This is a genomic window from Streptomyces sp. NPDC050147, from assembly GCF_040660195.1.
Lineage (GTDB): Bacteria > Actinomycetota > Actinomycetes > Streptomycetales > Streptomycetaceae > Streptomyces.
In genome coordinates this window covers 1-57,671 of sequence record NZ_JBFALJ010000037.1, presented here as the reverse complement: position 1 = coordinate 57,671, position 57,671 = coordinate 1, and the positions used below count along the sequence as shown (strand labels likewise).

At 70.9% G+C, this 57,671-nt stretch carries 44 protein-coding genes and 2 tRNA genes (1 of these 46 running past the window's edge); 22 read left to right on the top strand and 24 right to left on the bottom strand.

All coding sequences use genetic code 11. The annotated features are described in order from the left end of the window. The 8 genes from AB0I94_RS38625 to AB0I94_RS38590 all read right to left on the bottom strand — a co-directional run. On the bottom strand, window positions 1-559 hold the start of the coding sequence (locus tag AB0I94_RS38625) for a serine/threonine-protein kinase (RefSeq protein WP_363314476.1). It extends 1,139 nt beyond the left edge of the window; the window shows 559 of its 1,698 coding nt (coding positions 1-559); its start codon is at window positions 557-559; its stop codon lies off the left edge, out of view. Window positions 560-658: 99 nt separating this feature from the next. After that, a complete protein-coding gene (gene pcaD / locus AB0I94_RS38620; RefSeq protein ID WP_363314475.1) occupies window positions 659-1,792 on the bottom strand; it encodes a 3-oxoadipate enol-lactonase in 1,134 nt (377 codons plus the stop codon). Next, window positions 1,789-3,222: a lyase family protein gene (locus tag AB0I94_RS38615; protein WP_363314474.1), complete on the bottom strand. Its 1,434-nt coding sequence runs from the start codon at window positions 3,220-3,222 to the stop codon at window positions 1,789-1,791. The genes pcaD and AB0I94_RS38615 overlap by 4 nt, the downstream gene beginning before the upstream one ends. Beyond that, window positions 3,219-3,773: a protocatechuate 3,4-dioxygenase subunit alpha gene (gene pcaG / locus AB0I94_RS38610; protein WP_363314473.1), complete on the bottom strand. Its 555-nt coding sequence runs from the start codon at window positions 3,771-3,773 to the stop codon at window positions 3,219-3,221. The genes AB0I94_RS38615 and pcaG overlap by 4 nt, the downstream gene beginning before the upstream one ends. Further along, complete coding sequence (pcaH, locus tag AB0I94_RS38605; RefSeq protein ID WP_363314472.1) at window positions 3,773-4,543, bottom strand: protocatechuate 3,4-dioxygenase subunit beta; 771 nt, start codon at window positions 4,541-4,543, stop codon at window positions 3,773-3,775. The genes pcaG and pcaH overlap by 1 nt, the downstream gene beginning before the upstream one ends. Window positions 4,544-4,595: 52 nt before the next feature. After that, entirely contained in the window at window positions 4,596-5,798 is a 1,203-nt protein-coding gene (locus AB0I94_RS38600) for a thiolase family protein (protein ID WP_363314501.1), read from the bottom strand. Between the two features lie 2 nt (window positions 5,799-5,800). After that, window positions 5,801-6,499, bottom strand: coding sequence for a CoA transferase subunit B (locus tag AB0I94_RS38595; RefSeq protein ID WP_363314471.1), 699 nt, complete (start codon window positions 6,497-6,499; stop codon window positions 5,801-5,803). Further along, window positions 6,499-7,281 carry a CoA transferase subunit A gene (locus tag AB0I94_RS38590; RefSeq protein ID WP_363314470.1) on the bottom strand — a complete coding sequence of 261 codons (783 nt, stop codon included), beginning with the start codon at window positions 7,279-7,281 and terminating at the stop codon, window positions 6,499-6,501. Before AB0I94_RS38590 ends, AB0I94_RS38595 begins: the two co-directional genes overlap by 1 nt. A gap of 229 nt (window positions 7,282-7,510) precedes the next feature. On the opposite strand from AB0I94_RS38590, the gene AB0I94_RS38585 reads away from it, so the two are divergent. Beyond that, a complete protein-coding gene (locus AB0I94_RS38585; RefSeq protein ID WP_363314469.1) occupies window positions 7,511-7,978 on the top strand; it encodes a MarR family transcriptional regulator in 468 nt (155 codons plus the stop codon). Window positions 7,979-7,993: 15 nt separating this feature from the next. On the opposite strand, the gene AB0I94_RS38580 is transcribed toward AB0I94_RS38585, so the two are convergent. The 3 genes from AB0I94_RS38580 to AB0I94_RS38570 form a co-directional block, all read right to left on the bottom strand. After that, window positions 7,994-8,938 carry a DUF3048 domain-containing protein gene (locus AB0I94_RS38580; protein WP_363314468.1) on the bottom strand — a complete coding sequence of 315 codons (945 nt, stop codon included), beginning with the start codon at window positions 8,936-8,938 and terminating at the stop codon, window positions 7,994-7,996. A gap of 38 nt (window positions 8,939-8,976) precedes the next feature. Continuing rightward, window positions 8,977-10,782: an FAD-dependent oxidoreductase gene (locus tag AB0I94_RS38575; RefSeq protein WP_363314467.1), complete on the bottom strand. Its 1,806-nt coding sequence runs from the start codon at window positions 10,780-10,782 to the stop codon at window positions 8,977-8,979. 214 nt (window positions 10,783-10,996) lie between these two features. After that, entirely contained in the window at window positions 10,997-12,058 is a 1,062-nt protein-coding gene (locus AB0I94_RS38570) for an ATP-dependent DNA ligase (protein ID WP_363314466.1), read from the bottom strand. Window positions 12,059-12,131: 73 nt separating this feature from the next. Here AB0I94_RS38570 and ligD point away from each other — a divergent pair, with 73 nt between their 5' ends. Then, entirely contained in the window at window positions 12,132-13,145 is a 1,014-nt protein-coding gene (gene ligD, locus AB0I94_RS38565; protein WP_363314465.1) for a non-homologous end-joining DNA ligase, read from the top strand. Between the two features lie 74 nt (window positions 13,146-13,219). Here the strand turns inward: ligD and AB0I94_RS38560 are convergent, their stop codons facing one another. Then, on the bottom strand, window positions 13,220-15,427 hold the full coding sequence (locus AB0I94_RS38560) for a family 16 glycoside hydrolase (RefSeq protein ID WP_363314464.1): 2,208 nt from the start codon (window positions 15,425-15,427) through the stop codon (window positions 13,220-13,222). Further along, entirely contained in the window at window positions 15,424-17,838 is a 2,415-nt protein-coding gene (locus AB0I94_RS38555; protein WP_363314463.1) for a ThuA domain-containing protein, read from the bottom strand. The genes AB0I94_RS38560 and AB0I94_RS38555 overlap by 4 nt, the downstream gene beginning before the upstream one ends. Window positions 17,839-18,182: 344 nt before the next feature. On the opposite strand from AB0I94_RS38555, the gene AB0I94_RS38550 reads away from it, so the two are divergent. Further along, window positions 18,183-19,232 (top strand): multicopper oxidase domain-containing protein, encoded by a 1,050-nt coding sequence (locus AB0I94_RS38550; RefSeq protein ID WP_363314462.1) that lies wholly within the window; start codon window positions 18,183-18,185, stop codon window positions 19,230-19,232. A gap of 290 nt (window positions 19,233-19,522) precedes the next feature. Here AB0I94_RS38550 and AB0I94_RS38545 read toward each other — a convergent pair whose 3' ends face one another. Then, window positions 19,523-20,491: a hypothetical protein gene (locus AB0I94_RS38545; RefSeq protein WP_363314461.1), complete on the bottom strand. Its 969-nt coding sequence runs from the start codon at window positions 20,489-20,491 to the stop codon at window positions 19,523-19,525. 150 nt (window positions 20,492-20,641) lie between these two features. Between AB0I94_RS38545 and AB0I94_RS38540 the strand changes: the two genes are divergently transcribed. The 3 genes from AB0I94_RS38540 to AB0I94_RS38530 all read left to right on the top strand — a co-directional run bounded on the left by AB0I94_RS38540 (window position 20,642) and on the right by AB0I94_RS38530 (window position 23,860). Beyond that, window positions 20,642-22,264 carry a GMC family oxidoreductase N-terminal domain-containing protein gene (locus AB0I94_RS38540; RefSeq protein ID WP_363314460.1) on the top strand — a complete coding sequence of 541 codons (1,623 nt, stop codon included), beginning with the start codon at window positions 20,642-20,644 and terminating at the stop codon, window positions 22,262-22,264. Between the two features lie 84 nt (window positions 22,265-22,348). Continuing rightward, entirely contained in the window at window positions 22,349-23,368 is a 1,020-nt protein-coding gene (locus AB0I94_RS38535; protein ID WP_363314459.1) for a LacI family DNA-binding transcriptional regulator, read from the top strand. Window positions 23,369-23,617: 249 nt separating this feature from the next. After that, the gene (locus tag AB0I94_RS38530) at window positions 23,618-23,860 is read left to right on the top strand and encodes a chaplin (protein WP_363314458.1); all 243 of its coding nucleotides are present in this window, start codon (window positions 23,618-23,620) and stop codon (window positions 23,858-23,860) included. A gap of 109 nt (window positions 23,861-23,969) precedes the next feature. On the opposite strand, the gene AB0I94_RS38525 is transcribed toward AB0I94_RS38530, so the two are convergent. Beyond that, complete coding sequence (locus AB0I94_RS38525) at window positions 23,970-25,196, bottom strand: glycoside hydrolase family 64 protein (protein ID WP_363314457.1); 1,227 nt, start codon at window positions 25,194-25,196, stop codon at window positions 23,970-23,972. Window positions 25,197-25,419: 223 nt separating this feature from the next. On the opposite strand from AB0I94_RS38525, the gene AB0I94_RS38520 reads away from it, so the two are divergent. Together AB0I94_RS38520 and AB0I94_RS38515 are read left to right on the top strand one after the other, a co-directional pair. Further along, the gene (locus AB0I94_RS38520) at window positions 25,420-26,214 is read left to right on the top strand and encodes a VOC family protein (RefSeq protein WP_363314456.1); all 795 of its coding nucleotides are present in this window, start codon (window positions 25,420-25,422) and stop codon (window positions 26,212-26,214) included. Window positions 26,215-26,411: 197 nt separating this feature from the next. Further along, window positions 26,412-26,651, top strand: a complete 240-nt coding sequence (locus AB0I94_RS38515) for a WhiB family transcriptional regulator (RefSeq protein WP_363314455.1) — start codon at window positions 26,412-26,414, stop codon at window positions 26,649-26,651. Between the two features lie 105 nt (window positions 26,652-26,756). Here the strand turns inward: AB0I94_RS38515 and AB0I94_RS38510 are convergent, their stop codons facing one another. Next, the gene (locus tag AB0I94_RS38510; protein ID WP_363314454.1) at window positions 26,757-29,228 is read right to left on the bottom strand and encodes a hypothetical protein; all 2,472 of its coding nucleotides are present in this window, start codon (window positions 29,226-29,228) and stop codon (window positions 26,757-26,759) included. Between the two features lie 128 nt (window positions 29,229-29,356). On the opposite strand from AB0I94_RS38510, the gene AB0I94_RS38505 reads away from it, so the two are divergent. The 4 genes from AB0I94_RS38505 (at window position 29,357) to AB0I94_RS38490 (ending at window position 34,706) form a co-directional block, all read left to right on the top strand. Continuing rightward, window positions 29,357-29,428: transfer RNA gene (locus AB0I94_RS38505), tRNA-Ala, on the top strand. A gap of 30 nt (window positions 29,429-29,458) precedes the next feature. Beyond that, window positions 29,459-30,940: an SDR family oxidoreductase gene (locus AB0I94_RS38500; RefSeq protein WP_363314453.1), complete on the top strand. Its 1,482-nt coding sequence runs from the start codon at window positions 29,459-29,461 to the stop codon at window positions 30,938-30,940. 287 nt (window positions 30,941-31,227) lie between these two features. Next, window positions 31,228-31,300 (top strand) — tRNA-Trp (locus AB0I94_RS38495). A gap of 52 nt (window positions 31,301-31,352) precedes the next feature. Beyond that, a complete protein-coding gene (locus AB0I94_RS38490) occupies window positions 31,353-34,706 on the top strand; it encodes a hypothetical protein (protein WP_363314452.1) in 3,354 nt (1,117 codons plus the stop codon). A 67-nt stretch (window positions 34,707-34,773) separates the two neighbouring features. On the opposite strand, the gene AB0I94_RS38485 is transcribed toward AB0I94_RS38490, so the two are convergent. The 5 genes from AB0I94_RS38485 to AB0I94_RS38465 all read right to left on the bottom strand — a co-directional run bounded on the left by AB0I94_RS38485 (window position 34,774) and on the right by AB0I94_RS38465 (window position 41,579). Next, window positions 34,774-35,745: an acyl-ACP desaturase gene (locus AB0I94_RS38485; protein WP_363314451.1), complete on the bottom strand. Its 972-nt coding sequence runs from the start codon at window positions 35,743-35,745 to the stop codon at window positions 34,774-34,776. A 181-nt stretch (window positions 35,746-35,926) separates the two neighbouring features. After that, window positions 35,927-36,703, bottom strand: coding sequence for a dimethylargininase (gene ddaH / locus AB0I94_RS38480; protein WP_363314450.1), 777 nt, complete (start codon window positions 36,701-36,703; stop codon window positions 35,927-35,929). A gap of 71 nt (window positions 36,704-36,774) precedes the next feature. After that, window positions 36,775-39,066: an excinuclease ABC subunit UvrA gene (locus AB0I94_RS38475; protein WP_363314449.1), complete on the bottom strand. Its 2,292-nt coding sequence runs from the start codon at window positions 39,064-39,066 to the stop codon at window positions 36,775-36,777. Window positions 39,067-39,076: 10 nt separating this feature from the next. Beyond that, complete coding sequence (locus tag AB0I94_RS38470; RefSeq protein WP_363314448.1) at window positions 39,077-40,708, bottom strand: ATP-binding cassette domain-containing protein; 1,632 nt, start codon at window positions 40,706-40,708, stop codon at window positions 39,077-39,079. Between the two features lie 454 nt (window positions 40,709-41,162). Beyond that, window positions 41,163-41,579, bottom strand: a complete 417-nt coding sequence (locus AB0I94_RS38465; RefSeq protein ID WP_363314447.1) for an SsgA family sporulation/cell division regulator — start codon at window positions 41,577-41,579, stop codon at window positions 41,163-41,165. Between the two features lie 171 nt (window positions 41,580-41,750). Between AB0I94_RS38465 and AB0I94_RS38460 the strand changes: the two genes are divergently transcribed. Further along, on the top strand, window positions 41,751-42,866 hold the full coding sequence (locus AB0I94_RS38460) for an oxidoreductase (protein ID WP_363314446.1): 1,116 nt from the start codon (window positions 41,751-41,753) through the stop codon (window positions 42,864-42,866). Between the two features lie 56 nt (window positions 42,867-42,922). Here the strand turns inward: AB0I94_RS38460 and AB0I94_RS38455 are convergent, their stop codons facing one another. Beyond that, window positions 42,923-43,219, bottom strand: a complete 297-nt coding sequence (locus AB0I94_RS38455) for a YciI family protein (RefSeq protein WP_363314445.1) — start codon at window positions 43,217-43,219, stop codon at window positions 42,923-42,925. Window positions 43,220-43,375: 156 nt separating this feature from the next. On the opposite strand from AB0I94_RS38455, the gene AB0I94_RS38450 reads away from it, so the two are divergent. Together AB0I94_RS38450 and AB0I94_RS38445 are read left to right on the top strand one after the other, a co-directional pair. Further along, window positions 43,376-43,936: a hypothetical protein gene (locus tag AB0I94_RS38450; protein ID WP_363314444.1), complete on the top strand. Its 561-nt coding sequence runs from the start codon at window positions 43,376-43,378 to the stop codon at window positions 43,934-43,936. Between the two features lie 30 nt (window positions 43,937-43,966). After that, a complete protein-coding gene (locus AB0I94_RS38445; protein WP_363314443.1) occupies window positions 43,967-44,719 on the top strand; it encodes an endonuclease V in 753 nt (250 codons plus the stop codon). Here the strand turns inward: AB0I94_RS38445 and AB0I94_RS38440 are convergent. Then, a complete protein-coding gene (locus AB0I94_RS38440) occupies window positions 44,691-45,914 on the bottom strand; it encodes a saccharopine dehydrogenase NADP-binding domain-containing protein (protein ID WP_363314442.1) in 1,224 nt (407 codons plus the stop codon). The genes AB0I94_RS38445 and AB0I94_RS38440 overlap by 29 nt on opposite strands. Before the next feature lie 204 nt (window positions 45,915-46,118). Between AB0I94_RS38440 and AB0I94_RS38435 the strand changes: the two genes are divergently transcribed. The 5 genes from AB0I94_RS38435 to AB0I94_RS38415 all read left to right on the top strand — a co-directional run bounded on the left by AB0I94_RS38435 (window position 46,119) and on the right by AB0I94_RS38415 (window position 53,160). Then, entirely contained in the window at window positions 46,119-47,276 is a 1,158-nt protein-coding gene (locus tag AB0I94_RS38435) for a CaiB/BaiF CoA-transferase family protein (RefSeq protein WP_363314441.1), read from the top strand. Further along, window positions 47,276-48,301 carry an LLM class F420-dependent oxidoreductase gene (locus AB0I94_RS38430; protein ID WP_363314440.1) on the top strand — a complete coding sequence of 342 codons (1,026 nt, stop codon included), beginning with the start codon at window positions 47,276-47,278 and terminating at the stop codon, window positions 48,299-48,301. Before AB0I94_RS38435 ends, AB0I94_RS38430 begins: the two co-directional genes overlap by 1 nt. A gap of 18 nt (window positions 48,302-48,319) precedes the next feature. Further along, window positions 48,320-49,462: an acyl-CoA dehydrogenase family protein gene (locus AB0I94_RS38425; protein WP_363314439.1), complete on the top strand. Its 1,143-nt coding sequence runs from the start codon at window positions 48,320-48,322 to the stop codon at window positions 49,460-49,462. 57 nt (window positions 49,463-49,519) lie between these two features. After that, a complete protein-coding gene (locus AB0I94_RS38420; RefSeq protein WP_363314438.1) occupies window positions 49,520-50,734 on the top strand; it encodes an acetyl-CoA C-acetyltransferase in 1,215 nt (404 codons plus the stop codon). A 254-nt stretch (window positions 50,735-50,988) separates the two neighbouring features. After that, the gene (locus AB0I94_RS38415) at window positions 50,989-53,160 is read left to right on the top strand and encodes a 3-hydroxyacyl-CoA dehydrogenase NAD-binding domain-containing protein (protein WP_363314437.1); all 2,172 of its coding nucleotides are present in this window, start codon (window positions 50,989-50,991) and stop codon (window positions 53,158-53,160) included. 22 nt (window positions 53,161-53,182) lie between these two features. Here the strand turns inward: AB0I94_RS38415 and AB0I94_RS38410 are convergent, their stop codons facing one another. After that, window positions 53,183-53,917, bottom strand: coding sequence for a MerR family transcriptional regulator (locus tag AB0I94_RS38410; RefSeq protein ID WP_363314500.1), 735 nt, complete (start codon window positions 53,915-53,917; stop codon window positions 53,183-53,185). Window positions 53,918-54,067: 150 nt separating this feature from the next. Between AB0I94_RS38410 and AB0I94_RS38405 the strand changes: the two genes are divergently transcribed. Beyond that, window positions 54,068-55,879: an AMP-binding protein gene (locus AB0I94_RS38405; protein WP_363314436.1), complete on the top strand. Its 1,812-nt coding sequence runs from the start codon at window positions 54,068-54,070 to the stop codon at window positions 55,877-55,879. Window positions 55,880-56,082: 203 nt separating this feature from the next. After that, a complete protein-coding gene (locus AB0I94_RS38400; RefSeq protein WP_363314435.1) occupies window positions 56,083-57,540 on the top strand; it encodes an amino acid permease in 1,458 nt (485 codons plus the stop codon). Window positions 57,541-57,671 lie beyond the last annotated feature (131 nt).

Sequence of the window (57,671 nt, the reverse complement as noted above, 5' to 3'; positions counted from 1 at the left end):
TGAACTGGGGCGTGCCGACGGCGGAACCCGTGGCCGTGTACGGGGAGGTGGCGCTGGAGGTCAGCGAGATGCCGAAGTCGATCACGCGGGGACCGTCGGCGGCCAGCAGCACGTTCGACGGCTTCAGGTCACGGTGCACGATCCCGGCGCCGTGGATGGCTTGCAGTGCCTCGGCTATACCCGCCACCAGCCACAGCACCGCCGGTACCGGCAGCGGGCCGCGCCGGGCGACGGCCTCCGTCAGGGAGGGGCCGGGTACGTACAGCGTGGCAAGCCAGGGCGGGACGCCTTCCGCGTCGGCGTCGATCAGCTCGGCCGTATAGGCGCCCCGGACCCGCTGGGCCGCCTTGATCTCCCGGCCGAACCGCCGCCGGAAGGCCGGGTCGTCGGCCAGCTCGGGCCGTACGACCTTGATCGCGACCGGCCGGCCGCCCTGCGTGTGCGACAGATAGACCCGGCCCATGCCGCCCGCGCCGAGCCGGGCCGCGAGACGGTATCCGGCCACCACCGGCGGATCCTCCGCCTGTAGCGGCTGGAACACCTCAGTCGCGTCGTACATCGCCTCTTGCCCCCCGGTTCCCCTGGACTCCTGATCCCCCTGATCAGCAGCAGCCTAAAGGGTCGGCCCGAGACCTTTTACTCCTCTACTACTCCTCTGCTACTCACTACTGCTACTGGGCTGCTCCTCGGCCAGCACCCGCTGCGCCACCGCGAACGCCGAATTGGCCGCGGGTACACCGCAGTAGACCGCCGTCTGGAGCAGCACCGCGCCGATCTCCTCGGGGGTGAGCCCGATGCGGCGGGCCGCCCGGATGTGCATGGCCAGCTCCTCGTCATGCCCGTGCGCGACCAGGGCGGTCATGGTGATCATGCTGCGTTCGCGGCGCGCGAGGGTGGGGTCGGTCCAGATCTCACCCCAGGCGTAGCGGGAGATGAAGTCCTGGAAGCGGGCCGTGAAGGGTGTGGTGTTGCCCTGCGCGCGGTCCACGTGCGCGTCCCCGAGCACGGCTCGGCGCACCTGCGTCCCGCTCGCCGCCACCCCCGTCAAGTGCGTCCGCAACGCGGCGATCACGGCCTCCGGGCGCTCCGCGGGCGCCAGATGCGAGGCGCCCGCCAACTCCGTGAGGGAAGAGTGCGGCACCGCGTCGGCGATCTCGCGCGCATGGGCGGGCGGCGTCGCCGGGTCCTCGCGGCCGGCGACGACGAGCGTGGGCGCGGTGATCGACGCCAGGGAATCCCTGATGTCGTACGCGGCCAGCGCGTCGCAGGAGGCGGCGTACGCGTCGGGGTCGGTGTTCCGGTGGTCGTCCACGAGGCCGGGGACCGTGAAGCCGGGCGTGAACCAGCGGTCCGGTGCGCTCTCCGCGAGAGTGGCGAGGCCTTCGCGGCGTACGAGTGCCGCACGCTCCTCCCAGCGGGCGCTGCCGCCGAAGTGCGCCGACGAGCAGATCACGGCGAGGCTCTCCACCCGCTCCGGGTGGTGCGCGGCCAGATGCAGGCCCACGGCGCCGCCGAGTGAGACGCCCGCGTACGCGAAGCGGTCGATGCCGAGGGAGTCGGCGAGCGTGAGGACGAGGGAGGCCAGGCCGGCGACGGTGGCTCCCGGGCCGATCAGGTCGGCGGGGGACTTGCCGTGTCCGGGCAGATCCCAGCGTATGACCCGGTGGGTGGTGGCGAGTTCGGGCGCCACGGCGTCCCACAGGGCGGTGGAGGTGCCGAGGGACGAGCCGAGGAGGAGGGGCGGTGCGGTCGGGGCGCCCTCGGTGGTGTGGTGCGGCAGCTTGCCGGTCATCGTCGCTCCAGGGCTCGGTCGGTGAGGGCTCCGGCGGAGCCGGTGTAACGGGCGGGGTCGGTGAGGTCGGTGAGGTCCACGCCGGAGAGGTCGGGCTCTTCGGAGAGGATCTCCGCGAGGGGCCTGCCCTCGTCGCGGGTACGGCGGGCCGCCGAGGTGAGCAGCTCCTTCGCGCGGGCCCGGCCCAGGAGGGGGGTCAGCTCCGCGGTGAGGCGTTCGGAGACGATCAACCCGTGGGTGAGGCCGAGGTGTTCGCGCATCACCTCCGGATGGACCCGGAGGTTCTCGGCGAGTTCCGCCGCGTGGTGGCTCGCGCCGCCCACCGTGCGCAGGAGGTCGCGCAGGGTCTCCCACTCGGCGTGCCAGGCCCCCGCCGGGCGTTCGTCCTCCGCGGCCATCGACGCGTGGAGCGTCGCGGCCAGGGCGGGGGCGCGGCGGGCGGCGGCCGCGACGAGGGTGGAGCCCACCGGGTTCGCCTTGTGCGGCATGGCGGAGGAGCCACCGCCCGCACCCTCGGAAACCTCGGCGAGCTCCGTGCGGCCGAGGGTGAGGATGTCCGCGGCGGCTTTACCCAGCGCCCCCGCGGCAAAGGCAAGGGCCGAGGCGAGATCGGCGACCGGGGTACGGAGGGTGTGCCAGGGCAGATCCGGTTCGGCCAGCTGCAGCTCGCGCGCGTAGACCACAACGAGCCCTACCCCGAGCCCGCCTCGCGCAGGCGATGCATCCTCCGGCGGCACGTCCGCCGGAGAGCCCTCCGGCGCTACCCCCGACGCACCCGCCCCCGCCGGCCCCCCGCCCGTCCCGTACGCCCCGAACGCCCCGAACGCCGCCAAAGTGCCTGCTGCCCCGCCCAGTTGGGCAGGGAGTGTGTCGCGTACCTGCCGTACTCTGTCCCGCGCGTCCAGGATCATCGACCGCCAGCCCGCGGCCTTGAGTCCGAACGTCGTCGGGACCGCGTGCTGTGTCAGCGTGCGGCCCGGCATCACCGTGTCCCGGTGTTCCGACGCGAGGCGGGCCAGTGCCGCCTCCGTGCGGGTCAGGTCCGCCAGGAGCAGGTCCAGCGTGCGCCGTGCGACCAGCATCATCGCCGTGTCCATGATGTCCTGGCTGGTCGCCCCCCGGTGGACGTACGGCGCCGCCTCCTCGGGCACCGCCGCCGTCAGGTCGGCGACCAGCGGGATCACCGGATTGCCGCCGGAGCGCGCGCGGAGCGCCAGATCCCGTACGTCGAAGCGGTCGGCGTCGGCCGCGGCGGTGACGGCCACAGCCGCCCGGGCCGGGGCCAGGCCCACCTCGGCCTGGGCCCGGGTCAGCGCCGCCTCCGCGTCCAGCATCGCCTGCAGAAAGGCGCTGTCGCCCGTCGCCGCCTCGGCGTGTGAGCCCGCTCGCCCGGGGGCGAGCAGACCGACGTCGGTACCTTCAAGACTCACGGGAACTCCAGGAACACCGTTTCGCCCTCGCCCTGAAGGCGGATGTCGAAACGGTACGTGTGGCTCGTCTCTGGGCGCGCGATCAACGTCGTACGCCGCGCCGGGTCGAGGGAGCCGAGGAGCGGGTCGCCCGGCTCGTCGACCAGGTAGGCGCGCGTGTACAGGTGGTGGAGCAGACCGCGCGCGAAGACCGCGACCGCGATGTACGAGGCCCCGCCGGGCGGGAGCGTACGGACCGCCCAGTGACCGTCCGCGTCGGTCGGGACGCGGCCGAACCCGGTGAAGGCGACGCCGTCACGGCCGATGACCTCGCCTGTGACCGGGTCGTGCCGCAGCGATCCCGGAGCGCCCGTGCGGGAGCCGTCGGGTGCCGGCTGCCAGGTCTCGATGAGCGCGTCGGGGACGGGGGCACCCGCGCCGTCGTACACCTGTCCGTGCAGGGTGATCGTGTCCGGATGCCCGGTCGGCGCGACCTCGCCGCCCCGCGGGAACGGCAGCGCGTAGCCGTAGAAGGGGCCGACCGTCTGAGAGGGAGTCGGAGCGTACGACATCAGTGGTTGTCGCCTTCCTCGAAGAGCGTCGCGGACGGGCCGTCGAGCACGATGTCCCAGCGGTAGCCGAGCGACCACTCGGGGGCGGAGAGATCGTGGTCGTAGGCGGATACCAGGCGCGCCCGCGCCGCCTCGTCGGTGACCGAGCGCAGGACCGGGTCGTAGGGGAACAGCGGGTCGCCCGGGAAGTACATCTGCGTCACCAGGCGCTGCGTGAACGCCGTGCCGAAGAGCGAGAAGTGGATGTGCGCGGGGCGCCACGCGTTGACGTGGTTGCGCCACGGGTACGCGCCCGGCTTGATGGTGGTGAAGGAGTACGTGCCCTCGTCGTCGGTCAGGCAGCGGCCGAAGCCCGTGAAGTTGGGGTCGAGCGGCGCCGGGTGCTGGTCCAGCTGGTGGGCGTACCGGCCGGACGCGTTGGCCTGCCACAGCTCGACCAACTGGCCGCGCACGGGCCGCCCCGCACGGTCCAGGACGCGGCCGGACACGGTGATCCGCTCGCCGAGCGGCTCGCCCAGGTGCTGGCGCGTCAGGTCGCGGTCGAGCGCGGTGATGTCGGTGACGCCGAACGCGGGGCCGCTCAGCTCCACCGCCTCGGGATCGCGCAGCGGGACCAGCGGCTGCTTGGGGTGACGGAAGTGGCTGCTGCGGTACGGGGGATAGTCACGCGGCGGGTGGTCGGAGGGCGCGGCGGAAGCCTGCGCCTTGGCGACCTCGGTGTCTATCTCCCGCTGGCTCAGTCCGTCGGGCAGGGGTTCGGTGAGGGTCATGTCTCTCGGCTCCGTGAGGTACGGCGTGGTGGTGACTGCGGGGGGCGACGGGTCAGCGTTCGAGGACCAGGGCCAGGCCCTGGCCGACGCCGATGCAGAGGGTGGCGACGCCCGTGCCCGAGCCGCGCCGGGCGAGCTGGTGGGCGACGGTCCCGGCGAGTCGCGCGCCGGACGCGCCGAGCGGATGACCGAGCGCGATCGCGCCGCCGAGCGGGTTCAAGGCCGCCGGGTCGAGGTCGGGCCACTCGGCCGCGCACCCCAACACCTGCGCCGCGAAAGCCTCGTTCAGCTCCAGCGTGCTCAGCTCACCGAAGGACCTGCCCGCCTTGGCGAGGGCGCGGTTGACGGCCTCGACCGGCGCGAGCCCGAAGTAGTGCGGCTCGGTCGCGGACACGGCGGACGCCGATACGCGGGCCAGCGGCTCGCGGCCCGTCGCCCGCAGGCCCTCCTCGTCGACCAGGAGCAGCGCGGCGGCGCCGTCGTTGAGCGGCGAGGCGTTGCCGGGCGTGACCGTGCCTCCCGAAGCGCGGAAGGACGGCTTGAGCTTGGCCATGGCCTCCAGGGACGCGTCGGCGCGTACGGACTCGTCGCGTTCGAAGAGGACGGGCTCGCCCTTGCGCCGCGGGATGGAGAGGGGAGCGATCTCCGCGTCGAACAGGCCGTCACGCTGCGCGGCGGCGGCCTTCTGATGACTGCTCAGGGCGTACGCGTCCTGCTGCTCGCGGGTGATCCCGTGCTTGTCCGCGATGAGTTCGGCGCTCTCGCCCAGCGGGACCGTCCACTGCGGCTCCATCTTCGGGTTGACCATGCGCCAGCCCAGAGTGGTGGAGTACAGCTCGGTGTGCCCGGCGGGGAAGGGGCTCTCGCTCTTCGGCAGGACGTAGGGGGCGCGGGTCATCGACTCGACTCCGCCGGCCAGGGCGATGGAGACGTCGCCGAGCGCGATGGCCCGCGCGGCCTGGATGACGGCTTCGAGCCCGGAGGCGCAGAGCCGGTTCACGGTCACGCCCGGCACCGTCACCGGGAGACCGGCGAGCAGGGCGGCCATGCGGCCGACGTTGCGGTTCTCCTCGCCCGCGCCGTTCGCGTTGCCGAAGTAGACGTCGCCGATCCGGGCGGGGTCCAAGTCCGGGGTACGGGCGAGGAGTTCACGGATCGCGTGTGCACCGAGGTCGTCCGGGCGGACGCCCGAGAGCGCGCCGTTGTACTTGCCGACGGGGGTGCGTACGGCGTCGACGATGTAGACGTCACGCAGGCTCATGACGGGGTTCCTTCGGAGGGGGCGTCGGGGAGGGCGGCCGGGGTGGTCGCCTCGTGGAGGGTGTCGGGGATGTGGACCTTCGCCGCGGTCTTGGCGGTGATCTCGCCGGGACTGACGCCTGGCGCCAACTCCACCAGTTCCAGGCCGCTTCCGGTCACGTCCAGGACGCCCAGATCGGTGATGATCCGGTCCACGCAGCCCTTGCCGGTCAGCGGCAGCGCGCACTCCTCGAGAATCTTGGGGGAGCCGTCCTTGGCCGTGTGCGACATCGCCACGATCACCGTGCGGGCGCCGTGCACCAGGTCCATCGCCCCGCCGATCCCCGTGATCATCTTGCCGGGGATCGCCCAGTTGGCCAGGTCGCCGCGCGCGGAGACCTGCATGGCACCGAGCACCGCGACATCGATGTGGCCGCCGCGGATCATGCCGAAGGACAGCGCGGAGTCGAAGTACGAGGCGCCGGGGCGGACGGTGACCGTTTCCTTGCCCGCGTTGATCAGGTCCGGGTCCACCTCGGCCTCGGTGGGGTAGCGGCCGACGCCGAGGATGCCGTTCTCGGACTCCAGGACCACCTCGACGCCCTCTGGGAGGTGGTTGGGGATCAGCGTGGGCAGTCCGATGCCCAGGTTCACGTACTGCCCGTCCCGCAGCTCGCGCGCGGCGCGTGCGGCCATCTGCTCTCGCGTCCAGGCCATCAGTGGCTCACCGTCCCTCGTGCCTCGGGCGCGGAGACCGTGCGCCGCTCGATCTGCTTGTCGGTGGCCTGCTCGGGGGTGAGCTCCACGACGCGCTGGACGTAGATCCCCGGCAGGTGCACGGCGTCCGGGTCGATCTCGCCCGGCTCGACCAGCTCCTCCACCTCGGCGATCGTGGTCCGGCCGGCCATCGCGGCCAGGGGGTTGAAGTTGCGGGTGGACTTGTTGAACACGAGGTTCCCGTGCCGGTCGCCCTTGGCGGCCCGCACGAGCGCGAAGTCGGTCCGGATGCCGTGCTCCAGGACGTACTCCTGCCCGTCGAACTTCCGCACCTCCTTGGCCGGCGAGGCGAGCGCCACGCCGCCCGAGCCGTCGTAGCGCCACGGCAGCCCGCCCTCGGCGACCTGCGTGCCCACCCCGGCAGGGGTGTAGAAGGCGGGAATCCCGCAGCCTCCCGCGCGCAGCCGCTCGGCGAGCGTGCCCTGCGGGATCATCTCCACCTCCAGCTCACCGCCCAGGTACTGACGGGCGAACTCCTTGTTCCCGCCGATGTACGACCCGGTCACGCGCGCGATCCGGCCGGCCGAGAGCAGCACGGCAAGGCCCGACTCCATCGCCCCGCAGTTGTTGGACACCACCCGCAGGCCCGACACACCGGCCTCGTACAGCGCCGCGATCAGCACGCCGGGCACACCGCTCAGCCCGAACCCGCCCACCGCCAGGGACGAACCGTCCCGCACATCGGCCACCGCGTCGGCGGCCGAGGCCACCACCTTGTCCATCTGTCGAGCCCCATCTCTTCCAGGCCTTCGATGCCCTGCCCATTAATCAGGGCACTGACTATCTCCACGAGGTGGAACTTACGCTGCCACTCGTTCCCTAGGCCGTCAAGGGCGAGTACTGTTCAGTGCACATACAGAAAGAGCCGAGCCCAAACAGGCTTGAGCAGCCACAAGGCAGCTCAAGCAGGCACAAGGCAGCTCAAGCAGGCACAAGGCAGTGGAGGAACTCATGGCCGCGGTGGACCTGACCACCCACCCCGGGCACCTGGCCCGGCGTCTGCAGCAGGCGCACTACCTGCTGTGGAACACGATGGTCTCCGAGGAGATCACCTCGCCGCAGTTCGCCGTGCTGAACGCGCTCGTCGCCGAGCCCGGCCTCGACCAGCGCACCGTCGGCGAGCGGGTCGGCCTCGACCGGTCCACCATCGCGGAGGTCATCAGCCGCCTGATCCGCCGCGAGCTGCTCGACAAGGTCCGCGACCCGCAGGACGGCCGCCGCTATCTGCTGCACCTCACCGACGAGGGCAAGCGCACGCACCGCAAGCTGACGGTGCGCACGGCCCGGATGAACCAGGTCTTCCTCGGGCCGCTCTCAGCGGACGAGCAGAGCACGTTCTTCGACCTGATCCGGCGGGTGTCCGACGCGGCGGAGGGCCTGCGCAACCCCGCAGAGCACGTCGCCGTCACCAACGGCTGACCCGTCCGGGGCTCGTCACGCCTTCGCGTACACCACCCACACCTGCCCCTTCGCGAACGGCAGCGGCCCGCCGTCGTCCGCCGTCGTGAACTCCGTGCCCTCCTGCGGGGACGGCCGCTCCCAACGCGCTTCGTAGGCGCGGCCGTCCCGCAGGACCCGCGCCTTCCCGGAGCCGACGGTCTCGGTGAACGGCGTGTTGTTGCCCGAGCGGTCGTGGAACCGGGACTCGCGCACCTTCACGTACTGCACCACGACCGTCGAAGCCGCGAGCGTCTTGCCGTCGGCCGTACGCGCCCGCTCGCCGTCCATGGAGACCAGCCAGCGCTCCTGCCCGGCGGACCAGGTGAAGGTGAACCGCGCCGCCGGGAAGCGGACGGTGCGCTCACGTTCCGGGGTGCCGCCCTCGGGGCGCGGGCCGAAGCTGAAGCCCGTGCTCTCCAGGCCTGCGCCGCCCGGATCGGCGTCCAGTGCCTTCGGGCGTACGAAGAGGTTGTGCGGGGCCGCCTTGCCGCCGCCCCGGAAGTAGGCGTCGCCCGGCGCCTTGCCGGGCGACAGCTGGCGCAGGGGGGCCGCCGAGATCAGCGGGAGGAGCTTCGACTGTGCCCCGGAGAACACGAGCGCCGGGTCGTCGAACTGCCGCAGCAGCTCCAGATCCGTCTCCCGCGCGCTGCGCACCGGGCCGATGACCGGCGGCAGCCGGCTCGCGTACACCGCCATCAGGCGGCTCAGCCCCGCCTCGACCTGCTCCGCGTACACGACGTCCGCCGCCTCCAGGCCCGTCTGCGGACGTGCCGGACGTACGTTGTCGATCTTCACGGCGAGCACGCGTCCTCCGTCGCCGGTGGAGGTCCCCTTCCCGTCCGTGTTGCTCAGAGTGCAGCCGGGGGCCAGGGCCAGGGCGGCGACGGCCGCCACCGCCGCCACCGTCATGCGTCGTCGTGTCCGTGTCCGCGTTCCCATACGGGCTTCCTACCCCGTACGCCCCTGCTTTCCCGCATTCAGCCCAGATCGAGGGCGTTGCGCAGACCGAGCCGGTAGCGGGTGCGGTCGTGGCGCTTGAGGAGTTCGATCGCGGGAGCGCGGAACAGTGAGGCCACCGTGCACGGCGCGGCATCCGAGCCGACCCTCTCCAGAACGGTGTTCACCGCCTGGCGTGCCGACGTGTTGGCGCCCTCCATCGTCGCGAGGTCGATCGGCACGGCCACGTAGTCGCCCGCCAGACAGAGGTTGGGAATCTTCGTCGCGGCCGACGGGCGGTTGTGCAGGGTGCCGACCGGATGGATGAGCAGCTCGTCCTCGTTGGTCGGGTTCGGCGTCCCGATGCCGTCGACGCCCGGGTCCAGGAACCACGAGTGCAGCTTGCCGTCGCTCAGGACCACCTTGCCGGTGTCGTTGAGCGCGGCCTTGAGCTGCGCCCACACCTCCTTGGCGACCTCGTCGCGGGTGCACTGCTTGGCGGTCTTGCCGTAGAGAATCCCCGGCTTGTCCCATTCGGAGATGTCCACGGAGAGGCAGTCGACCGCGACACCGTCCCCGTAGTCGGCCGGGAAGTCACGGTCCGGCCAGTGGCCCGCCTGGGCGATGCCGGTGAGAGACCAGGGCGAGTCGATGCAGTTGAAGTGTCCCTTGACGGTGGGCGGGCGTTCCGTCAGATAGAACTGGATGCCCGTCATCCAGTCCGTCTCCAGCTTGTCGCAGCGTGCCAACTGCGGGTCCGCCGCCTTCAGTTCCGCGCTCCAGGTCTTGCGCGCGTGCTCCACCGGCATGGCCTGCACGTAATGGTCGGCCGTGATGTCGCGGCGTGCACCGTCGGGGTCCTCGATGACGGCCTTGGTGACGCGACCGCCCGCGAAGCCCAACTGGCGCACGCTCCAGCCGATCTTGAACTCCACGCCCAGCGACGTCAGATGGGTCACCCAGGGGTCGATCCACGCCTCGTTCGTCGGCGCGTTCAGCACCCGGTCCGGCGGCCCGTCCGCGCCCTGGCCGAGCGCGTTGAAGACGAAGGCCTCGCCGAGCGTGCCGACGGTGCGGGTGCTCGCCTCCTCGGCCTTGGTGGCGACGATGTTGCGGGTGACACCGATCGCGAGGATGCGCTGGTAGTCCTTCGACATCTTCGCGGCGCGCACGAACTCCCACCAGGGCGTCGACTCCCAGGTGGTGTCGCGGCGTTCGTCGCAGCTGGTGAGGAAGACCAGGGCGCGGTTCACGAAGTACGCGACCTCGTGCGCGGGCAGGTTGAAGGCGGTGTCGAGCAGCGCGGTGAGCGCACGTGCGATGTCGTCCAGGGTGAGCTTCTCCGGCTCGCTGCCCGGCCACGGGATCGGCATCCGGATGTCCTCGCGTCCGGTGCGCGCGAACGACATCTCACGCGGCGCAGCGAGGTTGTCCCAGACGCCGTTCGCGTTCCCGGGGAAGGGGATGCGGCGCATCGTGTCCGGGAGGTTGTGATAGATCCCCGGGATGAACCGGAACCCGTGCTCGCCCGGCAGCGGCTTCCGATTGCCCTTCGCGCTGTTCGGTACGTCCATGCTGCGGGCCTTGCCGCCGAGAGCCCTGCGCTCGTAGACCGTGACGGCGAAACCGCGCTCGGCCAGCTCGTGCGCGGCGGTCAGGCCCGCGACGCCGCCGCCCAGCACGGCCACGGAGATCTTCGCCGGATCCGCCCGCGGGGCGCCGTCGTCGGCCGCCGGAAGAGCCGCCGCCGACGATGCCGTCACCCCCAGCGCCGCCGCGCCGCCCACCGCTGCCGCCCCTGCGACCAACGTCCGTCTCGTGCTGCCCGCCGCTCCCGAGTACCCCATGGCCCGGCCCCCTTACCGTAAGTAACTCCCGTATCAGGCGAGGGAGCTTACGGTCGGCGCCGGTGACGTGGAAGCGGCGCGAGGGCGCGGGGGCGAACATTGGCGTGAATGTGTTCTCGGCGGGGCGTCACGCACGGCCGCGGGCGGTGCGGGGCGGTGCGGGCGGTGCGGCGTCCGGGCGGTGCGGCGTCCGGGCGGAGGTCGGGCATCTGACCTAACGCAGCACATGCGCCAGGTCGTACCGGACCGGCTCCTCCAGCTGGGCGAACGTACAGCTGTCAGGCGTGCGGTCCGGACGCCAGGTGCGGAACCGCGCGGTGTGCCGGAAGCGCTGCCCGTTCTCCATGTGGTCGTACGCGACCTCGCAGACGCGCTCGGGGCGCAGTGGCACCCAGGACAGGTCCTTCTTGCCCGTCCAGCGGCTGGGCGCGCCCGGCATCCGGGACGTCTCGTGCGCGGCCTCGTCCGCCCAGGCGGACCAGGGGTGATCCTGTGCCGACTCCAGGCGCAGCGGTTCGAGCTCGTCGATCAGTTCCGCGCGCCGCCGCATGGAGAACGCGGCGCAGACGCCGACGTGTTGGAGGGTGCCCGAGTCGTCGTACAGGCCGAGCAGGATCGACCCGACGACGGGGCCGCTCTTGTGGAGGCGGTAGCCGGCGACCACACAGTCGGCCGTGCGCTCGTGCTTGATCTTGAACATGGAGCGTTCGTTCTGCCGGTAGCGCAGATCGAGCGGCTTGGCGATGACGCCGTCGAGGCCCGCGCCCTCGTACTGCTCGAACCACTCCCCGGCCAGCTCGGCGTCCGTGGTGGCGGGCGCGAGGTGAACGGGGGCGCTCACGCCGTGCAGGGCTTCGGTGAGCCGCGCGCGGCGGTCGCTCAGGGGTGTGTCGAGGAGCCCCTCGTCGTCCAGGGCGAGGAGGTCGAAGGCCACGAAGGAGGACGGGGTCCGCTCGGCGAGCGTGCGCACCCGGGAAGCGGCCGGATGGATGCGCTCCGTGAGAGCGTCGAAGTCGAGATGGCCGTCCCGGGCGATCACGATCTCGCCGTCCAGGACGCAGCGGGCGGGCAGGCGGTCGAGCAGGGCCTCGGCCAGTTCGGGGAAGTAGCGGGTCAGCGGCTTGCCCGTACGGCTGCCGATCTCCAGCTCCGCGCCGTCCCTGAAGACGATCGCGCGGAAGCCGTCCCACTTGGCCTCGTACTGCATGCCCGGCGGGATCCTCGCCACGGGTTTGGCGAGCATGGGCTTGACGGGGGGCATCACCGGCAGATCCATGCCTTGATTCTGGCCCTATACGTCACTTTGTGCCCGGTATGCGACTCTCGTCCATTGCGCCTAGCGTGGCGGCATGGGTGGTAAAGCGGTGGAGCTCGACGCGGGCGGGCGGACGGTGCGGCTCTCCAGCCCGGACAAGGTCGTCTTTCCGGAGCCGGGCTTCACCAAGCTGGACGTCGCCCGCTACTTCCTCGCGGTCGGGGACGGGATCGTCCGCGCCCTGCGGGACCGCCCCACGACGCTCCAGCGCTTCCCGGACGGGGTCACCGGCGAGTTCTTCTACCAGAAGCGTGTCCCCAAGACCCACCCCGACTGGATTCCCACGGCCACCATCGCCTTCCCCAGCGGCCGCACCGCCGAGGAGATGTGCCCCACGGAAGTCGGCGCCGTCATCTGGGCCGCCCAGTTCAACACGCTGACCTTCCACCCCTGGCCGGTACGGCGCGGCGACACCGACCACCCCGACGAACTCCGCATCGACCTGGACCCGCAGCCCGGCACGGACTACGCCGACGCGGTCCGCGCCGCCCACGAACTCCGCGCCGTCCTGGACGAGTACGGCCTCCAGGGCTGGCCCAAGACGTCCGGCGGACGCGGCCTGCACGTCTTCGTGCCGATCGAACCCCGGTGGGACTTCAGCGGGGTGCGCCGGGCCGTGATCGCCTGCGGTCGCGAGCTGGAGCGCCGTATGCCGGACCAGGTCACCACCGCGTGGTGGAAGGAGGAGCGGGGCGAGCGGATCTTCGTCGACTACAACCAGGCCGCCCGAGACCGCACCATCGCCTCCGCCTACTCGGTGCGGCCACGGCCGAACGCCCCCGTGTCGGCGCCGCTGCGCTGGGACGAGGTGGACGACGCGGTGCCCGAGGACTTCGACATCGGCACCATGCCCGAGCGGTTCGCCCAGGTCGGCGACGTGCACGCGGACATGGAGAAGCACGCCTTCTCCCTGGACGCGCTCCTCGAACTCGCCCGCCGGGACGAGCGGGACCACGGCCGCGGCGACCTGCCCTATCCGCCGGAGTACCCGAAGATGCCGGGCGAGCCGAAGCGGGTTCAGCCGAGCAGGGCCAGGCACGAGGACTGACGCGGTGGGAAGGCCGACGGCCCCCGCGCCCGAGTCGGGGCGCGGGGGCCGAAGCCGGGCCGGTCAGAAGCTGACTACAGCTCCTTGATCCTGATGTCCCGGTACGAGATCACATCCGTGACCCCGTGCACCTGGAGCCCGACGTAGCCGGACGAGTAGCGCCGTCCGTCCGTGCCCGGGTCGTCGCCACGCGGCGGCGTGAAGACCTGGCCGCCCGTGTTGTCGAACTCGTTGATCAGGACGCCGTTGCGGTAGATCGAGTAGTGCTGGTCCACCACCTTGATCTCGTAGTCGTTCCACGTGCCCTTCGGGGTGACCCCGGCGCCGCCGAGACCCACCCGGTCGAAGCCGTAGATCGACCCCGTCTTGTACATGTCGCCGTCCATCCGGTCGAGCATCTGCACCTCGTGCCCGTACTTGATGGCGACCCACTCCGGACGCGACTCCTCCGGGTGGTCGTGGACCTGCGGGAAGCGCACGAAGGCGCCACCGTTGGCGTTGCCGTTGCCCGGCGCGTCGTCCCGCCACTGGAGCCTCAGCGAGAAGTCGCCGTACTTGCGCTCGGGGAACCACAGCATGCCCATGCCCTGGACGGTGGTGCTGCTGGTGATCGAACCATCCGGGTTCAGGCCGAACTTGCCGCCACCCACCTGCTCCCACTTGTTCAGGGAGTCCTGGGTGCCGTCGAAGATCTTGCGGTAGCCCTCGGTCTGGCCGGGCTTGCCGATGCCGGACTGCTTCGCGGCGCGATTGATCTTGTTGTACTCGCGCTGGTCGATCTCACCCGCCCTCAGGAGCTTGTCCGTGACGCTCTTGACGTGCTTGAGGAAGAGCGCGTGGGACGTCCACTCCTTCTCGTCCTCGATCAACTCGTTGATGCGGCACCGGTTGTTGGTGACGCGGTTCGGGATCCCCGTGTCGACCGTGCCGACGATGACCGTCAACCGCTCGTCGAACTCGGGGCAGTTGGGGGCGGGAACCCCGCCGCCCTCCGCGACGGTGAAGGACGCGTCCTTGGCCGCCGAGGTGTTGCCCGCCTTGTCGCTCGCGCGGTACGCCACCGTGTGCCGGCCCACGCGGTCGACGACGACCGGGTCGGTGTAGGCGAGGTACGGGCCTCCGTCCAGGGAGTACTCGACCTTGTCGACGCCGGAGTCGGCGTCGGTCGCGCTGACCGTCACCTTCGCCTTGCCGACGTACGCGCCGTCCGAGTTCTTGTCGCCCTCGACCTTCGCGGTGGTCTCCGGCGGCGTCTTGTCCTCGACCGGCGGCGTGACCACGGCGAACTCGACGGCCTTCTCGGCCGCCTGGTTCCCCGCCTTGTCGGACGCGCGGTAGCGGATCTTGTGCGCGCCCGCCGCGTGGACCATGACCGGCGCGGTGTACGCCGTCCAGGCGCCGCCGTCACCGACCGCGTACTCGATCCTGTTGACGCCGGAGCCGGTGTCGGACGCCGTCACGGTGACGGTCGCCATCCCGACGTACTCGCCCTTGTCGTTCTTCTCGCCGCTCACCGTGGCCGAGGTCTCCGGCGGTGTCTTGTCGTCGGTCGACGGCGGGACCACCGTGAAGTCGACGGATTTCTCCGCCGCCACGTTGCCCGCCTTGTCGCTCGCGCGGTAGCGGATCTTGTGGGTGCCGACCTGGTCGACGACCACGGGCGCCGTGTACGGCTGCCAGGCGCCGTCGACGCCGACCGCGAACTCGGTCTTGTCGACGCCCGAGCCCTCGTCGGTCGCCGTCACCGCGACGGTGGCGGAACCGACGTAAGCGCCGTCGGAGTTGGTCTGCCCCTCGACCTTGGCGGCCGTCTCGGGCGCCGTGGTGTCCTCGCCGCCCCCCTCGGTCACCACGAGGATGCCCTGCATCGCGCCGTGGCCCGGGATCGTGCAGTGGTAGCGGTACCGGCCGGGCGACAGAGTGACCTCCGCCGTGTGCTTGCCGCCCTGGTCGTCGTTCGGGTTGGCCAGGATGTTCAGCGGTACGTCGTTGTTGTACTCGGGGTCGGAGACGTCGAACGTCAGCGTGTGCGGCATGCCGGTGGTGTTGCCGGTCGCCTCACTGTTCTCGAAGACGATCGTCGTCGCGCCCGCGACCGCCGTGGCGGGCGCGGAGGTGTACTTGTCGATGTCGTTGCCCGCGGTCCAGGTCAGTGTCCGGGCCGCGGCCCGGCCCGGGTTGTCGGGCTGGCTCGCCGCCGTCGACGTCAGGCCGAGCACCATCAGGAGCGACGCGAGAAGCGCCGTCCAGAGTCTTCGCTTGCCTACCGCGGGTATCGTCATCCCGCCCTCCTTGCCAGGTCCTTGGCGGCCGGTGTGGCCTCGCCGCCCGAGTAAGTGACGCGCCACAGCGCCGACTTGGAGTCCGAGGTGAAGAAGCCGCGACCGTAGTCGAGGACGTAGAGCGAACCGTCGGCGGCGAACTTCCAGTCCATGAGGTTCTTGATGCCGTCGTTGCCGATCGGGATGATCTTCTTCAGGGATTCGGCGTGCGTGGGCAGGCCGCCGCTGCCGACCGTCTTCGGGTCGGTCAGGACCGCGTGCCGGGGCTGGTCGGCGTCGTAGAAGTCACCGACGAACCACTTGCCGTCCCAGTACGAGGGCCACTTGTCGGCGCTGGTGCTCGTGGCGTCGTGGCGGTAGACCGGGCCGTTCATCGTGGCCTGGCCGCCGCCCTTGAGCCACGGCAGGAGGATCTTCTGCTCCGACGTCTTGTAGCTCGGGACGCCGTTGGCGTCACGCGGGTAGTCGACGCCGCCGCCCTGCGGCGAGTACCAGATGTTGTTCGGCTCGGCCGGCGGGATGTTCACCAGACCGTCGTTGTTGGGCGACTCGTTCTTCAGGTTCTTGCAGTCGTACCAGCCCAGCGGCTTCGTCGGGTCCGGCAGGTTGCGGTCGCGGTAGGGCTGGTTGTTGCCCATGCAGTACGGCCAGCCGCGGTTGGAGGCGTGGGTGATCGCGGCGAACGTGTCGTACTTCGCCGGGCCCCACGTCGTGGACGGCTCACCGGCGTCCGGGCCGACCCAGCCCGCGTAGAGGGTGTCGGTCTTCTTGTCGACGGAGATGCGCGCCGGGTTCCTGACGCCCATCACGTAGATCTCGCCGCGCGTCTTGCCGCCGCCCTCGTCCGGCTCCTTGCCCGTGAAGAGGTTCCCCTCAGGGAGCGTGTACGTCCCGTCTGGCTCCGGGTGGATGCGCAGGATCTTGCCGTTGAGGTTGTTGGTGTTGCCCGCGGTGCGGCGGGCGTCGGCGAAGGAGACGCCCTTGAAGTTGGGCTGCGGGTTGTTGCCCGAGTATCCGTTGCTGAAGCCCGAGGAGTTGTTGTCGCCGGTGGCGATGTAGAGGTTGTTCTTTGAGTCCCAGGCCATGCCGCCACCCGCGTGGCAGCAGCTGTGGATCTGGACCGGCCACTTGAGCAGGACCTTCTCGCTGGCGAGGTCCAGCTTGTTCGTGCTCTGGTCGAGGGTGAAGCGCGAGACGTAGCGCTCGGCCATGTGCGTCTCACGGTTGATCTTCGAGTGGGGTGTGTAGTGCAGATACACCCAGCCGTTCTGCTCGAACTTCGGGTCCAGCTCGATGCCGAGCAGACCTTCCTCGACCTTGATCAGCTCATCGCCGCCGCCCTTGTTGCCGAAGACGGTGAGCGCCCCGGCGAGCGTCGACTTCTTGGTCTTGGGGTCGTAGACGTGGATCTCGCCCTTGCCCTTGCCGATGTCGGGGTTGTTCCAGTCGGTGATGACCGGCTGCGAGGAGTCGGCGCCGCCGCGGCCGATGTGGAAGACGCGTCCGTCGGGGGCGGTGACCAGGCCGTGCGGCTCGCCGATCTGGTCGTTCTGTCCCGGCTGGTTGGCCTGGGTCAGGCGCGTCGCCTTGTAGTTGGCGTTGATCGTCGCCTTGCAGTCGGCGCGCGCGATGCGGGTCGTCCAGAGCAGGGCGCCGCGCAGGTGCTGACGGAAGTCCGTCTCGTCGTACGAGGCCGCCGTGCCGCCCATGCCGGTGTAGAAGGAGCGCCCGCCGTCGTAGTCACGGCACCAGGAGACCGGGTGGTCGGCGCCGTTCTTGCTCGCGCCCGGCTCGTACGTCGACTCGCGTACGCGGGCCACGGTGTGCACGTCACCGGACGGGTTCTTGGTCCAGTTCAGCCACTGGTCGGGGCGCTTCCACTGGAGGGGCAGGTCCTTGGTGGCCGGATTCTCCCGGTCGCCGACCTCGACGGTGGCGCGCTGTACGTTCGTCGGGCTGGAGTCGGCGGGGCGAGCGCCGATCAGTCCGGTGAACCAGTTCGAGTACGGCTCGGCGCGGGCCGCGTCATGGACGCCGAGGAAACCGCCGCCCGCCTCCATGTAGGCCTCGAGGCCCGCCTCCTGCTCGGGGTCGAGGACGTCGCCGCCGCCGGTCAGGAAGGCGATGGCGTTGAACCTGCCGAGCTTGGTCTCGTTCGTGAAGACCGCCGGGTCGTCCGTCGCCTCGATCTTGAACCGCTGGGCGGCCGGGCCCGACAGTCCGATCTTCTCGATGGCCTCGATGCCGGCGTTCACGACGGGCGACTCGTCGCCGCCCGCCGCGGAGCCGTGGAAGACCAGGACGCGCACGTTCGCCTGACCTGGCGGCGACGGCAGGGACATCGTTGTCAACGGTGGCTCGGGATAGGGCCGCGCGGTCGCGGCCTGTGTGGAGAGCGCGCCGGTGACCATGACCCCGGAGATCAGGGCGGCGGCCCAGGCGCGGCGTGAGCGGCTCCCGTTCCGCTGTCGGCTTCGGTCGTGGCGGTTCGGTCTGCGTCTGACTCTGCTCAACCCTCGTACAGCCAAGGGCTCTTGATGCGGTGTGAGCCGCATGAGTACACCCACCCCTCGTCGGTCACAGCAACAGGCGCGGATGAAGCTAGACCTCTTTCCGCCACTCGCCAATAGGTACGGACGGAATTCCGCGAACTTTGTCCTGCGTGTGGATAAACGAAGATCCCCCCGATACCGTGTGGCCGTCTCGGGGGCCACCTGCGCCCCGTCAGTCTCCGTACCGCAGTGGGGAGTTCGGCATGGACAGACGGAGCTTCAACCGGCGGATGCTCGTGGGCGGGGCCGTCGCGACGGCTGGGGTGACATCGTTGTCGCTGGCCGGCGCGCCCGAGGCGAGCACGGCCGAAGGGCCCAAGACCGCCCCCGCGGGCGGCGAGGTGCGCCGCATCAAGATGTACGCCGAGAAGCTGCCGGACGGGCAGATGGGCTACGGCCTGGAGAAGGGCAAGGCGTCCATCCCCGGCCCGCTCATCGAGCTGAACGAGGGCGACACCCTGCACATCGAGTTCGAGAACACGATGGACGTGGACGCCAGCCTGCACGTGCACGGCATGGACTACGAGATCTCCAGCGACGGCACCAGACACACCCACAGCCATGTCGAGCCGGGCGGCAAACGGACCTACACCTGGCGCACCCACGCGCCCGGCCGCCGCAAGGACGGCACCTGGCGTCCGGGCACGGCGGGCTACTGGCACTACCACGACCACGTCGTCGGCACCGACCACGGGACGGGAGGCGTGCGCAAGGGGCTCTACGGCGCGCTGATCGTGCGCCGCAAGGGCGATCTGCTGCCGGACAAGACCTTCACGATCGTCTTCAACGACATGACGATCAACAACAAGGCGGGCCACGACAGCCCCAACTTCGAGGCCACGGTGGGTGATCGGGTCGAGTTCGTCTCGATCACGCACGGCGAGTACTACCACACCTTCCACGTCCACGGTCACCGCTGGGCGGACAACCGCACGGGCTTGCTGACCGGCCCCAACGACCCGAGCCAGGTCCTCGACGACAAGATCACCGGGCCGGGCGACTCGTTCGGCTTCCAGGTCATCGCGGGGGAGGGGGTGGGCGCGGGCGCCTGGATGTACCACTGCCATGTGCAGAGCCACTCCGACATGGGGATGGCGGGGCTCTTCCTGGTGAAGAAGGCGGACGGGACGATCCCGGACTACGAGCCCCATCATGCTTCGGCCGCCAAGAAGTCCGGTGGGTCGGGCGATTCCGGTGGGTCGGGCGACTCAGATGGAGCCAAGTCCGGGGCGTCCGGGCACGATCACGGCTAGAGGTCGCGCAGGGCCTTGATGAGATCGGGCACGGTTCAGGCCCTTCTGGCGGATCTCCGCGGATTCGCGACGCCCGGCACCCCCCCCTCGCCGCACGGCACAGAGGGACAGGTGGATCCGCCACATGACCCTTCGCACCGCATTCCCCCAGGCTTCGGCAGGGGGAGCCCAGGGCACGCACCGAACGCCGCTCCTTCTCCCACGGAGATCCGTCAGAAGGGCCCTGGGCTCCGTGCGCCGGGCGCCCGATGAGGACCCGGCGACCGACGACGCGCGTGCGCCGAGGGGTGTCACACGCCGGGTGCGCTGATGTCGAGAACGGTCCACGCGGTGTACGGATCCTCCTGTACGTAGACGCGCGGGCCACGGCTGACGGTCCTGCGGTGCCCGAGTGGCCCACCGCCGGGCCCGACGAGCCGCCCGGACGCGTACGGCCGGAGCTCTTCGGGCCGGAGCTCTGCGTCCACGAGCCGGTCGCGCTCGTCGCCGTACCCGCCGATGAAGGTCACCCGGCCCTGGTGCACGGCCAGCGCGGTGGCTCCCTCCAGCTCGTTCGCGTGCTGCCGGACCGCGCCGCCGGGGCGGACCTCCAGGAGTGAGAAGTCGTCGTAGGCACAGACCCAGACGGCCTCCTCGGCCACGTTGAGCGCGTAGCAGTCGTAGATCTGGCTCGCGCCCTCCGCCGCCTCGTACGCCCACAGGGGTTCGCCTTCGGCGCTCCAGCAGCGGAGGCCCGGGTGGCTGAGCTCGTCGTCCCCGAACACTCCTTCGTCGAAGTAGCCGACCCACAGCCGCCCGTCCCCATCGGCCAGCAGGTCCTCGACGGCGTCACCGACGCGGAAGGCCCACGACTCCCGCCCGAGCACGTCGAAGATCTGCACGTGCTGCTCCGACCGGCGGCTGCGCGCGTCCGCGACGACGAAACCACCGTCGGGCAGAGCGTCGATCAGCGGGAAACGGGCCCGCACCGCGCTGAGTTCCGTCGCGTGGTCCCGGCCGTCGGTGTCGACGGTGACGACCACCGCGTCGTACGGCTTCATCGCGCCACGTCCGGGGCCCGGCTCGCGTGCGGCGAGAAGCCAGTGGGCCCGCCCGAAGGCGTCGACGGTGCTGTGCGCGATGTGGTGGTCGTGGAAGCGGCGCGGCAGTCGCGCGTACGGGGTGAGCGGCGTTTCCCGCGTGCCGGGCCGGGAGCCGGTCCCGGTGCGGTCCGCGGTCGGCCGCGTGCTCTCCTCGGTGTCGCCCTTTCTGTTCGTCATGTGGAGATCGTGTAGGACAGGCCGATCCTCGCGCCATCCCTTTACCCGGAGGACCACGTTGGGTGTACTCCTTGTACGCCTCATCCATGCGCGGAACCCGTACGTCCCCTGTGCGCACCCGGTCGTGAACCGCCAGTCAAGGGAGCCGAGTTGAGCAAGGACAGCGTGTACGACTACGTCATCGTCGGTGCCGGTTCCGCGGGATGCGTTCTCGCCGCGCGGCTCTCCGAGGACCCCGCGGTGCGGGTGGCGCTCGTCGAGTCGGGGCCACGCGACCGGAAACCCGAGATCCGGATCCCGGCTGCCTTCCCGAAGCTGTTCAAGACGCCCTACGACTGGGACTACTCGACCGTGAAGCAGTCCGCGCTCGACGGCCGCGAACTGTACTGGCCGCGCGGCCACACCCTGGGCGGCTCGTCCTCGATGAACGCCATGATGTGGGTGCGCGGCCACCGCGACGACTACGACGCCTGGGGCGAGGCAGCGGGGCCCGAGTGGTCCTACGACGCGCTGGAACCGTACTTCCGGCGCGCGGAGCGGTGGACGGGCGGGGCCGGTGGGGGCGGTGCGGGCCGCTCCGGCGGGGCGAGCGGCGACAGCGTGTACGGCAGCGACGGGCCGCTCTGGATCTCGCCGCCCCGCACCCTCAACCCGACCACCGGCGCGTTCCTCGACGCCTGCCGGGAGGCGGGTCTGCGCGAGCTGACGGAGCTGAACGAGCCCGACCACAGCGGCTTCGCGCTCACCCCGGTCAACCAGCGCCGCGGGCGCCGGTGGAGCGCCGCCGACGGCTATCTGAAACCGGCCCGGCGGCGCCGCAATCTGCACGTCCTGACCGAAGCGCGGGTCCGCAGGCTGGAGTTCGACGGGACGCGCGTGGCCGGGGTGATCGCCGACGGCGTCCCCGGGAAACTGATAGCCCGCCGCGAGGTGCTTCTGTGCGCGGGCTCCATCGGCTCGCCGCAGCTCCTCCAGGCCTCCGGCGTCGGTGACCCGGACGACCTCGCGAAGGCGGGCATCGAACCACGCGTCGAGTCCCGGGGCGTGGGCCGCCACCTCCAGGACCATCTCGCCTACGCGATCACCATGCGCTGCCCGGAGCCCGTGACGCTGACCGGCGCGGACTCCCTCGCCAATGTCGGCCGCTTCCTGGTCGGCGGGCGGGGCCCGCTCACGTCGAACGTCGGCGAGGCCGTCGCGTTCATCAAGACGCGGACGGAACTGGCGGCCCCCGACATCGAGTTGGTCTACGCCCCCGTTCCCTTCGTCCACCACGGCCTGATCCCGCCCACCGAACACGGCATCACGATCGGCGTGGTGCTGCTCCAGCCGGAGAGCGAGGGACGGATCACGCCGAGGGGTCCCGGCGTCGGCTCCGCGCCCCTCATCGACCCCGGGTACCTGACGGCGGAGGCCGACATCCGCACGCTCGTCGCCGGGGTGCGCCGCGCCGAGGAACTTCTCGCCGGGCGCGCCCTCGCCCCGTACGTGTCGGGTCCGCTGGCGCCGCATCCCGGCACGGTCGACGACGCGACGCTGGCCCGGACGATCCGCGGGGCCTCGGAGACGCTCTACCACCCGGTCGGCACCTGCCGCATGGGCGACGACGACGCCTCCGTCACCGATCCGGCGCTGCGGGTGCGGGGAGTGACGGCGCTGCGGGTCGTGGACGCCTCGGTCATGCCGCGGATCACGCGCGGCCACACGCACGCCCCCACGGTGGCGATCGCGGAGAAGGCGGCCGAGCTGATCAGGGCGGGCGCGCGCGGGTGACGCGGGCAGGGGGACATCTCCCTGCCCCGCCCACCGGTCGTATCCTGACCGGCGCACCAGCCAGCCGCCCCCGAGGAGCCCCACGTGACCGAGCCGCCGAGCGCCGCCCCGCGCCCCACCCTGGAGGCCGTGGCCGCCCGAGCCGGAGTCTCGCGGGCCACGGTGTCCCGCGTCGTCAACGGCGACGCCGGAGTACGCGAGATGCTGGCCGAGAAGGTCAGGCAGGCGGTCGACGAGCTCGGCTACGTCCCGAACCGCGCCGCCCGCAGTCTGGTCACCCGCCGCCACGACGCGGTCGCCGTGGTGATCGCCGAGCCGGAGACCCGGGTCTTCGCCGACCCTTTCTTCGCGCTTCAACTGCGGGGCATCAGCAAGGAGTTGACCTCCCGCGACGTCCAGTTGGTGCTGCTGCTCACGGAGGGGCGGGACGACCACGAGCGGGTCGGCCGCTATCTGGCGGGTGGCCATGTGGACGGCGCGCTCGTCTTCTCCCTGCACCTGGACGATCCGCTGCCCGGCATCATCCGGGGCGCGGGGGTGCCGACGGTGTTCGGCGGCCGTCCGGGGTGGCCGGAGGGGACGGTGACGTCTCCGTACGTCGACTGCGACAACCGCGGCGGGGCGCGGGACGCGGTCCGCCACCTGCTCTCGCTGGGCCGCTCCCGCATCGCGCACATCACCGGCGCGCTCGACCAGACGTCGGCGGTGGACCGGCTTGACGGCTTCCGCGACGTCCTGCCGGAGGCGGGAGAGAGGTTCGTCGCACAGGGCGACTTCACCCCGGCGGGCGGCGAACGCGCGATGCGTGAGCTCCTGGACCGCGTCCCTGACGTGGACGCGGTCTTCGCCGCCAACGACCTCACGGCGTCCGGAGCGCTCCGGGTGCTGCGGGAGCGGGGGAAACGGGTGCCGGAGGATGTCGCGGTGGTGGGCTTCGACGACATGCTGGCCGTGGCCGAACAGGCGGATCCGCCGCTGACGACGGTGCGCCAGGACATCGAGGAGATGGGCCGCCTGATGGCCCGCATGCTCCTGACACGCGGCGAGCTCCCGCCTCAGAGCGTGGTGCTTCCGACGGAGCTGGTGCGGAGGGGCTCTGCGTAGGAGACCGGGTCCTGTCGGCCGCTTCCGTGTCGGCCGCTCCCGTGGTTCCGGCAAGGTGTCCTGTCGGGCCACGGCCTCCTCGCTCCCGCGGCTGTCGGTCCCTTCTTCGCCCGGACGCCGTCCCGGCACCCGGGCTGTTCATCCCACTAACGGGTGCCCTCGTTCCCCCGCACGGGCCATCCGCGTTTTTGGCGGGCCGTCGCCCGGGTGAGGCTCGGTGCAGCACTTCCACTCACCGGAGGTAACACCATGCGCAAGTGCGCGATCCTGGCAGCAGCGGCGTTCGCCGCGGTCACCGTCATCGGCGGGGCCGGCTCCGCAGTCGCCAACCCCGGCCCCGGCGCCTACGCCGAGGGAACGGCCAAGAACTCACCCGGCGTCCTCAGCGGCAACGTCGTGCAGGTACCCGTCGGTGTCGACGCCAACGTGTGCGGCAACACCCTGAACGTGGTCGGGCTCCTCAACCCGGCCGAGGACAACTTCTGCAAGTAGGCCTCCGGACCGGCGGGCGAGCCCTGCCGGAACCGGACCCGCCCCGCCGCGATCAACTCGCGGCGGGGCGGTGTGTGTGGGGGGGAGGTGGGGGAGGAGCGCCGGGAGGTCAGGAGCCGACGCTCACCGTGAAGCGGCGCGGGTTTCCGTCGTGTGCCGCACCGGACACGTCAGGCTCGCCGTCCGGCCGGACGTCGTCGTACGGGAACGCGTAGCCGATGGGCGAGTTCGCGTGCACCACACGGGCCCAGTGGTTGGTCACGTCACCCTTGTAGTAGTCCCCGGCGCCCGCCCCGTTCGGCTGCTCCGCGTGTGTCAGCATGATGCTCCGGTTGAACCCCGCAGCGAGCCGCGCGAGCAGGCCCTTCTTGTCGTCGGAATCTCCGGGGTTGTTGGTGAAGGGGCCGTGGTTGCAGGTGAAGATGTCCTTCGACGTCGGCTTGGGGAACGTGTGCCCGCCGTTGAACGTGAGGGTGTCGCCGCTCACCCGGCCCGTGAACACGCCCCGGCCGCCCTGCAGGTCGATCTTGAGGTCGGTGCTCCGGTACTTCTCCCACGCCTGGTCGATATAGCTGTTCCACACGTCCCGGAAGGGCATCTCGGCGGGGCGGTCGAAGTACGGCGCCATGAGATTCTGCGGCGAGATGACCCGGAGTACGTCTCCACCGTCCCCGCGGATCACCAGATCGCCCCAGGGCTGCCCGTCCTTCTCCCCCTGGGCGACGAGGTCGGAGGCTATCTTGCCGACCGCGCCGTCCGGCAGCGGGGCAACCGTGTGTGTGGCGTCGCCCTCCAGGGTCAGGCCGATGGGGAGGGCCGTGACGAGGTCCACGTAGCTGATGTTGGCGTACAACTGTGTGCTGTTGAAGGTGAATTCGCAGAACGACCAGGTGCGCCCGTAGTTCGCGTCCTCCTTGGTCGCGAAAGCGGGCTCGACCAGCGAAGGACCCGGGTTCAGGAAGAAGTCCAGCTTGTCGTCCCGCACGAAGTAGACGCGGGCGCCGTACATCTGAGGCAAAGTCAGAACCTTGGGGGCGGAGCCCGCCGCGCCGAGCGGAATCGCGCAGTCGACGGGCAGCGGAGTCTGCGGGGCCGAGGGTGAATCGGGCCGGTAGACGCCCCCGTCCGGCTTCAGCAGGACCCAACGGTCGGTGCCCTGCTCGTGACCGGTGACGTAGGCCCGGACCTCACCGGGCAACGACTTGTTCCGCAGGGCGAGTTCGCAGGTCGCGGGCGCGGCCTTGGCGCCGGGGCTGAGGGCGCTTCCCCAGACGGGATAGGTGAGGGCTCCGGCGGCGCCGGCGGCAGTGGACAGGAACACTCGACGCGAAATCACGGAAGGTCTCCCGGGATGTGTGTGGGGGGATGTCATGCGGCCGTGGGGGGTGGTGGCCGTGTGGTGCGACCACTGTCGCGTCGGCCAAATCAGCCGTCAAGAGTTGTGACTGAGAGCGCTCTCAGAATCTTGGTTCTTTCACAAGATGGCAGCGTGCGCGCACTGTCAGTGCCGGGTGCCAGACTCGGAAGGACGGCAGAGAGATGCGACAAAGGAGTCGATCATGCTCAATACCCGTTATGCCCAGGGCGCCCCCACGTGGGTGGACCTCGGCACCCCGGATCTCGAAGGAGCCCATGCCTTCTACCGCGCGCTCTTCGGATGGGAGTTCCAGTCGGGCGGCGCGGAATTCGGTGGATACGGCATGTATCAGGCGGACGGAAAGACCGTGGCGGGCGCCATGACCGTCACCGCCGACCAGGCACCGGCGGCCTGGACGCTGTACTTCAAGACGACGGACGCCGACGCGACGGTGAAGGCGGTCGAGCAGGCGGGCGGCAGCACGGTGTACGAGGCGATGGACGTCGGAGACCTCGGCCGCATGGCCGTCCTCAAGGACGCCCAGGGGGTCGGCTTCGCCGTGTGGCAGCCCGGCACGAACAAGGGCCTCGACCTGGTCGACGCCCCCAACAGCCTGTGCTGGACCGAGCTCTGCAGCCCGGACATCAGGGCGGCCCAGGAGTTCTACGCCTCCGTGTTCGGCTGGGGCGCCACCACCCAGGCCTTCGAAGGCGGTTCGTACACGATGGTGCACCCCGCGGGCGGCGCCGAGGACGACATGTTCGCCGGCCTGTGGCCGCTGTCCGCCGCCCCCGAGGAAGCCGAGGCCGGGCCGTACTGGACTCCGTACTTCCAGGTGACCGACATCGACGCGGTGCTCGCCGAGGTCGAGCCCGCCGGAGGCACGGTGCGGGTGGCCCGCATGGACCTCGCGGGCGTCGGCAGCTTCGCCAAGCTCGCCGATCCCTTCGGGGCGCGGTTCGCACTGATGCAGCCGGAGGCGCCGACCGCGGGCTGAAGCAGTGGGCGAGAGGCCGGGAGCAGCGTGTGCGGGGCCGAGGCGGAGAGAGCCTCGGCCCCCGTGGCGCATGAGCGCGCCCATGAGCGTTTCGCCTCGGTCCCCGCGGGCGAGCCGGAGTAGCCTGAAACGGCGACTGTCGCGGCGTTGATCGTTCGTTGATCTCCTGTTTCGCCCGCCCTGCCAGCATCGGCGGCATGCAGATCGACATGACAGCCGAGCCGGAACTCGCCTGGCAGGAGCAGGCCCTGTGCGCCCAGACAGGATCCGAGTTCTTCTTCCCCGAACCGGGCAGCTCGGTGCGCGAGGCCAAGTACATCTGCCGGCTCTGCGAGATGCGCCCCGCGTGTCTCGAGTACGCCCTGGCCCATGACGAGCGGTTCGGCGTCTGGGGAGGCCTCTCGGAGAAGGAGCGGCTCAGCCTCAGACGCACCTGACCCCTCACGGGCACACGGCCGCGCCCACCCCAGGGTGTACGCGGCCGCACTGACCGCAGGGGTACGCGGCCACGCCGACCTCAGGAGGACGCGGCGGCGCGTACGTCAGGCGTAAGTGACCGTGAACCTCCTCGTCCCCGCCGGAATGTGTACGTCGTCCCCCGTCACCGTCAGGTCGCGGCCGTCCGCCGTCACCGCTCGCACCGGGCCGAACCGGCACGGATAGACGTACCGCACCCGTTCCGGTGACCGCGTGATGTCCACGCTCACCTTCCGCTCGCCCGCGTCATGGGTGAGCCGGTAGCCGAAGGGCGCGCCGAACAGGTTCGGGGCGTCGTCGACGGCCACCGTCGCTCCGTCCGGCACCCAGTGCGGGCGTATGCCCGGAGCGATGTAGAGATGCGGGTCGCTGTCCTCGTCGGCCTCGAAGAAGAGGATGTCGCGGATCAGGAGGAGATACTCCGCCGCCGCCCAGCCGTGCGGGATGTCCCCCATGTACCAGGGGCGGGAGGGGACTTCGCGGAAGTCCGAGGCGATGGGGAAGGCGTGCTGCTCGTTCCACGCGCCGAGCGCCACCACCCGTTCCTCGGTCCGCGGCAACGACGCGCCGACGATCCAGCCGAGCAGCGCGTCCATTCGCGCGGCGTCACCGGCCAGCAGGTAGGCGTGGGCCAGCTGGGTCGTGAGGTAGGGGCCGTAGGTGTTCCACGCCGCCTCGTGGCGGTACCCGCCGGTGACGAAGTGCGCGTACATCGTGTCGAGCGTCCAGCGGGCCGCCCGGTCGATGTCCTCGCCCAGTTTGCTGCCCATGTGCAGCCGCAGCGGATGGAAGAACGCCGCCGTGCCGATCATCGTCGAGTCGAGCCGTCCGACGTCGCCGGGCCCGGTCGGGATGTACGTCTCCCAGGCTCCGCGCCTGCGCTGCTCCTCCAGGACCCAGCGCACCGAGGCCGCCGTGGCCCGTTTCAAGTCGTCGAAAGCGCCCCAGAGTTCGGGCACGTCGGGGGAGCCGAGCCGCTCCGCGAGCCGCGCGGCCTCATAGAGACCGGCGAGGCCCCACAGGTCGTCCCAGTAGTGCGGCTTGTCGCGCTCACCGACGTGCTCGGCGCTCCAGCCGCTGTGCAGCAGGCCGTACTGATCGCGGTTGTCCCGCAGCCACCGGGCGCCGTCGATGACGTACGGCGTGTAGAGCTTCGCGCCGAAGGCGGTGGAACGGCCGTGCGTCCGGTCGAATCGGCCGATCGCCCACAGCGCCTGCCCGTTGCTGTCCCACTCGCGGTCGTCCTTCTCGTGCGGCCCGCCGTAGAAGCCGTACTCGGCACAGGGCCCGATGCGGCCCGAGCCGCGGTTGAACTTCAGCGGGTAGTGCGTTCCCAACTGGTGCTCCGCCAGCGACGCGTCGCCGACCAGCGAGCACGCCGTGGCCTCGACGGAGGAGTCACGGATCCAGAAGGAGTCGTACACCGTCGGGCCCGGATGGATCTCCCCGTGGTCGGAGAGGATCAGGAGCTGCGAGCGGCACTGGTGGAACTGGTCGACCAAGTGAGCTACGGGCTGCGGCAGTTGCGGCTGCACGCCCTGGTCGATCAGTTTGCCCGTCCAGAACACCCGGTTGGCCTCCTCCAGATCCGCGGCAGGCGTGGCCTTGATCTCCGCCAGATCGGCGGCTCCGCTGTAGAGGTCGACAGGAAGCCGCACGTCGAGCTCGAACAGCTCGTCGTCGGCGATCCGGTAGGGCCAGGCGAACGCCGCGCTGCACAGCCCGGCGATCTGGTCCTGCGCCTCCAGGGCGCCGTTGAGCTTGCCGCCCGTGACGAGGTCGTGGAACGGGTTGCTGGTGAGATAGAAACCCGGGTCGTACGTGAACTCCGAGTTGCCGTAGACGCCGTACTGGTCGGGGGCCGTGTCGAACACCGGGCCCCAGCCGGAATTCGTCTCCACCCGTCCCTCGCCCGGCAGATGGCGCAGGAACGTCAGACGCCGGTCGGTGATCTGGCGGCCGTTGCGGTCGTGGCGCTGGAAGCCGCTCGGCCCCGCCGGCATGACGGCCGCGCACAGCCAGCCCTCGCGCGGCTGCCCGGTCGCGCTGCCCACGGTCAGGCGGGTCACGACGAGGTCCCGCTCCCGGGGTCCGACGACCGTGCCGAAGGTCCGCTGCACGAACTCGGTGCCGTCAGCGGTGCGGAACGTCGTCAGGACCACCGGCAGATGGGGCGCCTCCATGCGCTGGCCGAGAGTCCCGGCGTCCGTCAGCTGCGGCAGATGGACGGCGCCGGTCGACGGCGAGTAGAGGAAGAAGGACAGGCAGTACTTGTCGTAGACCGGCTCGATCTCGCCCGCCTGCCCGATCAGGGACTCCTGACGGTGATCCTTGACGCCCACCATGTGCCAGTAGCGGTACAGGGCGTTGGAGGCGAAGGCGGCCTCCTTGGATTCGTACGTTCCCGAGTCGAAGTCGTCGCTCCAGTGCCGGAAGGCCGCCTGCGCCCACCACGGAACGGGGTAGGGCACTTGAGCCCGTCCCGCCCAGCCTCGCCACATGACCTCGTAGAACATCCATTCATGGGCCTGTGCCATGGGTTCACCCCCGCTGCCCACCGTTGCACCAGGGCGGGCAGTCGTAAATCGGTTCGGCACGGCGGTCCTCGCGCGGTTAGGCTCCGGGAGCGCGGGCGGACCCAATACCGCTGGTCCGCGCGTGTGCGGGTCCTGTAGAGCAGAGGCAGACTCACCGCCATGGCATGGCGGATACGCCGGTTCGAATCCGGTCGGGACCACGAGCAGACGGTACGGGCGGGGCGGGACGGATGAGTGAGAGCGGCGGGAACGGCGAGGCGATCAGCGAGGCGGAGCTCGCCGTCTTCCACGATGTGGTCGGCAGGCTCCGCGAGCTGCCGGTCGACGATCCCGTACGGCTGCGGGCCGAGCAGGTCGCCGCGTCCTTCGCCCGCGACGGACGGCTGCGCAGGCGCAAGGCACGAGGGGCCGAGCTCTCCGCGGCCGACGCGGCGGTGATGGCCGCCACCGCCACCGGGGCGGACGACCGACGTGAGGACGCGCCGCTGGTGGCCGAGGGCGCTTCGGGTGCTCCGGTAGTTCCGGGTGCCGCGGGTGCCGCGGGTGTAGCGGGTGTCGTCGGGGTTTTCCGGAAGCCGCGGCCCTGCTACGTCTGCAAGGCGTCGTATCGGCAGGTCGACTCCTTCTACCACCGGCTCTGTCCCGACTGCGCCGCCGACAACCGTGCCCGGCGCGCGCTCACCACCGATCTGAGCGGGCGCCGCGCGCTGCTCACCGGCGGCCGTGTGAAGATCGGCTTCCAGCTGGCCCTGATGATGCTGCGCGACGGCGCCGAACTCCTGGTCACCAGCCGCTTCCCGCACGACACCCGGCGGCGCTTCTGTGCCGTGCCGGGCAGCGAGAAGTGGCTCGACCGGCTCACCGTGCTCGCCGTCGACCTGCGTGACCCGCGCCAAGTCCTCGGCCTGTGCGATGAGTTGCGGCAGGAGGGTGAACCGCTGGACATCATCGTCAACAACGCGGCGCAGACGGTGCGAAGGCCGCCCGAGTCGTACGCGGCGCTCACGGCGGGGGAGTGGGCGCAGCTGCCCGCCGGGGCCCGCGGCGCGCCCGGGTTCCTGCCGATGGCGGCGCTGGAGGGCTCGGCCGCGACGCGGGGCGCACTCGCTCTCGTCCTCAGCGAGGACGGCCTCCTGGGCGAGGCCGGCACCCTGGGTGAGACCGGCCCTCCGGTCGAGTCCGCTGCCCTGCGCGTGGCCGACGAGGCGGGCCTGCTGCGTGATCCCTCGCCGGAGAACTCCTGGTCGGCCCGGCTCGGTGACCTCGACCCCGCCGAGGTCCTGGAGACCCAGCTGGTCAACGCGCTCGCTCCGGCGCTGCTCTGCGACCGGTTGCTGCCGCTGCTGCTCGCCTCGCCGCGCCCCCGCACGTACATCGTCAACGTCACGGCGGTCGAGGGCCGCTTCGCGGTGCGCAACAAGACGGCCGGGCATCCGCACACCAACATGGCCAAGGCCGCCCTGAACATGCTCACGCGCACGAGCGCCGCCGAACTCGCCGAGCGCGGGGTGCACATGTGCGCCGTCGACACCGGCTGGATCACCGACGAGAACCCGGCACCGAAGAAGGACCGCATCGCCGGCGCGGGGTTCCGCACGCCCCTCGACGTGGTGGACGGGGCGGCCCGTGTCTACGACCCCATCGTGCGGGGCGAGGCGGGCGCGCCGCTCTCGGGTGTCTTCCTCAAGGACTACCGGGAGGCGGAGTGGTGAACGGACCGCCCGAGGCACCGCGGTTCGCCGGTGTGCCCCGCGTCGACCCCCGCCCCGCCGCCGAACTGGCGCCCCTCCTCGCCACATCGCGGCACGCATCAAACGCCGCCTCGCCGCATACAGCGCACACATCCCGGCACCGACGACCCCACCGGACGTGGCGGCGGTACGCAGCGTGCACCGCTGAGGCCGCGACGCGACCCCGGAACTCCGGAACCGCAAAACCCCGGAAGCCCGGAACCCCGGAGCCCTGAGCCGGCCCAGGGCTACTACGATTCATCTCAAGGCGGGGCGTAGCGCAGAGGCTGTCGCGTCGGTCTCCAAAACCGGAACACGCTGGTTCGACTCCAGCCGCCCCGCCCCCTTCGCCATTCGCTGTCCCCCGACCGGTCTCGCCGGGCAGAATCCGCGCATGGCACCGCACGAGAAGACCGCCGCCCAGTACTTGCTCTCCGACCTCGATCCACTGCCCTGTCCGCGGCGGGTGCGGGAGATCGCCGAGAGCGCCCGGGACTTCGCGAGGCGCGGAGCGCTGCGGTCCGTTCTGGCGGAGCTTGAGCGCGGCGGCCCGTACGAGCGCGGGGTGGCCGTCCTGCTGGCCTGTGCCGGTGGCGACGCCGAGTGGACCGGGGCGCGGCTCGCCGACCCCGACCCCTTCGTGCGGGGGCACGCGCTGCGGGTCGCGGAGAGCCATGGGGTGCCGGACACCGCGTTCGAGGCCGCTTTGGACGACGCTCCCGAGGCGGTGCGGCGGCAGTTGCTGCGGGCGATCGTCGCCGGGCGCCGCACCGCGCTCGCCGATCGCGTCATCGACCCGCTGCGCCGGCAGTGGGGTGACGCAGAGGCGGCCAGACTGCTGCCCGGTTGTTCACGTCCCGTGGTCGAGCGGCTGCTGCCGGGGCTCTTCCATGCCGTACGGGGCTGGCGGCCACTGGCGAGGCGGCACGCGGGAGTCCTGCTCGATGTCGCGGCGCGCGAGCTCGAAGTGCTGCCCGACGCACTGCGGGACGCGTGGTGGCAGCGGTACGCGACAGGGGTCGCGGCCGTCACGGAGGCGGAGCCGACCCGGGTGCTTGACCTGCTGGACCGGTTCGCTCCCAGTGCGTTCCCGCTTCGACTCCACGCGCGCCTCGGGGTGATGGCCGATGCCGCGCCCGGGCGTGTCCTGGCGATCCTCTCCGGGAGCTGGGGGTGGTCCCTGCGGCGCAGCGGCGCGCTGACGGCATCCGTGCTGCGCAAGCTCGCCCGCTCCGGCGCCCCCGAACTCCGCGCGTACGCCCGGGCCGTCGCCGACGAGTCCGGCGACCTCGCCCGGCTGATGCGCGCCCACCCGCCCGCGGAACGCGCCGCCGTCCACGCGCGTGCCGTCGAGGGGCGCGGCGCGGGGTTCGTCACCGTCGACGAGGTCATCCTCGGCGCGCTGCCGCGCAGCGCCGTGGCCGAAGAGGCGCGACGGATGGCCGCACGGGCCAAGGAGCACGGCGAACACTGGAGCGCGGTGCTGTTCGCGGAATCCTTCCTGCCCTGCGCAGAGGTGCGCGACCGGCTCGTCGCGGCGACCCGGCGGCCCGCCGCCGAGGACCGCGCGCAAGCGTGGCCGCTGCTCGTCCGCAACGCCGCGCGGTCCGGCGAGAAGGCCCAGGTCACCGCCGTACTGGAAGAGATGACGCGGCTCGCGAACGAGCAGAATTCCGTGCGGTCCGCGGCCCTGAACGCGCTGGTCGATACCAGCCCCGCCCTCTTCGGAGCCGAGGCCGAACCGCTCCTCGACCGCATCTGCGCAGACGCCGTCGCGGCCCGCGACACCTCGCACGCCACCCGCGGCAGCCTGAGCCGGCTGGCCGTCACCGTACTGCGTGAACACGCGGCGGGCGGGCGGCAGGAGTTGGTGAACTGGGCGCTGCGCACGCTCGTCCGGATCTCCGGGAACACCGGAGGCGCCGACCTCGGACACCTGGACCACACCCTGCGCCGTGGCCAGGAGCACGACGTGTTCGCGGCGCTGCGCCCCTGGATCGAGGCGGGCGCCGAGAAGGCCGACTACAGCCTCGCCTTCGCACTGGCCCGCGCGGTCGGCCGACGTGCCGCCGGGATGCGGGAGCTTCAGGAACTCCTCTGGCAGGCCATCCGGTTCGGCGACAACGCGACGGTGTCGAGGGCGGTCGACCTGTGGCTGGAGCCACCGGCGACCCGTGATGAACGCGTCGCCCGCGTCCTGGCGCAGGAGCCGTCGACCGGCGTGCTCACCCCGGTCCACTCCGTGCTGTGCTCCCGCCGCACGGACCTGCTCGACCAGCTCCTGGTCGACACGCCGCCGTACGGACGGTTCCTCACCAAGGGCGCTGCCTGGACCGTGCCGGCCGACGCCCACCAGATCCGTCGTTGGCTGCCGCGCCAACAGCAGGCGCTGGCCAGGCGGTTGGAGCGGGCCGCGGGTGACGCCGGGTTGCCGAAGTGGGACCGTGCCGCGGCGATCGCACGCGGCGTGAGCCTTCCCGGCGCGGGGGAGGATTTCGTCCGCCGCTGGACCGGATCGTCCGACACCGTGCTCGCCGAGGCGGCCATCGGCGCCCTCGCCCACACCTCGCGGCCCGGTGACGCGCTGCCCGAACTCCTCGCGCACGCGGGTGGCGAGCGGGCGCGGGTCGCGGTGTACGCGGCCACGCGGGCGTCACGTCATGTCGCGCCGTCCCGGCTCGCCACCCTGTTGCGGGAGGTTCTGTGCGGGCCCGGCAAGAAGGTGACGAGCCGCAAGGAGGCCGCGCGTCTGGCCGCCGTACGGCTGCCCGCGCCCGAGGCGGCGGCGCTGCTGGGCGACGCCTACGAGACGCCGGGCGCCCACCGCGACGTACGGGCGGCGTGTGTCGCCTTCGCGGGCGGGCTGCTCGGCGAGGAGCGGGTGTGGGGGCTGCTGAGGGACGCGGCCGGGGGCGAGGCGGTGCTGCGGACGGCCGTGCTGCGGGTCCGGCCGCTCGACCTGGCGCAGGAACATCGGGAGCCGTATGCGCGCCTCGTGCGCGAGGCGGTCGGAGCCGGTGACGACGAGGCGGCGGGCCAGGCCCTCGCCGCGCTGGCGCGGTGGGCCCCGTGGTCGCCGGACGCGGCGCCGGTCCTCGCGGACGCGGTCGCCGATCTCGACCGGCGGGCCACGTGGCAGGTGGCCGCGCGGGGGCTGGTGTCGGCGGCGGCGACGGCACCGCGTCGCGGCGAGACGTTGTGCGGAGCCCTCACGGCGCTGGCGGCTACCGCCGTGCCCGCGTCGCCGGACCGGGATCTGCCCGCGCGGCGGCGGATCGAGTACGTGGCCCGGGCGCTGGCCGACGGGGGCGAGGTGTACCGGACAGCTGCCCTGAAGGCGGCCGAGCTTCTTGCCGGGTACGAAGAATTCGTGCCGCAGGCCGCTGAGATGCTTGCCGGCGCCGTCGCACTGGACGGCGAACCCGCGGAGGTGGCGGCAGCGCTGTCGCGACTGGCCCGGCTGCACGAGGGGCGGCCGGCGATGGCCGTGCGGACGGCGTCGACGCTGGGCTCGCGCCTCTGCGACACGGAGGCCGCGGGCGAGGTCGCCGCGCTGCTCGCGGTGGCCCGTCACCTCGCCGGGGACGGCGGCCACGCGTCCGGGCTCTTCGCGGTGACGGCGCTGAAATCCTGCGGGGAGCGGGACGGCTGGGCGGCCCCGTCGCGGAACCTGCTGGCGTCCCTGCGGGGGCACGCCGTCCCGGACGTACGGGACGCGGCGCTGTCGGTGTGCACGTCGGACGAGTGACGGTGGGGCCGGCGGACGGGTGGGCGGGGAAGAACCCGCCCACCCCGCGGCCCGCGGGGCAGGGGGCCTACTTGCCCCGTGCGGCCATCCGCGCCTTGCGGGCGGCGAGCTTCTCGTCGAACTTGCTGGCCTCGGTGTCCAGGCCGTTCATGTAGAGACCGAGCTCCTCCTGCGCCTTGAGACCCTCGGGGCCGAGCCCGCCGATCTCCATGACCTTCAGGTACCGCAGGACGGGCTGGATCACGTCGTCGTGGTGGATGCGCATGTTGTAGATCTCGCCGATCGCCATCTGCGCGGCGGCCCGCTCGAAGCCGGGCATGTTGTGGCCGGGCATCCGGAAGTTGACCACGACGTCGCGCACGGACTGCATGGTCAGGTCGGGGGCGAGCTCGAAGGCCGCACCCAGGAGGTTGCGGTAGAAGACCATGTGCAGGTTCTCGTCGGTGGCGATGCGCGCCAGCATGCGGTCGCAGACCGGGTCGCCCGACTGGTGGCCGGTGTTGCGGTGCGAGACGCGGGTCGCGAGCTCCTGGAAGGCCACGTACGCGACCGAGTGCAGCATCGAGTGGCGGTTGTCGGACTCGAAGCCCTCGGCCATGTGCGCCATGCGGAACTGCTCGAGCTTGTCCGGGTCCACGGCGCGCGAGGCCAGGAGGTAGTCGCGCATCACGATGCCGTGGCGGCCCTCCTCGGCGGTCCAGCGGTGCACCCAGGTGCCCCAGGCGCCGTCGCGGCCGAAGAGGGAGGCGATCTCGTGGTGGTAGCTGGGGAGGTTGTCCTCGGTCAACAGGTTGACGACAAGGGCGATCTTGCCGATGTCGGTCACCTTGGACTGCTCGGGCTCCCAGGCCTCGCCGTCCTCGAAGTAGCCGGGGAAGTTCCGCGCGTCGGAGAACGGGACGTACTCGTGCGGCATCCAGTCCTTCGCCACCTTCAGGTGGCGGTTGAGCTCAGTCTCGACCACTTCTTCCAGGGCGAACAGCAACCGGGCATCGGTCCAGTCGTCCGTGCTGCCGAGATGAGGAGAGGTGATCGTCACAGGGGCTCCAGGGGGACGGGAGTTTTTTACGGATTACGTGCGTAGGGGTTACGCGGTAGCACGAGCGGGTGCTACCTACCTACGGTCTCGTAGGTTACGTTGCCGTAGGTTAAGCCCTCCGTAAAGTGCTTGCGACAGCGGGGCTCTTGTGCCCCTCTCGCCCCATGCGGCCCAGGACTGGTCAGGCGTACAACCCCCTGAGTCGCACTGAGAGGCATGTCACACAGCCTTCGAGCTTCTCGAACTCCCGGATATCCACCACGACGGGATCGAAACCGAGATCCGCGAGCAGCTCCGCGCTCTTCGGTGCGCTCGCCGCCATCAGCAGCTTCGCGCCGCCGAGCAGCACCACGTGCGCCCCCGACTCCTCGGGCACCGGCAGAAAGCGCGGGAAGAGCGAGGGAGCGTCCACGAGCGGCGGAAATCCGATGACCGTGCCGTCCGGCAGCGCCGTCACCGCCGACTTCAGGTGGAGCACCTTGCTGACGGGGACGGTCACGACCCGCGCCCCCAGCGGCTCGAAGACGGCTCGCAGCTGCCGCACACCGGCGGCGTTGGTCCGCCCGCCCCGGCCCACGTAGATCGTGTCGTCGATCTTGAGGATGTCGCCGCCGTCCAGCGTGCCCGGCTCCCACACCCAGTTCACGGAGGCGCCGAGCCGGGCCACGGCCTCCTCCACGGCGGCCGTCTCCGCCCGGCGCGACTCGGCGCCCGGCCGGGCGATCAGCGCCACGTTGCGGAAGACGACGACCGTGTCCTCGACGAAGACCGCGTCCGGGCAGTCGTCGGCGGGCTCCACCTCGACCGTCTCCCAGCCGTGCGCCCGCAGCGCGTCGGCGTACGCCTCCCACTGTTCGAGGGCGAGCCCCGCGTCGACCGGAGCCCGCTCGACGTGGGTGACCAGGCCTTCGGCGAGCCGCGGGCCGGGGCGGCGGATCAGCGCTTTCCTGCTGGGCACGGGGTTCTCCGTAGGGGGAGCGGCGGGGGGCGCCCCTGTCCGGCGAATGCCGGGCGGGGTCTTGCCGCACATCATGCAGCGCGCGAGGGGGTCAGGCCCAGGTCTTGTCGCAGATGATCGGCGGTGAACGAGCCTTCCGCGTCGATCAGCTCTTCCGGGGTGCCCTCGAAGACGATCCGGCCACCGTGCTTGCCGCCGTCGGGGCCGAGATCGATCACCCAGTCCGCGTGCTTGACGACCTCCAGGTTGTGCTCGACGACGATCACGGTGTTTCCCGCGTCCACGAGCCGGTCCAGGAGGGCGAGCAGACCGTCCACGTCCGCCATGTGCAGGCCGGTCGTCGGTTCGTCCAGGACGTACGTCGTGCCGGTGCGGTGCAGCTGCGTGGCGAGCTTGATGCGCTGCCGCTCGCCGCCCGACAGGGTGCTCAGTGGCTGCCCCAGCGTCAGGTAGGTGAGCCCCACGTCCTGCAGGGCCCGCAGCCTGCGGCGCACTGCCGTGTCGTCGACGGCCGCGAGGAAGTCGAGGGCGCGCTCGGCCGTCATGTCGAGCACGTCGGCGATGGAGCTGCCGCCGACGGTCAGCCGGAGCACCTCCTCCTTGAAGCGGCGCCCCTCGCACGCCTCGCAGGTCGTCGTCACCGGGTCCATGAAGGCGAGATCGCTGTAGGTGATCCCGCGGCCCTGGCAACTCTCGCACGCGCCCGCCGAGTTGAAGCTGAACAGCCCCGCCTCCTGGCCGGTCTCGCGCGCGAAAAGCTTGCGCAGCGAGTCCATGATCCCGAGGTACGTCGCCGGGGTCGAGCGGCCCGAGATGCCGATGCCCGACTGGTCCACGACCACCGCGTCCGGATGCTCGGCGACGAACGCCCCCGACACCAGCGTGCTCTTGCCCGAGCCCGCGACGCCCGTCACGGCCGTGAGCACCCCGGTCGGCACACGCACGCTGACGTTCTTGAGGTTGTGCAGGTCGGCGCCCTTGACCCACTGCCCGCCGATGGCCTCGCGCGGGTTCTCCTTGACGCCCGTGGAGCGCCTCAGGTGCCGGCCGGTGAGTGTGTCGGCGTGCCGCAGCTCGTCCGGTGTGCCCTCGAAGACGACCAGACCGCCGCCCGTGCCCGCCGCCGGGCCCATGTCGACGACGTGGTCGGCGACGGCGATCACATCCGGGTCGTGCTCGACGACCAGGACGGTGTTGCCCTTGTCGCGCAGGCGCAGCAGCAGGTCGTTGAGGCGTCCCACGTCGCGCGGGTGCAGGCCGATGCTCGGCTCGTCGAAGATGTACGTCATGCCGGTCAGGCTGGAGCCGAGATGCCGCACCGTCTTCAGACGCTGGCCCTCGCCGCCGGACAGCGTGGACGTCTCGCGGCCGAGGCTGAGGTAGCCGAGGCCGATCGCCTCGACGCGTTCGAGCGCCGCCACGGCCGCCGCCGCGATCGGACCCGCCACCGGGTCGTCGATCCGCTCCAGTGCGGCGATGAGGTCGGTGACCTCCATGCGCGAGCAGTCGGCGATGTTCATGCCGTCGATACGGGTGGCCAGTGCCGCAGTGTTGAGCCGCGCCCCGTCGCAGGCGTCGCACTCGCCCTCGACGAGGAAGCGCTGCACGAGATCGCGGGTCTTCTGCGAGAGCGCCGACAGGTCGCGGTTGAGGTAGAGCCGCTCGAAGCGGTCGGCGAGCCCTTCGTAGTCGATGTCCCGTGCGCCGCCCGTGTTGTCGATGCTGACCTTGCCGCCGCGCTGTCCGCCGCGCATGAGGAACTCCCGCTCCCGCGCGGTGAATCGGCCCACGGGCTTGTGCGTGTCCAGCTCGGGGGTGTTGGTGTAGGTCTGGCCGTGCCAGGTCCCCACGGCGAACGGCGGGAAGAGGATCGCGCCGTCCGCCAGGGACTTGGCGGGGTCGAGGATGCGGTCGTAGTCGGGCCGCACGGTCTTGCCGAGACCGTGGCACCGGGGGCACATGCCCGACGGGTCGTTGAACGAGTACGCGGTGGCCGGACCGGCGCTCGGGGTGCCGTGCCGTGAGAACAGCACGCGCATCACCGAGTAGATGTCCGTCATCGTGCCCACGGTGGACCGCGAGTGACCGCCGATCGGCCGCTGGTCGACGACGATCGCGGGCGAGAGATCCTCGATGGTCTCCGCGTGCGGCCGCTCGTACTTCGGCAGCCGGTTGCGGACGAACCACGTGAAGGTCTCGTTCAGCTGGCGCTGCGACTCGACCGCGATCGTGTCGAACACGACCGACGACTTCCCCGACCCCGATACGCCGGTGAAGACCGTGAGCCGGTCCTTCGGAATGCGCAGGCTCACCTCCTTGAGGTTGTTCTCACGGGCTCCTGTGATGGTGATGTATGGGTGCATATACGCGAAGCTAGCCGGGATACCGGACAGCTTCTGTCGTGATTTCTTTCATTTCTCCGTCGAGAAGCAGCCAGCGTGTGATGCCGATCGATTCAAGGAACGGCACGTCGTGACTGGCCACGATCAGCGCTCCCTCGTACGACTCCAGGGCCGAGGCGAGCTGCTTCGCGCTCGCCATGTCCAGGTTGTTCGTCGGCTCGTCGAGCATCAGGAGCTGCGGCGCGGGCTCCGCAAGGAGGAGCGCGGCAAGCGCGGCACGGAACCGTTCGCCGCCCGACAGGGTCGCCGCCCGCTGATCGGCTCGCGCACCCTTGAACAGGAAGCGGGCCAGGCGGGCCCTGATCCGGTTCTTGGTGGCGTCGGGCGCGTAGCGTGCCACGTTCTCGGCGACGGTCAGGTCCTCGTCGAGCACGTCGAGCCGCTGCGGCAGGAAACGCAGCGGGACATGCGCCAGCGCCTCTCCTTCCACGGGCTCCAGCTCTCCGGCGATGGTCCGCAGGAGCGTGGTCTTGCCCGCGCCGTTGCGGCCGACCAGCGCGATCCGCTCGGGGCCGCGCAGCTCGAACTGGCCCCCCACACGCGCTCCGTAGCGCAAGGAGAGCTCGCGCAGCGTGAGCACCGTGCGGCCCGGCGGGACCGCGGTGAACGGCAGGTCGACGCGGATCTCGTCGTCGTCCCGCACCGCCTCGACGGCGTCGTCCAGACGTTCCTTCGCCTCGCTGAGTTTCTCCTCGTGCATGATGCGGTGCTTGCCCGCGGACACCTGGGCCTGGCGCTTGCGCTCGCCCATGACGACCTTCGGCTCGCGCTTGGTGTCCCACATCTTCTGGCCGTACCGCTTGCGGCGGGCCAACTTGACGTGTGCCTCGGTGAGTTCACGCTTCTGCTTCTTCAGGTCGGACTCGGCGACACGCACCATGCGCTCCGCCGCCTCCTGTTCGGCGGCCAGGGCTTCCTCGTACGCGGAGAAATTACCTCCGTACCACTTGAGTTCTCCGTCCCGCAGATCGGCGATCTGATCGACCAGGTCCAGGAGTTCACGGTCGTGGCTGACCACGACGAGAACGCCGGACCAGGCCTCGACGGCCGCGTACAGGCGCCGACGGGCGTGCAGGTCGAGGTTGTTGGTGGGTTCGTCGAGCAGGAGCACGTCGGGGCGGCGCAGCAGCAGCGCGGCCAGACGCAGCAGCACGGACTCGCCGCCCGACACCTCACCGGTGGTGCGGTCGAGGCCGATGTGGCCGAGGCCGAGCTGATCGAGGGCCGCGACGGCGCGCTCCTCCACGTCCCAGTCGTCACCGACCGCCGTGAAGTGCTCCTCGGCCACGTCGCCGGACTCAATGGCGTGCAGGGCGGTACGAGTTGCCGCGATGCCGAGCACTTCGTCGACGCGCAGGGTCGTGTCCAGGGTGACGTTCTGCGGCAGGTACCCGATGTCACCCGCGACGTGGACGGCACCTTCGGTCGGCGTGAGTTCACCGGCGACGAGCTTCAACAGGGTTGATTTTCCTGACCCGTTGACGCCGATGAGACCCGTCCTGCCCGTCCCGAAGGCTGCCTGGAAGCCGTCGAAGACGCCGGTGCCGTCCGGCCAGGTGAAGTCGAGCGCCGTGCACGTGATGGAGGTGGGGTGAGTAGACATGTGGTCCTCGCGGTTGCGTGAGATGAAGCGCGGTCAGGGGCAACGCGTTTCGGGACACCGCGAGGTGCGACAGGAGGACAAGAGCAGCGTCGTCAGAGGAGACGAGGGCAGAAAAACAGGCCCTGTGTCGCAGGAGACGGCTCGTACACCGAGGTCGCACGCTACGCACACGGCCGAGCCGTGTGACGCGGTGACTCCAGACCTCAGACGAGCAACGTCCTACTCCTATCGGCGACAACAGAACCATTATACACCGTAGGGTGCGCCCCGGTCGCTGTCAACGCTTTATCGCGAGCGCGCCTTGTCACGGACGTGGACGGCCCCCGCCCCCCGGGCTCCTGGGGGTGATGCGCAGGCCGCGCAAGGCGCTGGCGTCGGCCCTCTCGGCCGCGGAGGCGGCCAGGTCGGGCGGCAGCGGGGGCGGGTGCGGCTGAGGGCGGACCTCGGCAGGGAGCTAGCAGGCGTCCCGCATCAGATCGGCGAGGTCCTGGTCCAGGTCGACGTACAGATGCTCGTCGCCCAGGGGCACCAGGGAGAGCGAGCGGTGCAGGAAGCGGCGCAGCTCGCCGGTGCGGACATGGACGATCGCCGTGCCCTCGGGGGCGTGGAACTCCACGACCGTGCGGTCGAAGCCGTAGGGCCGCACGCGGACGTCGCCGTCACCCACCGCCTGCTCCATGCCCTGCACGAGCAGTTCGCGGGCGAAGGTCCAGTAGACCTCGATGCCCTCCAGGGTCGCCGGGGCGGGAAAGGTCATCCGGACGGCGAACGGATCGTTCCGGTCGTAGTGCAGCGTCGCGGGAATGGTCGACATGCGCGGTGCGGCGGCGACGAGGCGGGCCTCGACGGCTTGCTCGATGCTGGTGGACAACGCCTGCTCCCTCAACTACGGCTGGACGACTCGGCTCGGCACTTGGTTAGACGTCGGAATGACGGAATCCGTGCACGCGAACACGGAGTGACCTCGGTCACCGCGTGCTCTTCACCGTCTTCACAGAATTCCCGGACGGAATCCTGCGTTCCGGTGGTACCTTCGCCCGCCATGAAGTCCTTGGGGAAGACGAGGTGGTCGCGGTCCGTGGGCCGTGCGGTGTCGGTGGGACTGTGCGGGGCGGCGCTCGCCGCGACGGCGCTGGCCGCGCCGGGTCCGGCCCAGGCGGCCCCCGGGGGTCAGGCCGGGCGGGGCGGCGGCTGGGAGCTCAAGGACAGCGGCACCGACGCGCGCTTCCGCGGTCTCGCCGCCGTCAGCCGGCACACCGCGTGGGTGGCCGGCGCGAAAGGCACCGTGCTGCGTACGTCGGACGGCGGCGAGAGCTGGCGGAACGTCTCTCCGGCCGGGGCCGAGGGGCTGGAGTTCCGGGACGTCGAGGCCTTCGACGGGCGCCGCGCGGTGATCCTCGCCATCGGTGAGGGCGAGGCCTCGCGGATCTTTCGCACGACGGACGGCGGAGCGACCTGGACGGAGTCCTTCCGTAACGCCGACCCCAAGGCCTTCTACGACTGCATGACGTTCTTCGACCGACGCCACGGCCTGGCGATGAGCGACCCGGTCGACGGCAAGTACCGCATCCTGTCCACCGCCGACGGCGGCCGCTCCTGGAAGGTCCTGCCGAGCGACGGCATGCCCGCCGCCCAGGAGGGCGAGGCGGGCTTCGCGGCCAGCGGCCAGTGCCTGGTGAGCTCCGGCTCCCATGACGTGTGGCTCGCCACCGGGGGAGCGCCGCGCGCGCGTGTCCTGCACTCCGGCGACCGGGGCCGCACCTGGACGGCCACGGACGCGCCGATCCCGGCGGGCGATCCGGCGCGCGGCGTCTTCGGCCTCGCTTTCCGCGACCGTACGCACGGCATCGCGGTCGGCGGCGACTACAACGCGGGCAAACCCTCGCCCAAGGCCGCGGCCACGACCCGTGACGGCGGCCGCACCTGGACCACGGCCGCCGAGCCCCCGCCCGCCTACCGCTCCGGGGTGGCCTGGCTGCCCGGAAGCCGCCGGGGCGCGCTCGCGGTCGGGCCGACCGGCACGGACGTCACGGCGGACGGCGGGCGCAGTTGGCGGACGATCGACCCCGGGTCGTACGACACCGTCGACTGCACGCGGGACGGGGCCTGCTGGGCGTCGGGCGAGAAGGGCCGGATCGCCCGCTGGGAGCGGGGTTAGGGCGTGCGGCCAGGGCAGCTCCCGCCGTGCGGCCAGGGCGGCTCCCGCCGGTGCGGCTAAGGCAGTTCCTGCCGGTAGGGGGCGAGCTCCGGGGCCGTCTTCGTGGCGATGAACTCGGTGACGCGGTACGCGCAGACCTCCGCGAGCACGAAGGGGTCGCTCGCCGCGATCTTCTCGATCGCGGCACGGTCCTCGGCCACGGCCAGGATCACGCCGCCGTCGCGCGGGTTCTTGCGCCCGGAGGCGATAAAGACGCCCTGCGCGTAAAGCTGGTCGAGCCAGGCGACGTGGGCCTCAAGCTCCTTGTCGACGGCGGACACGGGCGCGGTGTAGGTCAACTCGAGAACGAACATGAGCGCGAGGCTACCGCCGCGCGCAGCCATACGTGGCCGTGGCCCGGGGCGATCGCGGTCCCTCGGCTGATCGACTCTTATGCTGACTGCTCAACCTGCCGCTTCATGGGGCCACCTTGTGCCGCGCGGCTGCCCCATTTCTGCCGGGAGTTCACCTTGCTGTACAGAAAGACCACTTTGCGCGTTGTCGCGCCTGTGGCCGTGCTCGCCCTCGCGCTGACCGCCTGCGGCGGCGGCGAAGAGAAGGGCACCTCCGACAGGAAGCAGGTCGCGCGCGGCACCGGCGAGAGCGCCACCGGCGAGGCCAAGGAGGGCAGCGTCTTCGTCACCTACGATCTCACCGCGCGGAAGGTCGAACTGGGTACGGAGGCCGAGACCGCGAAGATGGTGGCGGAGCCCAAGGAGGCAAAGGGCCTGATCCCGGCCATCGCCTACGTGAAGTACACGCACAGATCCGGCCCGACCCTCACGCAGCGCCCGCGCGCCAGCCACCCCACGACGATCTGGGCGGACGGCAGGCGCGGAACCCTGATCGTCGGCGCCGCCGACGACGCGCCGGGCTGCGAGGCCCCCTCGTCCGTCAAGAGCTGGAAGCAGGGTGAGTCCCACGTCCTGTGCGAGACCTATCTGGTCCCCAAGGACGCGAAGGACCTGGAGGTCCACTGGTCCGAGCAGAACGGCCGGACGTTCGTCTGGAAGTTCCCGGCGGCCAAGTGAGCCCCGGCGACGCCTAGGCTTGCCCGCACGATGACGACGCACACGACTGCTCTCTCCCACGCGCCCGAGGACTGGCCCACCGACGAGCCGGCCGCCCGCGCGGTCCAAGGCCGGCTCCGCGCCCGGGTCGTGCTCGACGAGGCGGGCCCCGAACCGGGCACGGGACACCTCACGGGCGTCGACGTCGCCTACGACGACGAGCGTGACATCGTCGCGGCCGCGGTCGTCGTCCTGGACGCGGCCACGCTCGACGTCGTCGAGGAGGCCACCGCGGTGGGCCGCGTGTCCTTCCCGTACGTCCCGGGCCTGCTCGCCTTTCGCGAGATCCCCACCGTGCTCGCCGCCCTGGGGGCGCTCGAAGCCGCGCCCGGCCTCGTCGTCTGCGACGGCTACGGCATCGCACACCCCCGCCGGTTCGGCCTCGCGAGCCACCTCGGCGTCCTCACCGGCCTGCCCACCATCGGCGTGGCCAAGAACCCCTTCACGTTCGCGTACGAGGCTCCGGACGCGCCGCGGGGCAGCGCGGCCCCGCTCCTCGACGGAGACGAGGAGGTCGGCCGCGCCCTGCGCACCCGCGAGGACGTCAAGCCGGTCTTCGTCTCCGTCGGCCACCGCGTGAGCCTGGACAACGCCTGTGCCCACACGCTCCTCCTGACGCCGCGCTACCGCCTCCCGGAGTCCACGCGCCGCGCGGACGCCCTGTGCCGAGCGGCACTGCGTGAGGCGACCGGCGCGGCGCGGGGCGGGGCGAGCGCTATCGCCACGCCGCCACCCGGAAGCTGAGCCCGGCCGCCGTCAGTCGCGCGGTCAGCGCGTCGCCCATCGCCACGGCGGTGGTCAGCTGCCCGGCCACGTCCGGCAGGCCGTCGTCGACGGCCAGGCACAGGGCCGCCTCGCCCAGCATCTTCGCCGTCTCGTCGTATCCCGGATCGCCGCCCGAGACCTCCGTGAAGACCCGCTTGCCGCCGCCCTCGCCGACGAACCGCACGGAGAACCAGCTGTCCGCGCGCCGCTGCCGGCTCGGCCCCTCGCCCGGCTTCAGGCGTGAGGACAACCAACGCCGCGCGGGCGGCAGTTGGGCCGCGGCCACCAGGCCGCCGACGGCGACCGCGCCCCCCACCGCGAACGGCAGGGTCTTCACGGCCGCGTAATGCCGGTAGCGGAAGTCGGGCCCGTAGCGCTCCAGCGCCCGAGCCGATCGCTGCACCACCTGCGGGTCGATCGTCGGCAGGGGAAGGGCCCAGGCGCCGACCTCGCCCGCGTAGCGGGGCGCACTCGGCGGCGCGTACGCCTTGCGGCCCACAACGCGCGGCTCGTGCCGTCGCCGGTCCCGTGCGGCGGCCAGCATCTGCGGGCCGCGCGCGAACTGGGCGAGCGCGGAGGCGAACGTGCCTCCGGAGAAGGTCGCGTTGCTGCGCACGAACCCGTCGACGCGCAGCGGCACGCCCTCGGGGAGCCGGCACACCGTGAAGTACGCGCCCAGATCGTGCGGGACCGAGTCGAAGCCGCAGGAGTGCACGAGGCGTGCGCCCGTCTCCCGTGCGCGGGCGTCGTGCCGTACGTACATGAGGTCGACGAACTCCGGCTCACCGGTGAGGTCCACGTAGTCGGTGCCCGCCTCGGCGCACGCGGCGACGAGTTCCTGGCCGTACTCGAGATAAGGCCCGACGGTCGTGGCCACCACGCGCGCGTGGTCCGCCATCTCCCTCAGGGACGCCGGGTCCGCCACGTCGGCGCGGACGAGGGGGAGCTGCGCGCAAGCCGGATGTGCTTCGGCGAGCTGGTCCCGCAGCCGCGCCAGCTTCCCGGTGTCGCGCCCCGCGATGGCCCAGCGCAGCCCCTCCGGGGCGCGCGCCGCGAGGTACTCCGCGGTGAGCGCACCGACAAAACCGGTCGCCCCGAAGAGCACGATGTCGTACGTGCGGTCCGCCGCACGCTCCTTGCCGTTGCCGTTGCCGTTGCCGTTCTGACTGGTCATGGCACCTCTCTGCCGTGCGCCCCGCGCCGATGTCGGTGGCCGAGGCTAGCGTGAGAAGCCGGAGCGGTTACCGGGAGGTACCCCGTCGGCCTCGATTTGTCTAAGCGCTTGCTTGCTAGGGTCTTGTGCGGAGTGGAACACGTTCTTAGCATCACTGGTGTTACATCAGTTGTGTCATAGCTGTGTCATAGCGCTGGGGGCTCAATGGCAGTTCCGGACAGGGGCGTTCACGGACCGCTCGCAGGGGTGCGTGTCGTCGAGCTGGCGGGCATCGGTCCCGGCCCGTTCGCGGCCATGCTCCTCGCCGACCTCGGAGCCGACGTCGTGCGCGTCGACCGACCGGGCGGCGGCGGCCTCGCGATCAATCCCGAGTACGACGTCACCAACCGCAACAAACGCTCCGTGATCATCGACCTCAAGGCAGCGGACGGCGCGGACCGCGTCCTCGATCTCGTCGACCGCGCCGACGTCCTCATCGAGGGATACCGCCCCGGCGTCGCCGAGCGCCTCGGCGTCGGACCCGTCGCCTGTCACGCCCGCAATCCGAAGCTCGTCTACGGCCGGATGACCGGCTGGGGCCAGGAGGGACCGCTCGCCCAGCGCGCCGGGCACGACATCGCGTACATCGCGATCACCGGCACCCTCGGCATGATCGGCAACCCCGGCGAGCCGCCCACCGTCCCCGCGAACCTCGTCGGGGACTACGCGGGCGGCTCGCTCTACCTCGTCGTCGGCATCCTCGCGGCCCTGCATCACGCGCGCGCGAGCGGCGCGGGGCAGGTCGTGGACGCCGCGATCGTCGACGGCACCGCCCACCTCACGTCGATGATCCACGGCATGCTCGCGGCCGGCGGCTGGCAGGACCGGCGCGGCGCCAACCTCCTGGACGGCGGCTGCCCGTTCTACGGCAACTACGAGACCGCGGACGGCGGTTACATGGCCGTCGGCGCCCTTGAGCAGCAGTTCTACGACGAGTTCATCGAGTTGCTCGGTCTGGCGGGGCAGGCGCCCGAGCGTAAGGACCTCGCCCGCTGGGGCGAGCTGCGCGAGGCGGTCGCCGCCCGCTTCAAGACGCGCACGCGCCAGGAGTGGACGGCCGTCTTCGAAGGCTCCGACGCGTGCGTCGCGCCTGTGCTCTCCCTGCGCGAGGCCCCCGGCCACCCCCATCTCGCCGCCCGCGGCACCTTCGTCGACCACGGCGGCATCACCCAGCCCGCCCCCGCGCCCCGCTTCTCCACGACCCCGACCCACGTACGCGGCGGCCCCGCCCAGCCGGGAGCGGACACCGAGGACGTGGCCCGCGACTGGGACGTACCCGCCCTCGCCCGGCACTCCGGCACTCCGGCAAAGGAAGACGACTGATGCAACTCTCCGCACCTCTCGCCTACGCGGGCGACCCGCGGCAAGCCGCCGACGATGTCGCGGCCCTGGAGTCCGCCGGTCTGGACGCCGTCTGGGTGGCGGAGGCGTACGGCTTCGACTCGCCCACCATCATGGGCTACCTGGCCGCGCGCACCGAGCGTATGAAGATCGGCGCCGCGATCCTCAACGTCTACTCGCGCACCCCGGCCCTCATCGCCCAGACGGCGGCCGGACTCGACGCCATCTCCGGGGGCCGCGCCATCATCGGTCTCGGCGCGTCCGGCCCGCAGGTCGTCGAGGGCTGGCACGGCAGGGCGTACGACAAGCCCTTGGCCCGCACCCGCGAGGCCATCGAGCTGACCCGCCGCATCCTGCGCCGTGAGGTCATCGACCACCACGGCATCACGGACATGCCGCTGCCCGCCGAGAAGGGCGGCAAGCTGGGCAAGCCTCTCAAGATCCTCACCAAACCGGTCCGCTCCGAGGTGCCGCTGTACGTCGCCTCCCTGGGCCCGGCCAACGTCCGCATGACCGCCGAGATCGCCGACGGCTGGCTGCCCACCCTCTTCATCCCGGAAAAGGCCCATCAGGTGTGGGGCGCCGCGCTCGCCGAGGGCGAGGAGAAGCGCGATCCGGCGCTCGGACCGTTGCAGACGGTCGCGGGCGGGCTGCTCGCCATCGGTGACGACGCGGCGGCCGTACGGGATTTGGCCCGGCCTCAGATCGCCCTCTACGTAGGCGGCATGGGAGCGGTGGGGAAGAACTTCTACAACGACCTCGCGGTCGCGTACGGCTACGAGAAGGAGGCGGCGCGCATCCAGGAGCTGTATCTCTCGGGCAAGAAGAAGGAAGCCGAGGCCGCCGTCCCCGACGAGTTCTGCGAGCTCGTGTCGCTGTGCGGACCCGAAAGCTACGTCCGCGAGCGTGTCGAGGCGTTCCGCGAGGCGGGCGTCACCATGCTCAACGTCATTCCCGTCGGCCCCGAGCCGGCCAAGTCGATCGAAACCGTCAAGGGCTGGCTCTAGGGCTCCAGGAGGCCGTACGTGAAGCGACAGATCTTCTCCGCCGAACACGAGGCGTTCCGCGAGACCGTCCGCACCTTCCTGGCCAAGGAGGTGCTGCCCCACTACGAGCAGTGGGAGAAGGACGGGATCGTCAGCCGTGACGCCTGGCGCGCCGCGGGCAAACAGGGGCTGCTCGGACTCGCCGTGCCCGAGGAGTACGGAGGCGGCGGCAACACCGACTTCCGCTACAGCGCCGTCCTCGCCGAGGAGTTCACCCGCGCGGGCGCGGCCGGGCTCGCTCTCGGCCTGCACAACGACATCATCGGCCCGTATCTGACCTCCCTGGGCACGGACGAGCAGAAGCGGCGCTGGCTGCCCGGCTTCTGCTCCGGCGAGATCATCACGGCCATCGCGATGACCGAGCCGGGCGCCGGTTCCGACCTCCAGGGCATCCGCACCACCGCCACGGAACAGGGCGATCACTGGCTGCTCAACGGCTCCAAGACGTTCATCTCGAACGGCATCCTCGCCGACCTGGTCGTCGTCGTCGCCAAGACGTCGGCGGAGGGTGGCGCGAAGGGCCTGTCCCTCCTGGTCGTCGAGCGCGGCATGGAGGGCTTCGAGCGTGGCCGCAACCTCGACAAGATCGGCCAGAAGGCCCAGGACACCGCCGAGTTGTTCTTCAACGACGTACGCGTTCCCAAGGAGAACCTTCTCGGTGAGCTCGACGGCGCCTTCGTCCACCTGATGACGAACCTCGCGCAGGAGCGCATGGGCATCGCCGTCGCGGGGATCGCCGCCGCCGAGCACCTCCTGGACATCACCACGACGTACGTCAAGGAGCGCGAGGCCTTCGGGCGCCCGCTCTCCAAGCTGCAGCACATCCGCTTCGAGATCGCCGAGATGGCGACCGAGTGCGCCGTCACTCGTTCGTTCCTCGACCGGTGCATCGTCGATCACTCGAACGGGGAACTCGACGCCGTACACGCGTCGATGGCCAAGTGGTGGGCCACCGAACTCCAGAAGCGGGTGGCCGACCGCTGTCTCCAACTGCACGGCGGATACGGCTACATGACCGAGTACCGCGTCGCCAAGGCCTTCACCGACGGCCGTATCCAGACGATCTACGGAGGTACGACCGAGATCATGAAGGAGATCATCGGCCGCTCCCTGCTCGCCTGAGTCCGACCGGCCCTCATCTTCAAAATCTTCAAAGTTCTTATGCGAAAGGCTGCTGTCTTGACCACCGAAGCGTACGTATACGACGCGATCCGCACCCCGCGCGGACGCGGCAAGGCCAATGGCGCCCTGCACGGCACCAAGCCGATCGACCTCGTCGTCGGCCTGATCCACGAGATCCGCGCACGGTTCCCCGACCTGGACCCGGCGGCCATCGACGACATCGTCCTCGGCGTCGTGGGCCCCGTCGGCGACCAGGGCTCCGACATCGCGCGGATCGCGGCCATCGCCGCCGGTCTCCCCGACACCGTCGCGGGCGTCCAGGAGAACCGCTTCTGTGCCTCGGGCCTGGAAGCGGTCAACATGGCCGCGATGAAGGTGCGTTCGGGCTGGGAGGACCTCGTCCTCGCGGGCGGCGTCGAGTCGATGTCGCGCGTCCCGATGGCCTCGGACGGCGGCGCCTGGTTCGCCGACCCGATGACCAACTACGAGACGGGCTTCGTGCCGCAGGGCATCGGCGCCGACCTGATCGCCACCGTCGAGGGCTACACCCGGCGTGACGTCGACGAGTACGCGGCCCTGTCCCAGGAGCGCGCCGCGGCGGCCTGGAAGGACAACCGCTTCGAGAAGTCCGTCGTGCCGGTGAAGGACCGCAGCGGCCTGGTCGTCCTCGACCACGACGAGTACATGCGGCCGGGCACCACCGCCGACTCGCTCGCCAAGCTGAAGCCGTCCTTCAAGGACATCGGCGACCTCGGCGGTTTCGACGCCGTCGCGCTGCAGAAGTACCACTGGGTCGAGAAGATCGACCACGTCCACCACGCGGGCAACTCCTCCGGCATCGTGGACGGCGCCGCGCTCGTCGCCATCGGCACCAAGGAGGTCGGCGAGCGCTACGGCCTCGCGCCGCGCGCCCGGATCGTCTCCGCGGCCGTCTCCGGCTCCGAGCCGACCATCATGCTCACCGGTCCCGCCCCGGCCGCCCGCAAGGCGCTCGCCAAGGCCGGTCTGACCATCGACGACATCGATCTCGTCGAGATCAACGAAGCCTTCGCGGCCGTCGTCCTGCGCTTCGTCAAGGACATGGGCCTGTCCCTGGACAAGGTCAACGTCAACGGCGGCGCGATCGCGCTGGGCCATCCCCTGGGCGCGACCGGGGCGATGATTCTGGGCACGCTGGTGGACGAGCTGGAGCGGCGCGACCTGCGGTACGGGCTCGCCACCCTCTGCGTCGGCGGCGGGATGGGCATCGCCACGATCGTGGAACGGGTCTAGCGCCGCTGGGGCCGGGGGCCGTCGCCGACCGCGCGTACGCCGTGGTTGCTCGCGCAGTTCCCCGCGCCCCTGAAGGCGTGCGCTGCGCGCAGCCTTCCCGCTACGCGCCCCGAGATGGCGCACGCAGTGCGCATCTCAGGGGCGCGGGGAACTGCGCGATCAGCCCCCACCCGCTGCCAGTCGGCAAAGAAACGGCACCGCCCGCCCCAGTAGCCGCTCACCCCAACCGCCACAGACTTCACGGAGACCGCACCATGACGCAGAGCTCAACCATCCGCTGGGAGATGGACGCCACCGGCATCCTCACCCTCGTCCTCGACGACCCCAACCAGTCCGCCAACACCATGAACCAGGGGTTCAAGGACTCCATCGCGGCGATCGCCGAGCGCGCGGAGGCCGAGAAGGACTCCATCCGCGGCATCATCTACACCTCCGCCAAGAAGACCTTCTTCGCGGGCGGTGACCTGAAGGACATGATGCAGGCAGGGCCGGAGAACGCGCGGGACGCGTTCGAGGCGGGCGTCGCCATCAAGGGCTCCCTGCGCCGCATCGAGACCCTGGGCAAGCCGGTCGTCGCCGCCATCAACGGCGCGGCCCTCGGCGGCGGTTACGAGATCGCCCTCGCCAGCCACCACCGGGTCGCGCTCGACGCGCCCGGCTCCAAGATCGGCCTGCCCGAGGTCACCCTCGGCCTGCTCCCCGCGGGCGGCGGCGTGACCCGCACCGTGCGCCTCATGGGCATCGCGGACGCGCTTTTGAAGGTGCTCCTCCAGGGCACCCAGTACTCCCCGAAGCGCGCCCTGGAGAACGGCCTCGTCCACGAAGTGGCCGCCACCCGCGAGGAGATGATCGAGAAGGCCCGCGCCTTCATCGACGCCAACCCCGAGTCGGCGCAGCCCTGGGACAAGCCGGGCTACCGGATCCCCGGCGGCACCCCGGCCAACCCGAAGTTCGCGGCGAACCTGCCCGCTTTCCCGGCCAACCTGAAGAAGCAGATCAACGGCGCCCCCTACCCGGCCCCGCGCAACATCCTCGCGGCCGCCGTCGAGGGCTCGCAGGTCGACTTCGAGACCGCGCTGACCATCGAGGCCCGCTACTTCACCGAGCTGGTCACCGGGCAGACCGCGAAGAACATGATCCAGGCGTTCTTCTTCGACCTCCAGGCCGTCAACTCCGGCGCCAACAGGCCCCAGGGCATCGAGGCCCGCCAGGTCCGCAAGGCCGCCGTGCTCGGCGCCGGGATGATGGGGGCGGGCATCGCCTACTCCTGTGCCCGCGCGGGCATCGAGGTCGTCCTGAAGGACGTGTCCGCCGAGGCCGCCGCCAAGGGCAAGGCCTACTCCGAGAAGCTGTGCGCCAAGGCGGTGCAGCGGGGGCGTACGACCCAGGAGAAGGCCGACGCGCTGCTCGCCCGCATCACGCCGACCGCCGATCCGCGGGACGTCGCGGGCTGCGACGCCGTGATCGAGGCCGTCTTCGAGGACACCTCGCTCAAGCACAAGGTGTTCCAGGAGATCCAGGACATCATCGAGCCGGACGCGCTGCTCTGCTCCAACACCTCGACGCTGCCGATCACCCAGCTCGCCGAGGGCGTCACGCGGCCCGTCGACTTCATCGGCCTGCACTTCTTCTCGCCCGTCGACAAGATGCCGCTCGTCGAGATCATCAAGGGTGAGCGGACGGGGGACGAGGCGCTGGCTCGCGCGTTCGACCTCGTACGCCAGATCAACAAGACGCCGATCGTGGTCAACGACTCGCGCGGCTTCTTCACCTCGCGCGTGATCGGGCACTTCATCAACGAGGGCGTCGCGATGGTCGGCGAGGGCATCGAGCCCGCCTCCATCGAGCAGGCCGCGGCCCAGGCGGGTTACCCGGCGAAGGTCCTCTCCCTGATGGACGAGCTGACCCTCACCCTGCCGCGCAAGATCCGCAACGAGACGAAGCGCGCCGTCGAGGAGGCCGGCGGCACCTGGGCCGGGCACCCGTCGGACGCCGTCATCGACCGCATGGTCGACGAGTTCGAGCGTCCCGGCAGGAGCGGGGGCGCGGGCTTCTACGACTACGTGGACGGCAAGCGCGCGGGCCTGTGGCCGGGTCTGCGCGAGCACTTCACCAAGCCGGGTACGGAGATCCCGTTCAAGGACATGCAGGAGCGGATGCTCTTCTCGGAGGCGCTCGACACCGTGCGCCTGGTGGAGGAGGGCGTCCTGACCTCCGTCGCGGACGCCAACATCGGCTCCATCTTCGGCATCGGCTTCCCCGGCTGGACGGGCGGTGTCCTGCAGTACATCAACGGCTACGAAGGCGGCCTGCCCGGATTCGTGGCCCGCGCACGTGAGCTGGCCGACCGCTACGGAGAGCGGTTCACGCCGCCCGCGCTGCTTGTCGAGAAGGCGGAGAACGGCGAGAAGTTCAGCGACAACTGATCGGGTTGCCTGCGGGAGTGGCTCAGCTGTCGTTGAGCCACTCCCGCAGCTCCTCCTTCAAGGAGCGCTGGAACGCCGTCACCAGGGCCTGCACCACCATCGGCTGCATGTGGGCCGACAGGGAGCGCATCGCCGCCACGTGTTCCGGATCCGACTCCCGGTCGCGGTAGGGACCCCACACCTCGTCGCGGAAGAGCCGGGAGAGCTCGACGGCGGCCGAGCGGGTGTGTTCCATCAGAACCGTGCGCGCGGCCAGGATCGTCTCGTGGGCGATGGGTACGTCGAGCAGTTGCACGCCCAGGCGCAGCAGCCCCGGGTCGACGCGATACGCCCCCGAGGTCCCCGCCGGCGCGACGACGCCCATCGCCGAGAGCCGGTCCAGGTCCCCGTCGGTCAGCGCACGGCCCGCCCTGCGCTCAAGCTCCGCGTGGTCGGTGTCCTCGGCCGAGTCGGGCGCCCAGGAGGCCACCACCGCGCGGTGGATGGCGAGGTCGTGGGCGCTCAGATCGGGCGGCAGCTGTTCCAGGTACCGCTCGATCGCGGCCAGCGTCATGCCCTGGTGCTGCAACTCCTCGATGAGCCCGAGCCGGGACAGGTGCTCCTGACCGTAGTGACCCACGCGACGCGGACCGATGACCGGTGGTGGCAGCAGGCCCTTGGTGCTGTAGAAGCGGATGGTGCGGACGGTGACGCCCGCGCGCGCGGCCAGTTCGTCGACCGTGAGCGTCGGTTCGTGCGTGTCCGACGTCGTCGTCATCGTCATGGCAGCGCATCGCCTCCCATTCGTGCGCCCGTGTCCGGGCACCGAGTTGTGCACCGATCAGGTGCAACAGTATTGCTGTCTCACCACTGTTGTGAAAGCGTCCGGGCCAGTCACTTGCTTCGTCGATGACGCCAGGAGGCGGTCATGACCACGATCCTGCGACTCCCCGGGGAACCCGCCGACATCACGCTCCCCGCCCTGCTGCTCCGCAACGCCGAGGACCACGGCGACCGCCCCGCACTCTCCTGGCGCGCCACCCCCGAAGGGGAGTGGACGACACTGACCTGGCGCGAGGCACGCCGCAAGGTCGCCGTCCTCGCCGCCGGATACTCGGCACTCGGCGTACGGCGCGGCGAGCACGTCCTCATGATGATGGGCAACCGCCCCGAACACTGGCTGAGCGATCTCGCCCTCGTGCACCTCGGCGCGGTCCCCGTCACCGTGTACGGCACCTCGGCCCCCGAGCAGATTGCGCACATCGCCCGGCACAGCCGTGCGCGCTTCGCGATCATCGAAGGCGCCCGCGAGCTGGAACGCTGGGAGCCGCTCCTCGCGGACCCCGAGGCGCCGATCGAGCGTCTGGTCGTCGTCGAGGCGGCCGACGCGGGACCGCACCGCACGTACGGTTCCCTGCACGCCACCGGAGGCCGGCTGTTCGACCCGGACGCCTTCGAGAAGGGCTGGCGCGAGTCCCGGGCCGACGATCCGCTGACGGTCGTCTACACCTCGGGCACCACCGGCGACCCCAAGGGCGTCCGCATCACGCACCGCAACGTCGTCCTCAACGGCGTCGCCCTGGACGCGGTCGTCGAGCTCCCCGACTTCGTGGAGCACATCAGCTACCTCCCGTTCGCCCATGTCGCCGAGCGCATGCTGGGCATCTACCTGCCCGTGTTCCGCGCCTCACACGTGTACCTGTGCGCGGACCCGACCGCCGTCGCCGCGACCGCGCGCGAGCTGCGTCCCGCGCAGTTCTTCGGGGTTCCCCGCGTGTGGGAGAAGCTGGCCGCGTCCGTGAAGGCGGTGCTCGCCGGGCTGCCGCAGGAGCAGCGGGAGTCGATCGAGGCCGCGAACGAGACGGCACGCGCGCGCGTGGACTGCGTCGAGCGCGGCGAGGAACCGCCGGCCGACCTGGAGAGGGCGTATCGCGAGGCCAAGGAGAAGGTCATCGGACCGTTGCTCTCCCTGGCCGGATTCGACCGCCTGGTGTGGACCGCGAGCGCGGCGGCGTCCATGCCCCTGGACGTCGTGCGCTTCTGGGCGGGCTTCGACATCGTGATCATGGACGCGTGGGGGCTCACGGAGACCACCGGGGTCGTCACCATCAACACCCCCGACGCCTTCCGGCTCGGCTCGGTGGGCAAGCCCCTGGACGGCCTGGAGATCCGCACCGCCGACGACGGCGAGATCCTGGTGCGTGGCGCGACGGTCTTCGACGGCTACCTCCTGCCCGACGGGGGCGTGGAGTCGGCCTGCGACGCGGACGGCTGGTTCGCCACCGGCGACGTCGGGCGGATCGACGAGGACGGCTTCCTCTGGCTCACCGACCGCAAGAAGGAACTCATCGTGACGTCGACGGGCAAGAACGTCTCGCCCGTGCTCGTCGAGAACACCCTCAAGGAGCACCCCCTCATCGGTCAGGCCCTCGTCCACGGCGACGGCCGGTCCTACCTGGTGGCGCTGCTGGTCCTGGACGCCGAGATGGCTCCCGTGTGGGCCGCGGGCCGGGGGATCACGGGCGACCTGATGGCCAGCGAGGCCGTGCGGGAGGAGGTCGCGCGGGCGGTCGAGGCGGCCAACGCACGCCTCAACCGCACGGAGCAGATCAAGCGCTACCGGCTGCTGGCGGAGGAGTGGGGCCCCGAGACCGGTGAGCTGACGCCGTCACTGAAGCTGCGGCGCAGGGTCATCCGGGAGAAGTACGCGCAGGACATCAACGGGCTCTACTCGTCGTGATCCACGGGCTGTACACCTCGTGGTCATCGTGTGTACACCCCCTGCCCACCATGTGAGAAGTGCCGCTATGTGACGTGCGCCACCGCATGCCGGGGGATCTCTGGGGGAAGGTGTCGCGTCGGTCCACGCACGTCAGGGGTGTCGTGGGCCGGAGCACATCCGGACACCGGAGTATTCCGGGCACCAGAGAGTAGACCCCCCACGTGAGCAAGGAAGCCGTAGACACGGCCGCTGCGGACGCATCCCGCACAGATGCGTCCCCGGCCCCCGCGGACGCGGGCGACGCCGGTTACAGCAAGGACCTCAAGGCCCGTCACGTCAACATGATCGCGATCGGTGGCGCGATCGGAACCGGACTCTTTCTCGGTGCGGGCGGTCGCCTGCACTCCGCGGGCCCCGCGCTCGCCGTCGCGTACCTCGTGTGCGGCATCTTCGCCTTCTTCGTCGTGCGCGCTCTCGGCGAGATGGTCGTCTACCGGCCCTCGTCGGGTTCGTTCGTCAGTTACGCGCGTGAGTTCCTCGGCGAGAAGGGCGCCTACGTCGCCGGCTGGATGTACTTCCTCAACTGGTCGACCACCGGCATCGCCGACATCACCGCCATCGCGCTGTACACGCACTACTGGAGCTTCTTCACCGACATCCCGCAGTGGGTGCTGGCGCTGATAGCCCTCGCCGTCGTTCTCGTGATCAACCTGATCTCGGTGAAGTACTTCGGCGAGATGGAGTTCTGGTTCGCGATCGTCAAGGTCGCGGCCCTGATCGCCTTCATGCTGATCGGCATCTTCCTGCTGGTCACCCAGCACGACGTCGGCGGGCAGACACCGGGCCTGAGCGTGATCACCGACAACGGCGGCTTCCTGCCGAACGGCATCATGCCGGTCGTGATCATCATGCAGGGCGTCGTCTTCGCGTACGCCTCCCTCGAGCTGGTCGGCGTCGCGGCGGGCGAGACCGCCGATCCGCAGAAGATCGTCCCGCGCGCGGTGAACTCCATCATGTGGCGCGTGGGCCTCTTCTACGTCGGTTCGGTCGTCCTGCTCGCGCTGCTCCTGCCGGGATCGGTGTACTCCGCCGACCAGAGCCCGTTCGTGACGGTCCTCTCCAAGATCGGCGTTCCCGCGGCCGGTGACGTGATGAACCTGGTCGTCCTCACGGCGGCGATGTCGTCGCTGAACTCGGGCCTGTACTCCACGGGCCGCATCCTGCGCTCGATGGCGATGGCGGGTTCGGCGCCGAAGTTCACGGCGAGGATGAACAAGAGCCAGGTCCCCTACGGCGGCATCCTGCTCACCTCCGCGGTGTGCGTGCTCGGCGTCGGCCTGAACTTCCTCATGCCGAGCCAGGCCTTCGAGATCGTCCTGAACGTGGCGTCCCTCGGCATCATCAGCACCTGGGTGATCATCATGATCTGCCACCTGGCGTTCGTCCGCCGGGCCAAGGAGGGCCTGATCACCCGGCCGAGCTTCCGGCTTCCCGGCAGCCCGGTCACGGAGATCGTCACGATCCTCTTCCTGCTCTCCGTGCTCGGCCTGATGTGGAAGGACCCGGAGATCGGCCGGAAGACGCTCTACCTCATCCCGATCATCGCGGCGGCGCTGGCCGCCGGCTGGTACGGGATCCGCCGCAGGGTGGACCGCGAGGCGGCAGGCCTCACGAAGTAGCGCACGAAGCAGCAGGTCGATGGCTGCTGTCAGTGGCAGCGCCTACGGTGGCGTCACCTCGGGGATGCATCCCGACAGCCACCTCTCCGACCAGGAAGTGCAGTTCGCGACCACGATCCACCGCTCGGGCT

Excerpts from the sequence above, each read along its gene's own strand:
- AB0I94_RS38435 (WP_363314441.1), top strand. The coding sequence starts at position 46,119 with ATGGCAGTTCCGGACAGGGGCGTTCACGGACCGCTCGCAGGGGTGCGT.
- AB0I94_RS38490 (WP_363314452.1), top strand. The coding sequence starts at position 31,353 with ATGGCACCGCACGAGAAGACCGCCGCCCAGTACTTGCTCTCCGACCTC.
- pcaG (WP_363314473.1), bottom strand. The coding sequence starts at position 3,773 with ATGTCGTACGCTCCGACTCCCTCTCAGACGGTCGGCCCCTTCTACGGC.
- AB0I94_RS38430 (WP_363314440.1), top strand. The coding sequence starts at position 47,276 with ATGCAACTCTCCGCACCTCTCGCCTACGCGGGCGACCCGCGGCAAGCC.
- AB0I94_RS38520 (WP_363314456.1), top strand. The coding sequence starts at position 25,420 with ATGCTCAATACCCGTTATGCCCAGGGCGCCCCCACGTGGGTGGACCTC.
- ligD (WP_363314465.1), top strand. The coding sequence starts at position 12,132 with ATGGGTGGTAAAGCGGTGGAGCTCGACGCGGGCGGGCGGACGGTGCGG.
- AB0I94_RS38405 (WP_363314436.1), top strand. The coding sequence starts at position 54,068 with ATGACCACGATCCTGCGACTCCCCGGGGAACCCGCCGACATCACGCTC.
- AB0I94_RS38460 (WP_363314446.1), top strand. The coding sequence starts at position 41,751 with ATGAAGTCCTTGGGGAAGACGAGGTGGTCGCGGTCCGTGGGCCGTGCG.
- AB0I94_RS38550 (WP_363314462.1), top strand. The coding sequence starts at position 18,183 with ATGGACAGACGGAGCTTCAACCGGCGGATGCTCGTGGGCGGGGCCGTC.
- pcaH (WP_363314472.1), bottom strand. The coding sequence starts at position 4,543 with ATGACCCTCACCGAACCCCTGCCCGACGGACTGAGCCAGCGGGAGATA.
- pcaD (WP_363314475.1), bottom strand. The coding sequence starts at position 1,792 with ATGACCGGCAAGCTGCCGCACCACACCACCGAGGGCGCCCCGACCGCA.
- AB0I94_RS38445 (WP_363314443.1), top strand. The coding sequence starts at position 43,967 with ATGACGACGCACACGACTGCTCTCTCCCACGCGCCCGAGGACTGGCCC.
- AB0I94_RS38545 (WP_363314461.1), bottom strand. The coding sequence starts at position 20,491 with ATGACGAACAGAAAGGGCGACACCGAGGAGAGCACGCGGCCGACCGCG.
- AB0I94_RS38415 (WP_363314437.1), top strand. The coding sequence starts at position 50,989 with ATGACGCAGAGCTCAACCATCCGCTGGGAGATGGACGCCACCGGCATC.
- AB0I94_RS38515 (WP_363314455.1), top strand. The coding sequence starts at position 26,412 with ATGCAGATCGACATGACAGCCGAGCCGGAACTCGCCTGGCAGGAGCAG.
- AB0I94_RS38530 (WP_363314458.1), top strand. The coding sequence starts at position 23,618 with ATGCGCAAGTGCGCGATCCTGGCAGCAGCGGCGTTCGCCGCGGTCACC.
- AB0I94_RS38585 (WP_363314469.1), top strand. The coding sequence starts at position 7,511 with ATGGCCGCGGTGGACCTGACCACCCACCCCGGGCACCTGGCCCGGCGT.
- AB0I94_RS38440 (WP_363314442.1), bottom strand. The coding sequence starts at position 45,914 with ATGACCAGTCAGAACGGCAACGGCAACGGCAACGGCAAGGAGCGTGCG.
- AB0I94_RS38555 (WP_363314463.1), bottom strand. The coding sequence starts at position 17,838 with ATGGTCACCGGCGCGCTCTCCACACAGGCCGCGACCGCGCGGCCCTAT.
- AB0I94_RS38455 (WP_363314445.1), bottom strand. The coding sequence starts at position 43,219 with ATGTTCGTTCTCGAGTTGACCTACACCGCGCCCGTGTCCGCCGTCGAC.
- AB0I94_RS38570 (WP_363314466.1), bottom strand. The coding sequence starts at position 12,058 with ATGGATCTGCCGGTGATGCCCCCCGTCAAGCCCATGCTCGCCAAACCC.
- AB0I94_RS38510 (WP_363314454.1), bottom strand. The coding sequence starts at position 29,228 with ATGGCACAGGCCCATGAATGGATGTTCTACGAGGTCATGTGGCGAGGC.
- AB0I94_RS38470 (WP_363314448.1), bottom strand. The coding sequence starts at position 40,708 with ATGTCTACTCACCCCACCTCCATCACGTGCACGGCGCTCGACTTCACC.
- AB0I94_RS38580 (WP_363314468.1), bottom strand. The coding sequence starts at position 8,938 with ATGGGAACGCGGACACGGACACGACGACGCATGACGGTGGCGGCGGTG.
- AB0I94_RS38500 (WP_363314453.1), top strand. The coding sequence starts at position 29,459 with ATGAGTGAGAGCGGCGGGAACGGCGAGGCGATCAGCGAGGCGGAGCTC.
- AB0I94_RS38475 (WP_363314449.1), bottom strand. The coding sequence starts at position 39,066 with ATGCACCCATACATCACCATCACAGGAGCCCGTGAGAACAACCTCAAG.
- AB0I94_RS38575 (WP_363314467.1), bottom strand. The coding sequence starts at position 10,782 with ATGGGGTACTCGGGAGCGGCGGGCAGCACGAGACGGACGTTGGTCGCA.
- AB0I94_RS38410 (WP_363314500.1), bottom strand. The coding sequence starts at position 53,917 with ATGACGACGACGTCGGACACGCACGAACCGACGCTCACGGTCGACGAA.
- AB0I94_RS38560 (WP_363314464.1), bottom strand. The coding sequence starts at position 15,427 with ATGACGATACCCGCGGTAGGCAAGCGAAGACTCTGGACGGCGCTTCTC.
- AB0I94_RS38595 (WP_363314471.1), bottom strand. The coding sequence starts at position 6,499 with ATGGCCTGGACGCGAGAGCAGATGGCCGCACGCGCCGCGCGCGAGCTG.
- AB0I94_RS38590 (WP_363314470.1), bottom strand. The coding sequence starts at position 7,281 with ATGGACAAGGTGGTGGCCTCGGCCGCCGACGCGGTGGCCGATGTGCGG.